General features: G+C 38.5%; 64 protein-coding genes and 2 tRNA genes (1 of these 66 only partly in view). 37 read left to right on the forward strand and 29 right to left on the reverse strand.

Annotation, left to right across the window (positions count from 1 at the left end; genetic code table 11):
- Positions 1-585: the 5' portion of a DNA polymerase III subunit gamma/tau gene (locus tag MLC35_RS03115; RefSeq protein ID WP_434637775.1), read on the reverse strand. Its footprint begins 1,119 nt before the window's first position; 585 of the gene's 1,704 nt are visible here — the first part of the coding sequence; the start codon lies at positions 583-585; its stop codon lies beyond the left edge, outside the window.
- A 57-nt stretch (positions 586-642) separates the two neighbouring features.
- Positions 643-1,272, reverse strand: coding sequence for a protein-L-isoaspartate O-methyltransferase (gene pcm / locus MLC35_RS03120; RefSeq protein WP_434637777.1), 630 nt, complete (start codon positions 1,270-1,272; stop codon positions 643-645).
- Between the two features lie 111 nt (positions 1,273-1,383).
- Between pcm and MLC35_RS03125 the strand changes: the two genes are divergently transcribed.
- From MLC35_RS03125 to MLC35_RS03140, 4 genes are all read left to right on the forward strand, one after another.
- Positions 1,384-1,827 (forward strand): host attachment protein, encoded by a 444-nt coding sequence (locus MLC35_RS03125; RefSeq protein WP_151900887.1) that lies wholly within the window; start codon positions 1,384-1,386, stop codon positions 1,825-1,827.
- Positions 1,828-1,893: 66 nt separating this feature from the next.
- Positions 1,894-3,240, forward strand: coding sequence for a hypothetical protein (locus tag MLC35_RS03130; RefSeq protein WP_434637779.1), 1,347 nt, complete (start codon positions 1,894-1,896; stop codon positions 3,238-3,240).
- Positions 3,218-4,447 carry a Mur ligase family protein gene (locus MLC35_RS03135; RefSeq protein WP_434637781.1) on the forward strand — a complete coding sequence of 410 codons (1,230 nt, stop codon included), beginning with the start codon at positions 3,218-3,220 and terminating at the stop codon, positions 4,445-4,447. The genes MLC35_RS03130 and MLC35_RS03135 overlap by 23 nt, the downstream gene beginning before the upstream one ends.
- A gap of 3 nt (positions 4,448-4,450) precedes the next feature.
- Positions 4,451-4,780, forward strand: coding sequence for a thioredoxin family protein (locus MLC35_RS03140; RefSeq protein WP_151900884.1), 330 nt, complete (start codon positions 4,451-4,453; stop codon positions 4,778-4,780).
- 103 nt (positions 4,781-4,883) lie between these two features.
- On the opposite strand, the gene rho is transcribed toward MLC35_RS03140, so the two are convergent.
- Both rho and MLC35_RS03150 read right to left on the reverse strand, forming a co-directional pair.
- On the reverse strand, positions 4,884-6,236 hold the full coding sequence (gene rho / locus MLC35_RS03145; RefSeq protein WP_346389463.1) for a transcription termination factor Rho: 1,353 nt from the start codon (positions 6,234-6,236) through the stop codon (positions 4,884-4,886).
- A 123-nt stretch (positions 6,237-6,359) separates the two neighbouring features.
- On the reverse strand, positions 6,360-6,884 hold the full coding sequence (locus MLC35_RS03150) for a hypothetical protein (protein ID WP_346389464.1): 525 nt from the start codon (positions 6,882-6,884) through the stop codon (positions 6,360-6,362).
- A 90-nt stretch (positions 6,885-6,974) separates the two neighbouring features.
- On the opposite strand from MLC35_RS03150, the gene surE reads away from it, so the two are divergent.
- From surE to MLC35_RS03170, 4 genes are read left to right on the forward strand one after another with little or no spacing between them, the layout of a single operon-like run.
- Entirely contained in the window at positions 6,975-7,760 is a 786-nt protein-coding gene (surE, locus tag MLC35_RS03155) for a 5'/3'-nucleotidase SurE (protein ID WP_434637783.1), read from the forward strand.
- Positions 7,760-8,404: a ThiF family adenylyltransferase gene (locus tag MLC35_RS03160; protein ID WP_434581258.1), complete on the forward strand. Its 645-nt coding sequence runs from the start codon at positions 7,760-7,762 to the stop codon at positions 8,402-8,404. Before surE ends, MLC35_RS03160 begins: the two co-directional genes overlap by 1 nt.
- Positions 8,405-8,407: 3 nt before the next feature.
- Positions 8,408-8,791, forward strand: coding sequence for a hypothetical protein (locus MLC35_RS03165; protein WP_151900879.1), 384 nt, complete (start codon positions 8,408-8,410; stop codon positions 8,789-8,791).
- Positions 8,775-9,017, forward strand: a complete 243-nt coding sequence (locus MLC35_RS03170; protein ID WP_346389467.1) for a thiamine biosynthesis protein ThiF — start codon at positions 8,775-8,777, stop codon at positions 9,015-9,017. Before MLC35_RS03165 ends, MLC35_RS03170 begins: the two co-directional genes overlap by 17 nt.
- Here MLC35_RS03170 and MLC35_RS03175 read toward each other — a convergent pair.
- From MLC35_RS03175 to MLC35_RS03195, 5 genes are read right to left on the reverse strand one after another with little or no spacing between them, the layout of a single operon-like run.
- The gene (locus tag MLC35_RS03175; RefSeq protein WP_434637785.1) at positions 9,009-9,407 is read right to left on the reverse strand and encodes a DUF1566 domain-containing protein; all 399 of its coding nucleotides are present in this window, start codon (positions 9,405-9,407) and stop codon (positions 9,009-9,011) included. The genes MLC35_RS03170 and MLC35_RS03175 overlap by 9 nt on opposite strands.
- 12 nt (positions 9,408-9,419) lie before the next feature.
- Entirely contained in the window at positions 9,420-9,866 is a 447-nt protein-coding gene (locus MLC35_RS03180) for a DsrE family protein (protein ID WP_346389469.1), read from the reverse strand.
- A gap of 4 nt (positions 9,867-9,870) precedes the next feature.
- On the reverse strand, positions 9,871-10,398 hold the full coding sequence (locus tag MLC35_RS03185; RefSeq protein WP_418641107.1) for a carboxymuconolactone decarboxylase family protein: 528 nt from the start codon (positions 10,396-10,398) through the stop codon (positions 9,871-9,873).
- A 16-nt stretch (positions 10,399-10,414) separates the two neighbouring features.
- Positions 10,415-11,011: a YeeE/YedE thiosulfate transporter family protein gene (locus MLC35_RS03190; RefSeq protein ID WP_151900874.1), complete on the reverse strand. Its 597-nt coding sequence runs from the start codon at positions 11,009-11,011 to the stop codon at positions 10,415-10,417.
- Positions 11,001-11,519, reverse strand: coding sequence for a YeeE/YedE thiosulfate transporter family protein (locus MLC35_RS03195; protein WP_434581262.1), 519 nt, complete (start codon positions 11,517-11,519; stop codon positions 11,001-11,003). The genes MLC35_RS03190 and MLC35_RS03195 overlap by 11 nt, the downstream gene beginning before the upstream one ends.
- 93 nt (positions 11,520-11,612) lie before the next feature.
- On the opposite strand from MLC35_RS03195, the gene MLC35_RS03200 reads away from it, so the two are divergent.
- A complete protein-coding gene (locus MLC35_RS03200) occupies positions 11,613-12,293 on the forward strand; it encodes a MerR family transcriptional regulator (protein ID WP_418641110.1) in 681 nt (226 codons plus the stop codon).
- Here the strand turns inward: MLC35_RS03200 and MLC35_RS03205 are convergent.
- The 5 genes from MLC35_RS03205 to MLC35_RS03225 all read right to left on the reverse strand — a co-directional run bounded on the left by MLC35_RS03205 (position 12,268) and on the right by MLC35_RS03225 (position 17,167).
- Positions 12,268-13,452, reverse strand: coding sequence for a sensor histidine kinase (locus tag MLC35_RS03205; RefSeq protein ID WP_434581265.1), 1,185 nt, complete (start codon positions 13,450-13,452; stop codon positions 12,268-12,270). The two genes, MLC35_RS03200 and MLC35_RS03205, sit on opposite strands and share 26 nt — an antisense overlap.
- Positions 13,439-14,101 (reverse strand): response regulator transcription factor, encoded by a 663-nt coding sequence (locus MLC35_RS03210; protein ID WP_151900870.1) that lies wholly within the window; start codon positions 14,099-14,101, stop codon positions 13,439-13,441. The genes MLC35_RS03205 and MLC35_RS03210 overlap by 14 nt, the downstream gene beginning before the upstream one ends.
- The gene (locus tag MLC35_RS03215) at positions 14,098-15,189 is read right to left on the reverse strand and encodes a cache domain-containing protein (RefSeq protein ID WP_151900869.1); all 1,092 of its coding nucleotides are present in this window, start codon (positions 15,187-15,189) and stop codon (positions 14,098-14,100) included. Before MLC35_RS03215 ends, MLC35_RS03210 begins: the two co-directional genes overlap by 4 nt.
- Positions 15,190-15,258: 69 nt before the next feature.
- Entirely contained in the window at positions 15,259-15,771 is a 513-nt protein-coding gene (locus tag MLC35_RS03220) for a DsrE family protein (protein WP_151900868.1), read from the reverse strand.
- 10 nt (positions 15,772-15,781) lie between these two features.
- Positions 15,782-17,167 (reverse strand): hypothetical protein, encoded by a 1,386-nt coding sequence (locus tag MLC35_RS03225; protein WP_434637788.1) that lies wholly within the window; start codon positions 17,165-17,167, stop codon positions 15,782-15,784.
- Between the two features lie 133 nt (positions 17,168-17,300).
- On the opposite strand from MLC35_RS03225, the gene MLC35_RS03230 reads away from it, so the two are divergent.
- From MLC35_RS03230 to MLC35_RS03290, 13 genes are read left to right on the forward strand one after another with little or no spacing between them, the layout of a single operon-like run.
- Entirely contained in the window at positions 17,301-17,702 is a 402-nt protein-coding gene (locus MLC35_RS03230) for a PAS domain-containing protein (RefSeq protein WP_434637790.1), read from the forward strand.
- Complete coding sequence (locus tag MLC35_RS03235) at positions 17,695-20,538, forward strand: nitrate- and nitrite sensing domain-containing protein (RefSeq protein ID WP_434637792.1); 2,844 nt, start codon at positions 17,695-17,697, stop codon at positions 20,536-20,538. Before MLC35_RS03230 ends, MLC35_RS03235 begins: the two co-directional genes overlap by 8 nt.
- A gap of 50 nt (positions 20,539-20,588) precedes the next feature.
- Positions 20,589-21,092, forward strand: a complete 504-nt coding sequence (gene greA, locus MLC35_RS03240; protein WP_151900864.1) for a transcription elongation factor GreA — start codon at positions 20,589-20,591, stop codon at positions 21,090-21,092.
- Complete coding sequence (argC, locus tag MLC35_RS03245) at positions 21,092-22,105, forward strand: N-acetyl-gamma-glutamyl-phosphate reductase (protein ID WP_434637794.1); 1,014 nt, start codon at positions 21,092-21,094, stop codon at positions 22,103-22,105. Before greA ends, argC begins: the two co-directional genes overlap by 1 nt.
- The gene (locus tag MLC35_RS03250) at positions 22,095-22,835 is read left to right on the forward strand and encodes a UDP-2,3-diacylglucosamine diphosphatase (RefSeq protein WP_434637796.1); all 741 of its coding nucleotides are present in this window, start codon (positions 22,095-22,097) and stop codon (positions 22,833-22,835) included. Before argC ends, MLC35_RS03250 begins: the two co-directional genes overlap by 11 nt.
- Before the next feature lie 3 nt (positions 22,836-22,838).
- Positions 22,839-23,780: a chemotaxis protein CheV gene (locus MLC35_RS03255; protein ID WP_151900861.1), complete on the forward strand. Its 942-nt coding sequence runs from the start codon at positions 22,839-22,841 to the stop codon at positions 23,778-23,780.
- A gap of 11 nt (positions 23,781-23,791) precedes the next feature.
- Positions 23,792-26,197 (forward strand): hybrid sensor histidine kinase/response regulator, encoded by a 2,406-nt coding sequence (locus MLC35_RS03260; RefSeq protein WP_346389478.1) that lies wholly within the window; start codon positions 23,792-23,794, stop codon positions 26,195-26,197.
- Positions 26,197-26,691, forward strand: a complete 495-nt coding sequence (locus MLC35_RS03265; protein ID WP_151900859.1) for a chemotaxis protein CheW — start codon at positions 26,197-26,199, stop codon at positions 26,689-26,691. The genes MLC35_RS03260 and MLC35_RS03265 overlap by 1 nt, the downstream gene beginning before the upstream one ends.
- 12 nt (positions 26,692-26,703) lie before the next feature.
- Positions 26,704-27,810, forward strand: a complete 1,107-nt coding sequence (locus tag MLC35_RS03270; RefSeq protein WP_434637799.1) for an MlaE family ABC transporter permease — start codon at positions 26,704-26,706, stop codon at positions 27,808-27,810.
- Positions 27,810-28,544: an ABC transporter ATP-binding protein gene (locus MLC35_RS03275; protein ID WP_346389480.1), complete on the forward strand. Its 735-nt coding sequence runs from the start codon at positions 27,810-27,812 to the stop codon at positions 28,542-28,544. The genes MLC35_RS03270 and MLC35_RS03275 overlap by 1 nt, the downstream gene beginning before the upstream one ends.
- On the forward strand, positions 28,541-29,503 hold the full coding sequence (locus MLC35_RS03280; RefSeq protein ID WP_434581277.1) for an MlaD family protein: 963 nt from the start codon (positions 28,541-28,543) through the stop codon (positions 29,501-29,503). The genes MLC35_RS03275 and MLC35_RS03280 overlap by 4 nt, the downstream gene beginning before the upstream one ends.
- Positions 29,493-30,110 carry an ABC-type transport auxiliary lipoprotein family protein gene (locus tag MLC35_RS03285; RefSeq protein WP_434637801.1) on the forward strand — a complete coding sequence of 206 codons (618 nt, stop codon included), beginning with the start codon at positions 29,493-29,495 and terminating at the stop codon, positions 30,108-30,110. The genes MLC35_RS03280 and MLC35_RS03285 overlap by 11 nt, the downstream gene beginning before the upstream one ends.
- Positions 30,100-31,386 carry an aminopeptidase P N-terminal domain-containing protein gene (locus MLC35_RS03290; protein ID WP_151900855.1) on the forward strand — a complete coding sequence of 429 codons (1,287 nt, stop codon included), beginning with the start codon at positions 30,100-30,102 and terminating at the stop codon, positions 31,384-31,386. Before MLC35_RS03285 ends, MLC35_RS03290 begins: the two co-directional genes overlap by 11 nt.
- Here MLC35_RS03290 and MLC35_RS03295 read toward each other — a convergent pair.
- Positions 31,358-31,789, reverse strand: a complete 432-nt coding sequence (locus MLC35_RS03295) for a hypothetical protein (RefSeq protein ID WP_151900854.1) — start codon at positions 31,787-31,789, stop codon at positions 31,358-31,360. The genes MLC35_RS03290 and MLC35_RS03295 overlap by 29 nt on opposite strands.
- 172 nt (positions 31,790-31,961) lie before the next feature.
- Between MLC35_RS03295 and MLC35_RS03300 the strand changes: the two genes are divergently transcribed.
- Positions 31,962-33,197 (forward strand): diguanylate cyclase, encoded by a 1,236-nt coding sequence (locus MLC35_RS03300; protein ID WP_434581283.1) that lies wholly within the window; start codon positions 31,962-31,964, stop codon positions 33,195-33,197.
- Here MLC35_RS03300 and MLC35_RS03305 read toward each other — a convergent pair.
- From MLC35_RS03305 to MLC35_RS03335, 7 genes are read right to left on the reverse strand one after another with little or no spacing between them, the layout of a single operon-like run.
- A complete protein-coding gene (locus MLC35_RS03305; RefSeq protein ID WP_434637804.1) occupies positions 33,194-33,541 on the reverse strand; it encodes a translation initiation factor in 348 nt (115 codons plus the stop codon). The genes MLC35_RS03300 and MLC35_RS03305 overlap by 4 nt on opposite strands.
- Positions 33,534-33,749 carry a DUF1653 domain-containing protein gene (locus MLC35_RS03310; RefSeq protein ID WP_151900851.1) on the reverse strand — a complete coding sequence of 72 codons (216 nt, stop codon included), beginning with the start codon at positions 33,747-33,749 and terminating at the stop codon, positions 33,534-33,536. Before MLC35_RS03310 ends, MLC35_RS03305 begins: the two co-directional genes overlap by 8 nt.
- Positions 33,749-34,597, reverse strand: a complete 849-nt coding sequence (locus MLC35_RS03315; protein ID WP_434637806.1) for a DUF5718 family protein — start codon at positions 34,595-34,597, stop codon at positions 33,749-33,751. Before MLC35_RS03315 ends, MLC35_RS03310 begins: the two co-directional genes overlap by 1 nt.
- Before the next feature lie 2 nt (positions 34,598-34,599).
- Entirely contained in the window at positions 34,600-36,207 is a 1,608-nt protein-coding gene (locus tag MLC35_RS03320) for an ABC-F family ATP-binding cassette domain-containing protein (RefSeq protein WP_151900849.1), read from the reverse strand.
- Between the two features lie 47 nt (positions 36,208-36,254).
- Positions 36,255-37,526 carry a diguanylate cyclase gene (locus MLC35_RS03325; protein ID WP_434637808.1) on the reverse strand — a complete coding sequence of 424 codons (1,272 nt, stop codon included), beginning with the start codon at positions 37,524-37,526 and terminating at the stop codon, positions 36,255-36,257.
- Positions 37,519-39,471, reverse strand: coding sequence for an ATP-binding protein (locus MLC35_RS03330; protein ID WP_434637810.1), 1,953 nt, complete (start codon positions 39,469-39,471; stop codon positions 37,519-37,521). Before MLC35_RS03330 ends, MLC35_RS03325 begins: the two co-directional genes overlap by 8 nt.
- A complete protein-coding gene (locus tag MLC35_RS03335; protein ID WP_346389489.1) occupies positions 39,461-41,233 on the reverse strand; it encodes a hypothetical protein in 1,773 nt (590 codons plus the stop codon). The genes MLC35_RS03330 and MLC35_RS03335 overlap by 11 nt, the downstream gene beginning before the upstream one ends.
- A gap of 117 nt (positions 41,234-41,350) precedes the next feature.
- Here MLC35_RS03335 and MLC35_RS03340 point away from each other — a divergent pair, with 117 nt between their 5' ends.
- The gene (locus MLC35_RS03340; protein WP_346389490.1) at positions 41,351-41,716 is read left to right on the forward strand and encodes a GNAT family N-acetyltransferase; all 366 of its coding nucleotides are present in this window, start codon (positions 41,351-41,353) and stop codon (positions 41,714-41,716) included.
- A 70-nt stretch (positions 41,717-41,786) separates the two neighbouring features.
- On the opposite strand, the gene MLC35_RS03345 is transcribed toward MLC35_RS03340, so the two are convergent.
- Entirely contained in the window at positions 41,787-42,131 is a 345-nt protein-coding gene (locus tag MLC35_RS03345; protein ID WP_434581293.1) for a YchJ family protein, read from the reverse strand.
- Positions 42,132-42,291: 160 nt separating this feature from the next.
- Here MLC35_RS03345 and pta point away from each other — a divergent pair, with 160 nt between their 5' ends.
- Both pta and MLC35_RS03355 read left to right on the forward strand, forming a co-directional pair.
- Complete coding sequence (gene pta, locus MLC35_RS03350) at positions 42,292-44,376, forward strand: phosphate acetyltransferase (RefSeq protein WP_418641125.1); 2,085 nt, start codon at positions 42,292-42,294, stop codon at positions 44,374-44,376.
- Positions 44,373-45,407, forward strand: a complete 1,035-nt coding sequence (locus tag MLC35_RS03355; protein ID WP_151900842.1) for an acetate/propionate family kinase — start codon at positions 44,373-44,375, stop codon at positions 45,405-45,407. Before pta ends, MLC35_RS03355 begins: the two co-directional genes overlap by 4 nt.
- Positions 45,408-45,458: 51 nt before the next feature.
- On the opposite strand, the gene MLC35_RS03360 is transcribed toward MLC35_RS03355, so the two are convergent.
- Entirely contained in the window at positions 45,459-45,677 is a 219-nt protein-coding gene (locus MLC35_RS03360; RefSeq protein ID WP_151900841.1) for a cold-shock protein, read from the reverse strand.
- A gap of 287 nt (positions 45,678-45,964) precedes the next feature.
- Here MLC35_RS03360 and MLC35_RS03365 point away from each other — a divergent pair, with 287 nt between their 5' ends.
- From MLC35_RS03365 to exbD, 8 genes are all read left to right on the forward strand, one after another.
- Positions 45,965-46,279, forward strand: a complete 315-nt coding sequence (locus MLC35_RS03365) for a hypothetical protein (RefSeq protein WP_434637813.1) — start codon at positions 45,965-45,967, stop codon at positions 46,277-46,279.
- A gap of 67 nt (positions 46,280-46,346) precedes the next feature.
- Positions 46,347-47,705, forward strand: coding sequence for a phosphomannomutase/phosphoglucomutase (locus MLC35_RS03370; protein ID WP_346389521.1), 1,359 nt, complete (start codon positions 46,347-46,349; stop codon positions 47,703-47,705).
- A gap of 71 nt (positions 47,706-47,776) precedes the next feature.
- On the forward strand, positions 47,777-48,118 hold the full coding sequence (locus MLC35_RS03375) for a hypothetical protein (RefSeq protein ID WP_151900838.1): 342 nt from the start codon (positions 47,777-47,779) through the stop codon (positions 48,116-48,118).
- Between the two features lie 48 nt (positions 48,119-48,166).
- On the forward strand, positions 48,167-49,174 hold the full coding sequence (pyrC, locus tag MLC35_RS03380) for a dihydroorotase (RefSeq protein WP_151900837.1): 1,008 nt from the start codon (positions 48,167-48,169) through the stop codon (positions 49,172-49,174).
- Positions 49,164-49,823 (forward strand): response regulator transcription factor, encoded by a 660-nt coding sequence (locus tag MLC35_RS03385; RefSeq protein WP_151900836.1) that lies wholly within the window; start codon positions 49,164-49,166, stop codon positions 49,821-49,823. Before pyrC ends, MLC35_RS03385 begins: the two co-directional genes overlap by 11 nt.
- Entirely contained in the window at positions 49,813-50,655 is an 843-nt protein-coding gene (locus MLC35_RS03390) for a sensor histidine kinase (RefSeq protein WP_151900835.1), read from the forward strand. Before MLC35_RS03385 ends, MLC35_RS03390 begins: the two co-directional genes overlap by 11 nt.
- A complete protein-coding gene (exbB, locus tag MLC35_RS03395; RefSeq protein ID WP_188109973.1) occupies positions 50,646-51,092 on the forward strand; it encodes a TonB-system energizer ExbB in 447 nt (148 codons plus the stop codon). Before MLC35_RS03390 ends, exbB begins: the two co-directional genes overlap by 10 nt.
- A complete protein-coding gene (gene exbD, locus MLC35_RS03400) occupies positions 51,082-51,471 on the forward strand; it encodes a TonB system transport protein ExbD (protein WP_151900834.1) in 390 nt (129 codons plus the stop codon). Before exbB ends, exbD begins: the two co-directional genes overlap by 11 nt.
- Before the next feature lie 21 nt (positions 51,472-51,492).
- Here the strand turns inward: exbD and MLC35_RS03405 are convergent, their stop codons facing one another.
- The 5 genes from MLC35_RS03405 to groES are packed head-to-tail and all read right to left on the reverse strand — an operon-like array spanning position 51,493 to position 55,030.
- Positions 51,493-51,732: a hypothetical protein gene (locus MLC35_RS03405; RefSeq protein WP_151900833.1), complete on the reverse strand. Its 240-nt coding sequence runs from the start codon at positions 51,730-51,732 to the stop codon at positions 51,493-51,495.
- Positions 51,733-52,182 (reverse strand): hypothetical protein, encoded by a 450-nt coding sequence (locus MLC35_RS03410; RefSeq protein ID WP_434637816.1) that lies wholly within the window; start codon positions 52,180-52,182, stop codon positions 51,733-51,735.
- Between the two features lie 48 nt (positions 52,183-52,230).
- Positions 52,231-53,085 (reverse strand): patatin-like phospholipase family protein, encoded by an 855-nt coding sequence (locus MLC35_RS03415; RefSeq protein ID WP_346389524.1) that lies wholly within the window; start codon positions 53,083-53,085, stop codon positions 52,231-52,233.
- 6 nt (positions 53,086-53,091) lie between these two features.
- Entirely contained in the window at positions 53,092-54,735 is a 1,644-nt protein-coding gene (gene groL / locus MLC35_RS03420; protein ID WP_151900830.1) for a chaperonin GroEL, read from the reverse strand.
- 34 nt (positions 54,736-54,769) lie between these two features.
- Positions 54,770-55,030: a co-chaperone GroES gene (gene groES / locus MLC35_RS03425; protein ID WP_151900829.1), complete on the reverse strand. Its 261-nt coding sequence runs from the start codon at positions 55,028-55,030 to the stop codon at positions 54,770-54,772.
- Positions 55,031-55,244: 214 nt separating this feature from the next.
- Between groES and MLC35_RS03430 the strand changes: the two genes are divergently transcribed.
- The 3 genes from MLC35_RS03430 to MLC35_RS03440 all read left to right on the forward strand — a co-directional run bounded on the left by MLC35_RS03430 (position 55,245) and on the right by MLC35_RS03440 (position 56,038).
- Positions 55,245-55,321 (forward strand) — tRNA-Met (locus MLC35_RS03430).
- Between the two features lie 22 nt (positions 55,322-55,343).
- Positions 55,344-55,418 (forward strand) — tRNA-Asn (locus tag MLC35_RS03435).
- 134 nt (positions 55,419-55,552) lie between these two features.
- Positions 55,553-56,038, forward strand: coding sequence for a SixA phosphatase family protein (locus MLC35_RS03440; RefSeq protein ID WP_346389525.1), 486 nt, complete (start codon positions 55,553-55,555; stop codon positions 56,036-56,038).
- Positions 56,039-56,108 lie beyond the last annotated feature (70 nt).

Genomic DNA, 56,108 nt, shown 5'->3' on the forward strand with positions numbered 1-56,108 from the left:
AAGTTGCAAAATATGGGCAAGATGATCAACGACCTTGTTTGTGGCAATACTTTTAAATCGAAAATGCTGTGTTCTGCTTAAAATTGTTGCAGGAAGTTTGAGCGGGTCAGTGGTTGCAAGGACGAACTTGACATATTGGGGCGGTTCTTCAAGTGTTTTAAGCAGGGCATTAAAAGCCTCTTTTGTGAGCATATGTACTTCATCAATAATGAAGATTTTATATCTGGCAACGGCCGGTTTGTATTTTGTCTGTTCTATAAGGTCACGAATATCGTCGATTTTACGGCTGCTTGCCCCGTCCATCTCTATGATGTCCATATGACGATTCTCTTTTGCCATCACACAGTTGGAACATTTGTCACAAGGTTTATGGCTCATTCCTTCTTCGCAAATGAGTGCTTTAGCAAAGATACGGGCAGTTGAAGTTTTTCCGCTCCCGCGCAGCCCTGAAAACAGATAGGCATGAGAGAGTCTGTTTGAATCAAGTGCAAGTGAGAGAGTCTGTGCTATCGTCTCTTGACCGATAAGTTCATCAAAGTTTGACGGACGATATTTTCTGGCTAAAACTTCATGCGCTTCTTTCAAATTCATACTCCAAATTCAGGTAAATAGATTTTAGCAGAGAGTGGATTAAAAGATGATTTAATGAAACTGTTTTTCCTGGTAAATCAAAGGTACAAATACAAAACCTGCATATTCCTCTTGCTGTATTCTGCCATCTTGAAGTTTTTTAAACTTAAAGATGGAATTGCCTACCGGTATGACAAGTACACCGTTGGGTTTGAGTTGTTCAAAAAGTGAAAAAGGAATTTCCGGTGCACTGGCAGAGACCAGTATCTTGTCAAACTGTTCTCCCGGTTTTCCTAACTCTTTGCCTGCTTTTTCGATACGGCACTGCCCAAAACCAAACTGCGAAAGGTTTTTTTGTCCAATACTGACAAGCCTCTCAATACGTTCCATGCCCGTAACATGACCGGTTTCACCTACAATGGCGCACAGGAGTGATGTAGTCCAGGCGGAACCTGACCCTATATCCAAAACAGAGTCTCCTTGGTGTGGTTGAAGCAGTTCAAGCATAAAAGCAACTGTTGAAGGCTGAGAGATTGTCTGTCCTTCGCCGATGGGCAGGGGAGCATCTCTGTAAATTGCTTCTTCAAAACCTTCGGGCACAAAATATTTTCTGTCAATCTTTTCAAAAGCTTTTATGATTTGTGGTGTTTTTAAAACGCCAGAATTTTGCATGCTTTGAATGAGTTCATGGTTTGTACGCATATTTGCTCCTTTTGTCTGAAATTTATCTGCAATAAAGTATTCTTTCCATATCATAATGTAAAGCATCTTTTGTTTTGATGATGTTTTTAAATTTTTTTACAAGGATGAATTATGAAATTAGACAATACAGTTATAATCGTGGCAGACTTAGGGGAATTAAAAGCATATAAAACAGTAAAACATGAAGATATTTATAACAATGAATTGAAAATTAACTACTCTTTGGAATTGGTGAATGCTGAGGATTTTATTGAGGGCAGAAAAAAACTCCATGAACTCAAAAGTGATGCCAATGGCAGAAAAGGACACGCAACAATTGAAGAACACAGTGTTGAAGAGACGATTGCAAAAAGAACACTTACTGAGGTGGCAGAAGATATAGATATGATTGTACAGCAGATACAGCCAAAATCTCTGTTTTTAGCGTTTCCACAGGAGAACAATGCCGAACTGCTTGATAAACTCAGCCAGGAAACAAAGGCTGTTTTGAAAAAGAATGTGGCGCTTGATTTGGTGAAAATCGATAAAAACAAACTGTTTGAGTATTTTAACTAATGGGAACTTTTAGTTGATATAGAGTTAAAAGATTATATAATCTTTTAAAAATATCAAATGGTTCTCATGAAAAAATTTAAAGAGTTGCGTAAAAAAGCAAATAAATTTATATACAAAAGCTATGAAATTCAAGAAGATGAAGATAAAATAGCTCTGCACTTTCACTATCAACTTGATGAAGAAGGAAAAACGACTGACTTTCTTCATCGTCTCAGCATTAAAAAAAATGAAAAAATATCTACAGATTTTTCTATGCAAAATATTGTTTTTCATATCGGCCTTGCAGAAGCCATCAGTTACTACAAAATCGCTCTGCCGCAAGAGTTTGTCATAGAATGCGGAACAATAAACGAAATGCAGAAAAAATGGTTTGAAAAGCTTTATTTTAATGGGCTGGGGGAGTATATTTATCTCAATGGCATCGAGGTAAAGCAAGAAGATCTTGTTCATTTTACATGTGAAGGCAAGACATTTGACAAAACAGCTTTGTGCACACAGCAAAACATCATCATACCGATTGGCGGAGGAAAAGACTCTCTTGTAAGTTATGAGCTTTTAAAAAAGGAGTTTCCTGATGCATTGATGTTTTCTATGAACCCTATTGTTGCTTCACAAGAGATACTGAAGCAGCATCCAAAACATGCGATAGAACTAAAAAGAGAGCTTGACCTGGAGAAAATTCTAGATTTTAATGCGCGTGGCTACTTAAACGGACATATCCCTTTTTCCTCCATTGTCGGCTTTATCTCCATCTGGCTTGGTCTGCTGTACAAAACGAAGTACATCGTCCTTTCAAACGAATCAAGTGCCAATGAAGAAAACATCATCTACAACGGACAGAAAATCAACCATCAGTACTCAAAATCTATAGAGTTTGAAAATGATTTTCGGGAGTATGTTTTTAGTTTTATAACGGAGGATGTAGAGTATTTCAGTTTTTTGCGTCCTTTGGACGAGATACACATTGCCAAGCTTTTTGCCAGCTTTGCAAAAGAACACTTTTTTACGTTTCGCAGCTGTAATGTTGGCAGCAAGCGCAATGAATGGTGTGGCAAATGCCCAAAATGCCTATTTACCTATATCATGCTGTGCAATTATATAGAGGACGCTGCACTGCAAAAAATATTTGGCAAAGATATGCTTGACGATTTGGCACTGCAAGAACTTTTTGACGGACTTTCCCAAAGTGATGCCGTCAAACCTTTTGAGTGTGTGGGGACCTATGATGAGGTCAATTACGCATTAAGCAAAAAATATTATTCGTATTCTCAACAAGAATTGCCGTCCCTGTTGAAAACCTACAAACCAAAAAATATGGAATATCCTTTACATGTAAACTATGACGGGCAAAACAATCTGCCGCAAAAATTCAAAAAGAACCTCAAAAGCCATGTTGAAAAACTTAGTTTCTGATTTAAAACAGTATAAAAGCATCGGGATTTTCGGTTTTGGTGTAGAAGGGAAATCTTTTTATAATTTTGCACAAAAATATTTACCGGGTACTGAACTTGTTATCATAGATAAAAATCATCCTTCTTGTGATGAGAATTATTTGGACAGGCTCCATGAAGCAGAACTGATTATCAAATCACCCGGCATCTCTTTGTATAATTTGGACATTGATTATCACTCTTTTCATTTTTCTTCTACAACAGCACTGTTGCTCAAGCATTTTAAACATCAGATTATCGGAGTAACGGGAACAAAAGGCAAAAGTACCCTTGTAACACTTATAGACAGTTTGTTGAAAAATGCAGAAAAAAAGAGTATTTTATGCGGCAATATCGGTATACCCGCTTTTGATATGCTCGAAGAGATCAGCGCTGAGACAAAAATAGTGATGGAACTCTCCTCTCATCAGCTCTTACATGTAACGCATTCCCCTCATATTGCGATTTTGACCAATCTGTTTGAAGAACATTTGGATTATTACAAAGATGTACATCAATACTATGAAGCCAAGTTCAATATATACAGGTATCAGAGCAAGCAGGATATTTTTATATATAATCTGGCGCAAAAATTGGACTGCGGATATAATGTATATGAAAATGAACTCAAATACAGTGTGGATTTCAGTCTGCAAAACGGGTTTATTCATCAATCTACTTTGCAGATACTTGAAAAACTCAAAGAAATTTTGGCACTCGGTGATGAGGCATATATGCAAACACTTAACGCTTTTCAAACGCTTCCTCACAGGCTGGAATTTGTCAAAGAAGTCAAGGGTGTGTCTTATATAAATGACTCAATAGCAACAATTCCTCAGGCTACCATAGAGGCTGTGAAAATTTTAAAAAATGTTGATACGCTTATAATCGGGGGGAATGACAGAGGTGTGCATTATGAAGTGCTGATAGATTTTTTGCTTACAAGTGATGTCGCAAACATCATACTTTTTTCAGATACAGGGAAAAAAATTTATGATGCTTTACATGTAAAAGTGAAACAAAAAAATCTGTTTTTGCAAAAAAACTTGCAAGAGAGTGTCAAAAAAGCCTATAATATAGCAAGAAAAACCGTGTTGTTCTCTCCTGCTGCTTCGAGTTTTAACGAATATAAAAACTTTGCAGAGCGTGGGGATGAGTTTAAAAGAGCAGTTAAGCAATTAAAAGGATAGACAATGGCGTTTATAGATGTGGATGAAGATAATTTTGATGTTGTTTTGGCAAGAGAATTTGAAAAAGAAAAATTTGTCGTTTTAAAGTTTGGTTCTTACTACTGTGATGCATGCCAGATTATGGACATGGAGCTTGAGGAGTTGTGTGACAGGCTTGCGAATGTTTCTGTTTTGAGCATTGACAGCGGAAAGTCGGAGTATCTGACACAGCGGTATTTTGTTGAAGAAGTGCCGACTACTTTGATATTTAAAGAGGCAGAGAAACAGCTTTTTTACAGAACAGGGATTACTCTTGCCGATGATATGATAGATGTGATTTTGAAAGAGTGTTAAGGACTTAATCTCAATTTCGGAACCGGTACTTCAGTGCCGGCTGTTGTAATACTCTTGCCACTCTTAGCCCGCACTGAAGTACGGGTTCCTAAAAACATGAACACTAGCTGTTTGTGTTCATACTTTCAAGAAACTCTTCATTCGTAGATTTTTTGCCCATAGTGTTGTAGATAAATTTGAGTGCTTCGACTTCGTTATCCTGTTTATGCAGCATCTGACGAAGAATAAATACCTTCTGCAATACTTCTGGACCGATAAGGAGTTCATCTTTACGTGTTCCTGATTTGAGAATGTCAATAGCAGGGTAGATACGTCTGTCTGCAATTTTTCTGTCAAGGACGACTTCCATATTTCCTGTCCCTTTGAACTCTTCAAAGATAACTTCATCCATTCGGCTTCCCGTATCAACCAAAGCTGTGGCAATAATAGTCAAACTGCCGCCGTTTTCAATGTTTCTCGCCGCTCCGAAGAAACGTTTTGGCTTATGCAGGGCATTTGCATCCACACCGCCTGAGAGCACTTTTCCGCTTGAAGGGGTAACTGTGTTGTAGGCACGTGCAAGACGAGTGATAGAATCCAGGAGAATAACGACATCACGACCAAGCTCTACTCTACGTTTTGCTTTTTCTATGACCATCTCGGCAACTTTTACATGGTTTTTTGCAGGCATATCAAAGGTAGAACTGTAGACTTCTCCTTTGACGCTTCTCTCCATGTCTGTTACCTCTTCTGGGCGTTCGTCCACAAGAAGTACCATCAAATCAACTTCAGCATGATTTGTCGTAATACCGTGTGCGATCTCTTTTAAAAGCTCTGTTTTCCCGCTTCTTGGAGGCGCAACTATCAAACCGCGCTGTCCCTTTCCGATAGGACAAAAAAGATCCATCATACGGCCTGTCAAGCCTTTTTCACGGTATTCGAGTTTGAGCTGTTCTGTCGGATAAAGTGGTGTGAGGTTTTCAAAAAGAGGTCTTTTCTTACTCTCCTCCGGAGGAAGGGAGTTGACTGCTTCTATCTTTATAAGCGCGTAGTAGCGTTCCTGATCTTTTGGGGGACGAACCTGACCCGTTACAACATCTCCGTTTCGCAGAGCAAAGCGTTTGATTTGTGTGTTTGATACATAGGCATCATTGATACTTTCATTAAAACTCTGATCGATTGAACGGATAAAACCGTAACCGTCTTGCATAATTTCCAAAATACCGCTGAAAAGAATATAGCCGCCCTGTGCAGTCTGTGCTTTGAGTATTTCAAAGATTACATCCTGGCGTTTGAGTTCATTTGGCTGTTCAACACCAAGCTGTGTCGCTATATCAACAAGCTCTTGAATGCTTTTTGTACGAAGTTCTTCGACACTTGAGCCTTTTACAGGAGTGTGTGTTCTGGATTTTGAATTGTTTTTATGATTGTTTTTAGTGTTTTTACGCGATTGTGTGGAAGATTCATTTTCACTCATATGTATGACTGCCTTAATTGATTAGGATTGAAATTGTAGGAAAGATTCAAAGATACCTTGTGTATCTGTCTTGTTGCTGGAATTTTACAATAACTCTGACGCTATTGTCAAGTTTTTGCATTTTTAGGCGTAAAGTTCTTTGTTAAAGGTATCAAACTCTTTGAGTGTTTTTTCCAGAAGCTTCTGTGTTTCTTTGAAAATGTTGAGAGGTTCCTGTACTTTTTGCAGTGATCTGTCAAACATTTCTACAATATTTGTTTTGATAGTATTGTTGCGTGCCTCACTGTTGTTTTCATTGGGTTGAAACAGTGCGGCTATTTTTTTGGCAAGCTTTGTTACCGGTGATTTTGGGGCATCTTCGCTTAACTCCTGTATAAATTTGTCTATATAAGGCTGGGCTGTTTTCATGAAAGCTTCTATCTCTTTTTGGTCCTGAGCATCGATGCCGTTTGTATCTATGGAGAACTTAAATGAGGACATTGAGGAAAAGCTCATTGATGTTTTGCGTGAACTGCCATCTGTCTCATAGTTTGCAGAGGCAGACTTCTCGTTTGCAAAGTCCATTGTTATGACGTCTCCGCTTGAGGTTTTCATGGTAATGTTCAAATCATGGCGGTAGTAACTGTTTGCTGCATAGGATGTGTTCATTTTTCTTTTCTTCTCTTTTTTACTTTTAATCTATATCGGTAATAATGAAAAATTATCAAATGTAAATGATGTTTTCTATACAATTACATTATGAAGAACAAGTATAAAATTTTAGTAACAAATGATGACGGATATGAGGCGAAAGGACTGCTGTGTCTGGTGGAAGCTTTACGTGAGCTCCCAGATGTGGAGGTGACTGTTGTGGCTCCGGCAAATGAAAAGTCTGCCTGCGGGCACTCTTTGACCCTGACAAGACCTTTGCGTTTTGTCGGGATTGAAGAGAACTTCTTTAAACTCGAAGACGGAACACCCACTGACTGTGTGTACCTCTCTTTGAATGCAATTTTTCAGGGAAACAAACCTGATCTTGTTGTCAGCGGGATAAACAGAGGCTCAAATATGGGTGAAGACATTACCTACAGCGGGACAGCGGCAGGTGCTATGGAAGGTGTTTTGCACAATATTCCCTCTGTTGCGATTTCGCAGGTAATGGATTTTACCAATCCCAAGGGAGATTTTACGCTCGCTCAAAAAACAATCAAAAAGATAGTGACAAAAATACGAAATGAAAAGTTCCCTCTGCCTGAGAGAGAATTTTTAAATATCAACATTCCTCCGGCAGTTGAAGAGGCACAGATAAAGATAACCTATGCAGGGTACAGGGTCTACTCGAATGAAGCCGATGTGCACAGTAATCCACGAGGCGAGAAACACTACTGGCTTGGGCTGCATCCTCTGAATTTTCGAGCAAGAGAAGGTGTCAAAGGTGTGAGCGATTATGAGGCGATACGTGACGGATATATATCTGTGACTCCGATAATGCTTGATTTGAGTGCGTACAAAAGCATGAAAACATTAGAAGAATGGTTGGACTGATGCAAAAATATGATCGTATAAAACTTGTGTTAAAGGATGATTTTTCTAAACTCGAAGATGCTAAAATATTACTGCTGGGTGTCGGCGGTGTCGGCAGCTTCTGCCTGGACTGTTTATACAGAAGCGGTGTGAAAGATATCACGATTGTAGATTTTGATACCTATGACAAATCAAACCAAAATCGTCAGATGTGGTCGGAACTGCATGAAGGTGAGACAAAGGTGAATGCCTTAAAAGAGCACTATCCGGAGTTACATGTAATCAACAGACGCATAGACGAAGCGTGGGTGCAGGAGTTTGATTTTGAACCATATGACCTGGTACTTGATGCGATAGATGACAGAAATGCAAAACTCGCAATCGCACAAAAATGCCATAAAAAACTCATCTCTTCTTTTGGAAGTGCCAAAAGGCTTGATCCGACAAAGGTTCAGGTGGGTGATATCTGGAAAAGTTACGGCGATAAATTCGGTGCAAAAATTCGGTATGAATTGAAAAAACGCGGTTTTAACAAAAAATATAAAGTGATTTTTTCAAGCGAGGAAGCAGTCATAAAAGAAAAAGGCAGCTTTATGGGTGTCACGGCAACTTTCGGTCTGACCATGTGTGCCGAAGCAATCAAAAAGCTAAGAGAGGAAAAATAGGATTTGTTTGATTTTTTAGAGAGCGACTGGTTTAATATAGGGCTTGAGGTTGTTTTTATAATTTTAATCTCTTATGATGTAAAAAAGTATTTTGAGACAAAAAAGAGAGAATATATCATCAATATTGTCCTGACAATAGCTTTTGCAATATGGGCGCTTTATCCGTACTATAACTCCTACATCGGTTGGGAAGAGGAACAGAAAAAAGAGATGCTTTCGCACTGCAGCGGTGACGAAAACTCTACGAAGCTTTGCAAATGTCTGGATGATGCCACTTTCAAAGAGTATACCTATGATGAGTATAAAAATCTGGACAAAAACAGTACGGAGTATAAAGAGTTTGTAAAAGATGCAAAAGAGGAGTGTCTGGATGATTCATGGTTTTGATTTGAGTTCTGATCTTGTTTGTGAGGGGATTGTCGGTGACGGCTGTGGAGGCGGACGTATTTTTTATGTTCAAGATGAAAAACTGAAAACCTTTGACCCCGTGACAAAAAAGTCTATGATACTCCTGGATAATGTGAGAAATGTTCAAAAAATCAGTAAATCTGCCTGTATTATTACAATAGAGTGTTCAGATCAAACCAGAGAGTTTGATCTTTCATCACTGTAGTTTTCTGACACATACCAGTTTGTTTGTATTGCATTTATCCGTTGATGAGATGAAACCGTTTCCTGTATAGACGGTATAAGCATTAAATCCGTCACTGCTTTTGTCTATATCTTTACTCCAGTACAGCGCAGTATCAAGGTGCCTGAATTTTGCTTTGAGTTTTTTTGACTCCCCCAGGTGTTGCAGTTCCTTTTTTGTCGGCAGTCGCCAGTCATCTTTTTGCGCTGCATGTAATGCTTTACAGTAACTGTTTGCCAGTTTCCATATACCGTTAAACTTCTGCATATCCTTTGTATCAAGCCATTGTAACTCTTGCGCTGTATCTGTAACGCTGTTTTGTGCCTGTGCACAGGAGAACAAAACAAAAAGCAGTATAAAAATTTTTTGCATTGCCAAACCTTTTTATTTGAAACTCATGAGCGCATACCCGTCATTTTGGTATCTGATGGTATCTAAGAAACTGTTTTTTGAAATCTTTACAAAAGGCAGAACATCTTCTTTTTCAATAGCATTATGTGCCAGAGACATAGCGCAGGCAGTGATGGTGACATTTTTTCTTTTTGCAAGTTTCTTGAGGTATTGCTGGGATTGTTTTATATCTGGGACATCTTCATCCGGTACTGTCATGTCGTAATCTTTTGCCACCATTGCAACGCAGGAGCCGTGAAGTGTCAGTGCTACTTTTGCAGTATCTCCCTGTTCTTCAATCATATCTATAGTTTTTCCGACAAGCCACATACGGCTTTTTATATAAGATGCATCAGCCGAACTGCAGTCAAAGACAACTTTATACTCTCTGGCATTGACAAGTACACTAAAAAGGCTGAGAATTAAAAAAACATTTTTCATATTCTTACTCTAAGCCAAAAACATTTGAAAGTGTGTTAATGTAGTTAAAGTAACCGGTAATAGCAACTGCTTCGACTATTTGGACATCACTCCAGCCGAGTTTTTTCAAGTTGTCTATCTCTTCTTTTGTAACTTTGTAGTTGTCTTTTTTGGATGCGCGTATACAGAAGTTTAAAAGTGCTTTTTCTGCTTCATCAGCATCCAAATCATCGACACCCTGTAAAACTTCTTCGATTCTCTCCTCACTCATACCTAACATTTTTGCGATACTTTTATGGACATCTACACACATTTTACAGCCATTTTCCAAAGATATAAGCAAAGCGATAGACTCTTTTATATCGTATGAGAGTGTTGTTTCATCCAAAAGGTATTTTTGTATCATTGTGTCTGTTGCAAAGTAAACTTTTTCATCAAGAGCCAAGAGTTTGAATATCTCTCCGAGTTTTCCTGTTTTTTCTAAAATAGGTCTTGCTTTGTCCTGAATTGCAGGGCTCATTTCTTCAAATTCCGGTAGTTGTATATATGCCATATTTTTTCCTTTGTATCTAATTTTTTTTGAAATCTGCAGGGTCTTTATATTCTATTGTCGGCAGCAGATATGCAGTAATCAGTAAAATAGTACTAAAAATTACTACAACAAGTAAAGCGTGATCTTCAAAATAATGAAATATTTGCACTTTTCCCAAATCCGGACCCATGAAGTTTTTTATCTGAGGGTAAAAAAGCGTAAAAACCGCTCCACCGACCATTCCTCCCAAAACGCCGACAAGAGCATCTATGCGGCCCTCAGATACCGAAACAAAAAAAGCAGAGGGACATTTTCCTAAAATAACCAAGCCGATACCAAAAAGTATTGCCCCCGTGATAAGTCCTGCAAGTAAAACAGGTTTTACAGAATAAGAAGCATAACCAGTCTGTACCAAAATATAAAATCCCAGGCTTGAAAGTGCAACGGTTGTCATCGCCATACGAGGAACAAGGGTATCTTCAAAAAGCATAAAACCAGCCATTTTTTCAAATTTATCCAATCTTGAGTATAAAATAACGGCACCAAAAACAAAGCCTGTAAACAGTACCGTCCAAACAGAACCATGCCCTTGCCTTGCCACTATATCAAACATATGTACAATTCTATCTGTCATTTTTGCAAACCTTTTTTTTGTAAAAAAATCTTCCTGTTATCACACCTGTTCCCAGCGCAAAAACGGCAAAGATTATACCACTGAGTGCCAATTGACTGCCACCGGACAAAATATGCCCGGCATTGCATCCGCCTGCTAGTCTGGCACCAAATACAAGCAGAAATCCGGCAATAAAACTCCAAAGCATACGAGATTTGACTGATCTGTTTTTTCTCTCTTTCCAGAGTGTGGGGATAAGACTCAAATGAAAAGACTTTGTTACAAAAATTGACATAAAAAGTCCGCCAAAGAACAGACCGATCAGCATGACACCTTCCCATGCTCCGGATTGTTGTATCTCTGCTGTATAAGCATAACTATCTGCATCAAGTCCAAATAAAACAGTTGCAAGGTACGCCATTCCGGTTGAAGCACCGATAGGACGATTCGCTCCAAAAGTTGAAAAACTAAAATAAAAAAGTAAACTCATTGCAATTCCGCCAACCCACCAAGGTATCTGTCTAGGCATATAAACTCCATTTTAAATAAATAGTGTAAAGCTACACTTTACAATTTGAATTATATGATATAATTCTTAATCAGTTATTAATTAGGATGAAAAATGGATTATAAAATGTCTGAACTTGTGGCAAAAACAGGTGTTCCAAAATCGACTATACTTTACTATATAAAAGAGGGACTCTTGCCAAATCCTGTAAAAGTAAAGGCAAATGTTCATAAATACAGTGATGAGCATATAGAGCTCATCAAATATATCAAGTATATGAAAGAGGAGATGGGTAGCAGTAACGAACAGGTGAAACTGGTTTTAGAGAAAAAAAACAATTCATTTTCAAGTTCTTACACAATGCTGGCACCGCTCATGAATACTTTAAGCGGTATTGAGATTCACAGCGAGCACTACAGCAAAAAAGAGTTTACAGAGCATTTTGATATTGATGAGGAACTCCTGGAAAGGTTGCTTGCTGATGGTGTTTTAATGCCAATAGGGGAGAATGATTATACTCAAAAAGAAGCTTGTATAGTGAATTTGATAGAGAACTGCAGGGAAGTCGGGGTTGATTATGAGTTGATAAAAGAGTATGTAAAACATGCTCGGGAATTGGCAAAATTGGAACTTAAAATGCAGGAAAAACTATGTGCACTGCGAGATGATAAAAATTTTTCTGCTTTGTGGAAAATAGTATTTGATACACTTTTTAAAACCAAAGAGTATATTTTCAACCGTGCAACATACAAAGAGTTCTACAGAGCAATCAAACAGGAACTGATTGGAACATAGACTTTTTAAAGGTATAGGTAAATATGCTTCCTTTTCCTGGTTCGGATTTTATATCAAGATGTATATCGGCTTCATCTATGATTGATTTGACGATGCTCATACCTATGCCAAACCCGTTTTTATATTCATTTTCCCTGTAGTAGCGTTCGAGAATTTTTTGCGGGTTTTGGATGCCTTTTCCATAATCTTGGATACTCAGACATATATTCAGTTCATTGTCATGGAAAAGCTTTATCTCTATTTTACTTTTTGCAAATGAAAACTTTATGGCATTGGAAAGTGTGTTGTCAACGATTCGCTGCAGTTTAGTTGTGCTGAAAAACAGTACAGGTTGTCCTACCTTACATGTAAAGAGAAGTTCTATCTCTTTTAACTGGCAGATAAGTTCAAAATAAGAGACACGCTCCTGTAAAAAGTCATAAAGGTTAATGGGCTCATTTTTGTATTCAACTCTGTTTTGTTTTATGAGATAATCCATGTCATTGTAAATGGTGGCAAGAGAGCGTGTTGCTGATTTTATGCGGTTGAAATATTTGTTTTTGCCGTAAAGCGCATCAAAAAGGTCAACATTTACATTGATGATGCTCAAAGGGGTGTTGATTTCATGCATAGACTCTTTGATAAAATCATCGAGCTTTTCATTGACTCTTCTGAAGGGTTTTGAAAAGCTTTTTAAAAAATAAAAAGAGAGCAGCAAGATGAGCGTAATGATTCCAAAGGCAATGAGGCTGGCTTCAAAAAAAACAGGAGCGAAAGAGATTTCTGTTTTTGTGACCAAATAGTTCGCAAAAAAGTATTTTTTATCCGGGAGTTCTGTGATGAGGTATCTATGAGAACCTTTGGAATGGTATCCTGGCATATAGGAGGGGAGGGGTTCGTCTATCTGTGTATAGACCGGAGTAAAATCTTTTTTGTAAAGACCTGAGGCAAAAGAGGCAAATTTTGGAAACTCAAAGATCTCCTGAGGATGGTTTCCAAAATTGTCCATGGCTTTTATGATATGTGCCTGAATGGATTTGAGTTCCACTTCTGTTTGCACTTCCTGCAGGTTTATTTTATGATTGATATACAATGACAAAGGCGTCAGGAGTATAAAAGAGACAATCAGTGTATAAATAAGACTGTATTTTTTTACAAACTTTTCTTCATTGACAATCAAGTCGGTATCCTATGCCGTAAATATTCTCAATGACATCCTTTGGCAGTTTTCTTCTTAAGTTGTTTATCTGCACTCTCGCATTGGCAGCTTCAACATTGTTCTCCCAGATCTCTTCATACAGCATTTCAAAAGTGACAATCTGGTTTCTGTGTTTGATGAACAGAGTAAGAATATCATTTTCTGTTTTGCTCAGTTGAATCTCTCCCGATATACCGATAAGTTTTCGGTTGTTAACATCATACCGGTAGTCACAGGGAAGTTGGAGCATATCACTGTCGGTTTTAAAACAGTTGGATTTTAGGGCATGTTGTACTCTTAACTGTAATTCGATTAAATCAAAAGGCTTTTTAATATAGTCACAACAGCCGTTTGCATACCCCTGCAGCATTGCATCGGCACTTGACATGGAAGTGACAAAAATTGTAGGAATGTTCTTTCCCTCATCTCCAAGTTCTTTTCTTAAAGAAAATCCGTCAAATTCTCCGGGGACATTGACATCCAGAAGGAGCAAGTCATACTCTTTGCAAAAAATGGCATCAAAAGCATCACTGCTGTTCTCAAAACTGTCTACTGTATAGTCTTTTGAGCTGAGAAATTCTTCAATGCTCTCTTTTAAAATTGTCTCATCTTCGAGCAAAAGTATTTTCATTTTATCTTTCCTCTTGAAATTTTTTGAGAGTTGGCATCCAGCAAGAGGGATATTAACTCTTCTTTTGTGTATCTGTTGAGTTTGTTACGTAAATTTTTCTCCAAACAGGCCCTGTCTTTTTGTGTTGTGCATTTTTTCAGTGAAACAAGCTCTTTTGCTGTTAAGTCGGTATAAGGGTCAAAAGCTTTGTCTTTATTGACAATAGTAGAATAAAGATCTTTTCTTGAGTAGCTGAAAAAGCTTTCAAGTTCATTCTCAAAACTGCTGAAAAGTTTGAGTTTTTCTTGTGAAAGTATAAGTATAAAGTAACCTATACGTTCTGCTTTGGAGTTGAGAATGACTTTTGATATGTAGAGATACTCTTCGGTCTGCACAGAACCCAGACTTTCAAGTTTATTCAAGTCCAGTCTGCGGAGATTTTGAATGTGATTGATGTTTGCTCCGTTGTTTGCCACTATCATATTGGCAATCCGAGGATTGTTTTTTAGCAGTACGGACTGGTTTTGGTATTTGTCATCGAGGAGTGCAATCATATCTATATCGTACTGGGCAAAATATTTTTCAAGGGAAGCAAAACGTTGAATGACTTCCACAAACCCGAGACACTTTTTGTTCTCTACAATAGGAATAGAAGCGATAAGCACAAGCCGTCTTGCCGCTTCATAGGAGAGATGCGGGCTGAGTGTTTTTTTCATCTCTACCAAGTCAGGACGGTAGGCTTTGACATTGACACCCGCATCACTGTTATCCCAGCTGCGTGCAAATATAGTAATGTCTTTTGAAAGAATCTGAATACGGATTTTTGAACCGCTGAAAGTTTCAAGTGCCTTCATATGTGTCTGGAGAATTTCATAGGCTTTTTTTGCATCATTGTTTTTAAGCGCACGCTGGAGTGTTTCGTTTTGAGAGAGGGCAAAGGCAAAATTAAAAGCCCGTGCCTTTTCATTTTCTATCTGTTTGTTTAAAATATTGAGTAAAACAGTATGCACTCTGTCAGTAAACTCCTGCTTGTTTTGTGTATAGAAGTAGCCTATAAAAATTACCAGCATTAACAATATTACAGCGAGATATTTCTGATAGAGTTTCATGTTCTTTTTACTTCATACATAAAGAATGTGTATTATTTTTTATAATAATACACAAATCTTGGCGTTAAATTACTTAATTTTGACGTATGCACATCCCTGTCTTTGCAAATTAACGATTTTAATGATGCCCGCAGGTGTTTTTTTCACATAATCCTGCAGTTGCTCATCTTTGACATGTTTTTTCTTCATAGTGTTGCCACAGGCAAAAAAGTTGATGTTGTCTCCGCCAAGCTGTTTTAAAGATTTAAAACGTGAAACTGTTCCGGCACCTGTCGGGCCTCCGTGCTCACAGTAAGGCATTTTAACAAAACCTGTGCCCTTAAAATCTTTCATCATGTATTGAAGACATGGACCAAAAGCGACAACATTTATCTCATACGGAATAAGATGTTTGTCAAAATAGCTGGCTGCGTTATTAATAGTATTGAGCATCAGGTGTATACGTTGAATATCGGGAAAATCACACTGATAGACTATTTTGACTACATCATTTTCTTCTTCTGCGTCACTGTTTTGCGCATAGAGACCTGTTCCGAGCAACATAAGTAATGCCACTGTTGAGAGTTTTTTGAATAATTTCATTGTCAATCCTTTAAAAAGCTGCTGTTATTTGAATAGCAATACGGTTCCCCATATTGTCTAAAACTTTTTGTGCATTTGCATTACCCGGAGCTTTTGCATCCCGTATCATGTAGTTCAGATCGACTCTTGTTGCTCCTTTGAATCTGTATGAGGCACCAAGCGTTAGGGTTTTAAAGTCACGTTCGCCTTTGGTGTCATTGGTCAGACGGTTTAAGTAGTCATATCTGCCAAATACTTCAAACTTTCTCTGAACGATTTCATACTGAAGATTCACATATCCGCCATCCGCTTTGTTTTCACTGCCTGCAGCGAATTGAAACTGCCAGTTTTCAGTCTGCGGATCAGGATCTGTATCTTTTGCACCGGTATAAATCATCCCAGAAGCTCTCATATATTCTCCTTCGACTCTGATGCCGTCTTTATGGTAGGTAAAGCCTAAACCGTATCGTTTGCGGTCTGCATCAATTTGGGTTGTTGCTGTTCCGTTGTTGGAGAGAAGTTTTCTTTTTCCGCTTTGTCCCCAGACAAACATTTTGAGTGAATTTGTATAGTATCCTTTGCCGGGATTTGCAAAAATTTTCTCCAGTGCAAGATATCCGTAGTGGGTTGCCTGTGCATTTGAACTGCTCATACTGATACCGTTTCCGTTTCCGTACATGTAAGCATAAGAGATGTTCCATGAATCTACCAGCGGCAAGGTGTCGAAAATCTGCACACCCGTATCTCTAAAAGCGCCGATTGGTCTGTTGATTTCTGTGCTGGTATAGTGAACTGTCTGTGCACCGCCTGCTGCTGCACCTGTCTGTGCTGCTCCTACTTTTGTTACCTGTCGTTCTAAAAGCTGTTGAAATGTCATAGAAGTAAACTCGATGTAAGGAGAAACAAAGACAGCCTGCAAGCCCTCTTCACTTCCCGGATATTTGAACATACCGGCTCTGACTTTTGCCCCTTTTATATGTTTGAGAGTTACAGAAGCATCTGTAAAATAAGTACCGACATTTCTATGTCCGGCAAGATTGTTGACACCGTTGTTTCCAAACTCTGTCATAAAAAAGTAGTTGACAAGGTTGTCATTGTCAGCCATCCCTCTCATCGCCAAACGTGCCCGAAAAAGACTCATACCGGATTGCGATTCCAGGTCAGGGTTTAAAAGAGAAAAAGGTGTTTTGTTTTTACCGTCAGGAGCAATCAAAACTTTTCCCTCGTCTTTTTTGTAATTTGCCTGAATGAATCCCCAGACTTTCGGTTTGTGACTGCGATATGGAACGATTACCCCTTTTGGTGCAAAAAACTCCGGTTGATACCCTTGCAGCTTGAGCCAGTCGGCCGCCTCAATTTGTGAAGCACAGACGAGACCTGCCAGTCCAAGAAGCTTTATTTTTAAAGTTGTTTTCATATTTTCCTCCTATGAAAGATGTCGGCAGTGTAAAACAAGAGTGTAAAAAAGAGAATTTTTAGAACCTTTAACTAAAAGCAAAGCTTTCTAAAAGTACTATATCTAACTTTTAAAATATACTTAAGGATTTTGAATGGCTGAAATACATTTGGATACCAAAGCTTTTTTGGTCTCAGAAACAGATACGAAAGGGATTATCCGTTTTGCCAATGATGAGTTTTGTCATTATGCCGGATACAGTGTTGATGAACTTGTTGGCAAACCGCATAATATTGTCCGTCACCCAGATATGCCGCGTGCCGCTTTTAAAGATTTGTGGGAGACGATAAAAAGCGGGAAGCGATGGCGGGGCTTTGTAAAAAACAAGGCAAAAAACGGTGACTACTACTGGGTTTTTGCCACGGTGTACCCCTTTACCTCCTGTGATGGGCAACCGGGTTATATCTCCTGCAGAAGAACAGTTTCAGAAATGGAAAAAGAGAAATATGAAAAAATTTATAAAGAGATGAGAGCAAAGGAGCGCCACAATGGTTAATTTTTTAACAAAGATTTCAGTAAGAAACAAGATGCTGCTCAATGTTGCAGTGCCTCTTGCGGTCATTGTCATCATAGCCATAAGTGCAATTTACAGTCATTTGCAAAACAGTCAGCAGTATGAAACATACAGCATCATCGTCGATCTGGATCAAAAAATTTCCAAAGTTGTGCATGAGACACAAAAAGAGCGGGGTGCAACTGCCGGATTTTTGGGTTCAAAAGGGAAAAAGTTTGCACAAAAACTTGTCTCGCAAAAAGAAGAGACTGACAAAAAAATTCAAGAACTGCAAGAGTATCTGCAAAACGGGAATGTCATCAGTCTGTTGGATAAAGATGTCAAAGAATACCTTGAAAAAGCATTACAGGATCTCTCAAGGATAAATACCATTCGTTCTCAGGTGACGGCACAGAGTATGGGAGCAAAGGAGGCGATTGCCTACTATACACAAATGAATGCAAAGTTTTTAAATTTTATAGCAAAAGCTTCTTTGCAGGCAGCGGATGCACAGCTCAGTGCCGAGACCCTGGCGTATTATGATTTTTTACAGTCCAAAGAGAGAGCCGGCATAGAGCGTGCAGTCGGAAGTGCCACTTTCGCAAATGACAAGTTTATCAAAGGGGCAAAAACAAAACTGGCAGGACTGATCTCTGAACAAGAGGCATTTATGAGCAGCTTTGAGACCCTTGCCTCAAAAAAAGATATTGCATACAAGAGAGAGATTCTGCAGGGTAAGGTGATTGAAGAAGTCAAACGGATGGAAACCATTTTGCTGAGTGCCAAAGAGATTGGCGGTTTTGGTGTGGATGCCACCTACTGGTTTGATACGATTACAAAAAAAATAAACAGACTCAAAAAAGTGCAGGAAAAAATAGAAAAAGGATTGAACGGCAGTGACAAAAGAAGCAAAGAACTCTTTCAGCTTGCCATAGACATCGCAAACTTTGTACATGAAACACAAAAAGAGAGAGGTGCTACAGCAGGGTATATAGGCTCAAATGCCAAAAAATTCGTTACCAGACTTCCGGCACAGAGAGCCGCAAGTGATAAAAAACTGGCAAGGCTTAAAGGTGATATCAAAAGTTTTCATTTTCAAAACTATCCGCATGAATTACAAAAACGCGTAAATCAATTTTTGCAAAAAATTCAAGAATTACAGGGTGTAAGAAAGCGTGTGACATCACTGGATATTGATGTAAAAAGTGCTCTAAATACTTATACTGCCGCAAATACATCTATGCTTGATACGATTGCCTATATGACACATTTGGCAACAGATATAAAAAGCGGAAGAAAGCTCATTGCCTATTACAGTTTTTTAATGGCAAAAGAGAGAGCGGGCATAGAGCGGGCAGTGCTCTCAAATGCTTTTGCCAGAAATAAATTTCTGCCGGGTATGAAAGACAAATTTGTAAAACTCATAACAGAACAAAAAAGCTTTTTGAGAGTATTTCGCTCTGTAGCCCCTTCCTATCTGGTGGCATATTATACAAATCAGATGGCTATACAGGCAGTGCAGGAGGTTGAAAAGATGCGAAAAATTGCGCTTGAGGCCAATACCATAGGCGGATTTGGTGTGGATGCTTCTTACTGGTTTGATACCATCACGCAAAAAATCAATCTTTTGAAGAAAGTGGATGACCACCTGAGCCAAAATCTTACCCGGTTGGCACATGAAAAATATGAGAATGAAAAAAATGCGCTCTATCTGTATCTTTTTGTAATGCTTTTTATTATTTTGTTTACAGCAGTGCTTTCGTGGCTAATCAGCAAAAATATCACACACTCCGTTTCAAAAATAAGCAAAGGCATGGAACAGTTTTTGGAGTTTTTAAACAGAAAACACAATGTAATCGAAAAGATTGATTTGTCTGGCAGTGATGAACTCGCCCGTGTTGCAAAAATGGTCAACGAACAGACAGATACAATTAATGAGGGAATAGAGAATGATATGCTCTGTGTCGGAGAGTCAATTCTTACTCTTAATAAGGTACAGCAGGGTTCTTTTAAATGCAGAGTCAATTCCGAGGCAACAAACTCGCAAATCCAGACTTTGGCAAATACAATCAATAAAATGCTCGATACCCAGGAAAAAGTGATGGACGATATACTCGAAGGTCTTGAAAAGTATGCAAACTATAACTACCTGGATAAGATTGTTCTTGATGCAAAAATTACAGGAGAGACAAAAGCGGTTGTAGAGAGAGTCAACAATCTTGGCGATGCCATCACAAAACTTTTGAACGATTCCTATAACAATGCAAATGCACTGCTTGAGCGGGCAGATATGCTTGAGTCAAAAATGCAGGAATTAAACAGTTCTACGGCTTCACAGGCAAAAGAGCTGAGTGTGACAACGCAGGCGGTCAATACTATAGCGCAGACCATAGAAGAGACATCCCAAAAAGCAAATGAAGTTGTCAGCCAGTCACAGGATATTAAAAATGTGATGCAGGTTATCAGTGATATAGCGGATCAGACAAATCTGCTGGCACTTAACGCGGCCATTGAAGCGGCACGTGCGGGTGAGCATGGACGCGGATTTGCCGTAGTGGCTGATGAGGTAAGAAAGCTTGCAGAGGGAACACAAAAATCACTGGCTGAAATCAATACAACAGTGAGTATCCTGACGCAGTCCATTACCGATGTTGAGGCCAATATTGCCGAACAAAGCGAGAGTGCGAATTCTATTAACAAAGCAGTTGATGAGGTAAATGCTATGACAGAGCTTAATGCACAGACTGCGGCTGAAGTCAATGAGGTGGCACGGGATGTCAAAGAGATGTCTCTCAAAGCCTTGAGCGAAATAGAAAAAAATAAATTTAACAAAGTGTAAAGTTTTGATATAATCATACAACTAAAAAAATTTAATAAAGAGAATAGATTATGCAAAACAACATAGAACCGATGACACTTTTTGGCTACGAGAAGTTACAGGCCGAAGTGAAAGACTTAAAAGAGGTAAAACGTCCCGGCGTTGTCAAAGCGATTGAAGAAGCGCTTGAACACGGCGATTTAAAAGAAAATGCAGAGTATCATGCGGCAAAAGAGCAGCAAAAAAGCATAGACAACCGCCTTGCAGAGCTTCAGGAGATTTTAGGAAATGCCCAGATTGTTGATCCTAAAGATCTGCAGCACACCAAGGTGAGCTTTGGCTCAACGGTTGTCATGACAAATATGGACACAGACGAAGAGGTAACCTACACGATAGTTGGCGGCTGTGAGAGCAATCCTGACATAGGGCTCATCTCTTTTAACTCTCCTCTGGCAAAACAGCTTCTTGGCAAAGAAGAGGGTGACGAGGTCAAAGTCCGTCTCCCCGGCGGTGAAAAAGAGTTTGAAATAGACGAGGTGAAATACCAGGATATTGTTTTTGAGTGTAAAGAGTAATGCAAAACAAGAGTAAAATAAATGTAGGCGTGGTCGGGGCAACAGGCTACACAGGGCTGGAACTTGTCAAAATGCTCATAAAACATCCTTTTTTTCATTTGGCATACATCGCAAACTCTGAAGGCGGAACGACCATAAACAAGCTCCATCCTTCTTTAAACGGTGTGTGCGAAGATGAGGTGCAAAAAGCAGATATTGATGCAATGGCGCTTACATGTAAACTGGTTTTTTTGGCACTGCCGCATAAAACAGCAATGGCTTACGTCAAGCCGTTGTTAGAGAAGGGTATCAAAGTTGTTGACCTCTCAGCTGACTACAGACTGCCGCAGGATATTTATGAGGCATTTTACTGTCCCCATACAGACCCAAAAAATCTGGAACATGTTGTCTACGGACTCCCTGAACTCAATCGTGAAGCGATAAAGTCTGCAAAACTGGTTGCAAATCCGGGATGTTTCCCTACATCCGCGATATTGGGACTGCTTCCGTTTATGGACAAACGTATTACGGATACACCGATTATAATTGATGCAAAAACAGGAGTGAGCGGAGCAGGCAAAAAGCTCAGTGAAGTGACACATTTTGTGAATGTCAATGACAATCTTTTTGCCTACAATCCTTTGTTGCACAGACATGCTCCCGAAATTGCAGACAAACTGAATGTCTCTTTTGACAAAGTCAGTTTTGTACCGCATCTGGTTCCTGTGACGCGGGGTATGATAAGTTCGATTTATATACAGGTCAGTGATGATTTCGATGCCCTGGATGTTGTAGAAGAATTTTATAAAAATGACGTACATGTAAGGGTGAGTTCTGTGCCGGTGGATATGAAAAATGTTGCCGGAACAAATTTCTGTGACATCTATGCCCAGAGAAAAGGCAATATACTTTTTATATCTTCAAGCATAGACAACCTGATGAGAGGAGCATCTTCTCAGGCTCTTGTCAACGCCAATCTGATGATGGGCATTGATGAGACGACGGCGATACCAGATATAGCCTATGTCCCCTAAACCGGTTATTATTCAAGAGGGTGCGTTTATTGTTTCTGATGCGCACTATTCACACCTGCGTCCGGAACTTTTATATTTTTTACGAGAAATACACAGTAAAAATATGGCAGTACCCCAGCTTATTCTGATGGGAGATATCTTTGACGCTCTGTTTGGGTCTATAGACTTTACATGTAAGCAGAACAAAGAGGTTATAGCACTTATCAATGATATTTCCATAGATACGGAAGTTGTCTATCTGGAGGGGAACCATGATTTTAATATAAAAAATGTTTTTCCAAAGGCCAGGGTTTTTTCGATTAAAAACCAGCCGGTAAAAGCATTGTATCAAAAGAAAAAAGTCTATCTTGCACATGGAGACTTTGACGGGGAGAGACTCTATAAACTCTACACATCTTTGATACGAAGCCCTTTTGTTCTTTTTGTTTTAAAGTATATAGATATATTTTCAAAACATGCGATTTTGAAAAATCTTGACAGCTATTTGAGTAAAAAAAATGACTGTCAGAAATTTACGGGTTTTAGAGAATTTGTACAAAAGCGTTTGGCAGAAAAATATACCTGCGACTACTTTATAGAGGGACATTATCATCAAAACATTTCTTTTGACACAGACGGTTTTTACTATATAAATCTGGGTGCTTTTGCTTGCAATCAAAGATACTTTATTGTAAAATCAGCTCAAGACATAGAGTTGTTGGAAGAAAAAAAATACTCTAGGGAGATATAAAAGATGGATGAAAAGTCTTTAAAAGTTGGTTCCAATGAGATGGAACTTGTTGATTTTCGCATATTCAAACAGGAAAAAGACAAGGTTTATGAAGGTATTTACGGTATCAATGTCTCTAAGGTCAGAGAAATTATACGTTTGCCAAAACTGACAGAGCTGCCAAGTACACCGGAGTTCATAGAGGGAATATTTGATTTGCGTGAAGTGGTCATTCCTGTTGTCAATCTGGCAAAATGGATGGGTGTGACTGAACCCGAAGATGCAAAGAAAAATGCCCGCGTTATTATTACAGAGTTTAACAATGTGCTGATAGGCTTTATAGTTCATGAAGCAAAACGCATCAGAAGAATCAGCTGGAGTGATATAGAACCGGCAACTTTTATGAGCAGTTCCTCAGGACTTGAGAGCAATAAAATAACTGGAGTAACAAAGATAGAGGGTGATAATGTTCTTTTAATCCTGGACCTTGAAAGTGTTGTTCAGGATTTGGGACTGTATGAACCTGAAACAGATTCGGCACCGGAGAAAATAGAAACATTTTCAGGTCTGGCAATGGTGCTTGATGACAGTGCAACGGCTCGTAAAATTGTCAAAGATGCATTGATGAAAATGGGCTTTCATGTTGTAGAAGCGATGGATGGAGAAGAGGGTCTTAATAAACTGAAAGATCTCTATGAAACTTATGGAGATAATTTGGCAGATAATTTAAAAATAATTATTTCAGATGTTGAAATGCCAAGAATGGACGGTTTTCATTTTGCGGCGAAAGTCAAAGAAGATGAAAGGTTCAGTGATATTCCTATAGTCTTTAACTCCTCAATCAGTGATCATTTTAGTGAAACAAGAGGTGAGGAAGCCGGCGGAGAAGCTTATTTGGTTAAGTTTAAGGCAGGTGCATTTTTTGATGAAGTATCACGTATTGTACGTGCACATATGAAGAAATAGGGAGTGTAAATATGGATGAATTTCAAGAGATACTGCAAGATTTTTTAGTTGAATCGTTTGAACTTGTTGAAAAGCTTGACGAAGATTTGGTCGAATTAGAATCCCGTCCGGATGATTTGGAATTGCTAAACGGGATATTTCGTGTCGCACACACCGTGAAAGGGGCTTCATCGTTTTTGAATTTTGACACCTTGACACATTTGACACATCATATGGAAGATGTGCTCAATAAAGCCCGTCATGGAGAGTTGAGTATCACTCCGGATGTTATGGATGTTATTCTGGAGTCTATTGACCTGATGAAAGCACTTTTGGAAAAAATCCGTGACACGAGCAGTGATGAAGGCATAGATGTGGCCGCCTGTGTCGCAAGACTTGACAAAATAAGCAACGGTGACCTTTCAGGACTTGCCGATGCAACAGCAGCACAGGAAAAAGAAGAACAAGAGCCTGCGGCAGCTGAAGAAGAGACTCAGGAAGAAGAACCGGACTATGACAATATGGACCCTGATGAGATAGAAGCTGAAATAGAAAGACTTTTGGCACAGCGCCAGGCCGAAGACAGAGCCAAAAGAGAAGCAAAAATAGCCGCGGGTGAAGAAGTGCCTGTAATGCCACCAGAACCAAATGAAGAAGAGCCGAAAAAAGAAGAAAAACAAGAGAAAAAAGAAGAAGCTCCAAAGGCACCGACTCCTGCTCCTGTTTCACAAAATAAAAAAGCATCGCAAAATGCTTCTGCTGAGGATCCAAAGGCGGCAGCACCGGCAAAACGTGCACCTGCCACGGTTGAGCAGACGATTCGTGTGGATGTCAAAAGACTTGACCATCTGATGAATCTGATCGGTGAACTTGTTTTGGCAAAAAACAGATTGATTAAAATCAATGATGATGTTGAAGAGCGTTATGAGGGAGAAGAGTTTTTAGAAGAGCTCAACCAGGTTGTCTCTATTGTTTCTCTTGTAACGACTGATTTGCAAATTGCGGTTATGAAAACGCGTATGCTGCCAATAGGAAAAGTTTTTAACAAATTCCCTAGAATGATCCGGGATCTTTCCCGCGAACTCAACAAAAAGATTGAACTTGTTATCTCCGGTGAAGATACAGAGCTCGACAAATCAATTGTGGAAGAGATCGGGGATCCGCTTGTGCATATTATCCGTAACTCCTGTGACCATGGTATAGAGACGCCAGAAGAGCGTCTTGCAAAAGGAAAACCGGAAGAGGGTACGATTACACTCAAAGCCTATAATGAGGGCAATCAGATTGTGATTCAGATAGATGATGACGGAAAAGGGCTTGACCCGGAGATGCTTAAGCAAAAGTCGCTTGAAAAAGGCATCATCACTGAAAAAGAAGCAGAACAGATGAGTGACAAAGAAGCATATACACTTATCTTTAAACCGGGATTTTCAACAGCTGCAGCTGTGACAAGTGTGTCCGGACGCGGTGTCGGGATGGATGTTGTCAAAACAAACATCGAAAAACTCAACGGTATCATAGATATTGACAGTGAAATAGACAAGGGTACTTCTATAAAACTGAAAATTCCACTGACTCTGGCAATTATTCAGGCACTTCTTGTAGGTGTTCAAGAAGAACATTATGCCATTCCTTTAGCCTCTGTTCTTGAAACGGTCAGAATTTCAAAAGATGAAATATATACAGTAGAGGGACGTTCTGTAATGCGATTACGTGATGATGTTCTTTCTTTGGTGCATATCGGAGATATTTTTGAAGTTGAGCGTATTTTGGATGCGAGTGAACATGCCTATGTTGTTGTTTTGGGACTCGGAACAAGCAAACTGGGGCTTATTGTAGATATTTTGGTAGGGCAGGAAGAGATTGTTATCAAATCTCTCGGCGAGTACCTCAAAGGTATTGAAGGGATTGCGGGAGCTACCATCCGCGGAGACGGAGGAGTGACACTTATCGTTGATGTCGTGGCGCTTATGGATATGGCCAAAGAGACAAAAGCCACGCAGATAAGCTCGTCAGATGAATCTGCGGTGAAAGAGAAAACAAAAGCGAGTGACTATACTGTAATGATCGTTGATGATTCCAAAACAGACAGAACGATTATGCGAAAAGCACTGGAACCTATGGGGATTACTCTTGTTGAAGCGAGTGACGGACAAGAAGCACTTAACCTCTTGAAATCAGGCGATCACAATATAGATGCAATGCTCATTGATATCGAAATGCCAAGGATGGACGGATATACACTTGCCTCGGAGATTAAAAAATACAACAGATATAAAAACCTGCCGCTTATAGCCGTAACATCAAGAACAAGTAAATCTGACCGTATGCGCGGGGTTGAATCAGGTATGGTTGAGTATATCACGAAACCTTATTCTGCCGACTATTTGGCAAGTGTTGTACAGAGAAATGTTAACTTTAAACCGGAGTTTTTATAATGAGTGATAAATTAAAAGATATTATTAACAAACAGGCTGAACAAAATGACAGTGTTGTTGATCAGCTCGATGATGTGGTACAACTTGTCGGATTTGTCATAGGGGATGAAGAGTATGCAGTACCTATTCTTTCCATTCAGGAGATTATCAAACCTTTTCCATGGACAAGAGTTCCGCAGGTGCCTAAGTATGTTTTGGGTGTGTTTAATCTTCGCGGTTCTGTTATTCCGCTTATAGATCTGCGTACAAAATTTGGACTGCCTCCTAAAAAACAGAGCGAAGATACACGCTTTATTGTTATGCGAAACGGCTCTGATGTGGCAGGATTTGTGATTGACAGACTCACAATGGCAATTCGCATTAAAAAAGAGAATGTGGGACCGCCGCCTGATACTGTCAACGGTGATGACACTATTATAGACGGTGTAGGAAAGCAGGCAGATAAAATTATTACTATTTTAAAAGTGAACAAACTTTTAGAAAGAGATTTTTAGCCTTTTTGTCTCATGCCTGAAAACCTACTGCGCACTACTATTGACAAAGAGAGTGTTTCCCTTGAATTTTCAGGGGAATTGACACTCTACAATCTTCATCAAGCCCAAGAATTCATTGCAAAAATCGAGCTCTCAAATTTTAAAAAAATTACTGTTGATTTAAGAGATGCCCGCTATCTTGATACCGCCTTTGCTCTTTTTTTAACTGATCTGCAAGAAGAGTACCATGTAAACATAGAGTGTACAAATACAAACTTTTTGCATACACTTGCATTGACCAAAGAGCATAAAAAAAAGCTCGATAAAAAATACAAACCTTCAAAAGAAAATATATTTGAGTGTATGGGAAAAACTTTTTATCGCTCCTACCTTTCATTTATCTCTTTTATGGAGTTTATCGGGAAGGTTTTTGTCTCTTTTTTGCTCTATTTTAAAAGTGTTAAAAATATCCGTATAAAAGAGATAGCCTTTGAAATCAATGAAAGTGCACTGCGTGCTCTTGGCATTGTAGCATTGACAAGCTTTCTGATTGGTTTGGTGACAGCCTATCAGGCTGCTTATCAGCTTCAGAGATACGGAGGCAATATTTTTATTGTGGATATGATGGGTATTTCTATATTCAGAGAACTTGCCCCCTTGATTACGGCAATAGTCATCGCAGGCAGAAGCGGTTCAGCCTATACGGCACAGATAGGGGCGATGAAAATCACACAGGAGATTGATGCTATGCGGACTATGGGCTTTGACCCATATACTTTTTTGGTTTTGCCAAGAATAGTTGCTCTTGTTGTTATGCTGCCGATACTCATTTTTGTAGCAGATATTATGGCTATGCTCGGAGGCATTATCGTTGCCGATTTGAGTCTGGACCTGCCGCCGGCACTTTTCATTGACAGACTGCAAGAGGTAGTGGCAATGAAACATTTTTATGTGGGACTTGTCAAAGGACCGTTTTTTGCATTTTTGATTGCTTCTATCGGTATTTACAGAGGGTTGATTGTCAAAGATGATACACAAAGTATAGGCTACAATACTACAAAAAGTGTTGTCGAGTCACTTTTTGCCGTAATTGTATGTGATGCGGTTTTTTCTATAGCCTTTACAAATCTGGGGATATAATGGAACTGATTAAAGTACGCGGTGTCAAAACAGTTTTTGGTGACAAAGTAGTGCATGACGGGCTCAATTTACATGTAAACGAAGGTGAAATTTACGGGCTTTTGGGACCAAGCGGCTGCGGAAAAACAACACTGCTGCGTGAAATGGTCATGCTGCAGGAGTTTCACTCAGGAAGTATTGAGATTTTGGGACAGAAAATAGAGAGTATCAGTGAAAGCCAGGCACAGGAACTCAGGCGAAAATGGGGTGTATTGTTCCAGTTTGGTGCTCTTTTTTCTTCTTTGACTCTGGCGGAAAATATTGCGTTGGCGCTGCGGGAGTATGCAACACTCTCCCAAAAAATGATAGAAGAAATAGTGGCATTTAAACTTGATCTGGTAGGTTTGAAACCAAGTGATGCATTTTTGTATCCTTCGCAAATAAGCGGAGGTATGCGAAAAAAAGCGGGGATTGCCAGAGCTTTGGCAATGGATCCCAAACTGCTTTTTTTGGATGAACCTACAAGCGGACTTGATCCGATTTCTGCCAGAGAGTTCGATGAACTTATATTGCAGTTGCGTTCAATGCTGGGACTTACTATGGTAATTGTCACACATGATTTACATTCTATATATAATACTTTGGATAGAATGGCTATAATTGATAATAAAAAAATTGCCTATGAGGGCAGTTTAGAAGAGGTTACTTCTGTGAAGAATGATTTTATACAGACTTTTTTTAGAGATACAATATGAACAATAAAGTAAATTATACATTGATAGGGTTTGTCGTTTTATTGGGAATGCTCAGCATACTCGGATTTGTTTACTGGATGCTCAAACCTGAAAAAGCAGAGGCGACACAAAAGTATATTATATATTTTAACGAATCGGTGTTGGGACTCAATCTTGATGCACCTGTGAAATACAAGGGTATAAAAGTAGGCAAAGTAATACGCTTGCGCATAAATCCGAAAAACACCGAACAGGTGGAGGTGACAGTCAGTATGCTAAAGACGACACCTGTCAAAGAAGATACGGTGGCAAAGCTTACTGCACAGGGCATTACCGGACTGAGTTATATAAATCTGACAGAGGGAAGCAATAATGCACCGCCGCTTAAAGCAAAAAAAGGAGAAATGTATCCTGTAATCAAGTCAGCTCCTTCTTTTTTCGCAAATGTGGAACAGTCGCTGGATTCGGTCTCTGAACTGTTGCTTATGACGCTTGACAGAACCAATGAGCTGTTGAGTGAAAAAAACCAGGAACAGTTTTCTAGATTTTTACACGAGAGTGCTATGGTTATGGCAAAAATTGATACAATACTTGATGAAAAAACCATTGCACACCTGCAGGCAAGTGCGAAAAATATGGAACATATCACAGCTCAGATTGATAAAAGTATTCCCAATATGAATAAATTGGTTGCACACAGCATTGCATGGGAAAAGAAAATCAATGACTCTTTTTCGAGTATCAAACAAACATATCTGGAAATGGGACATATTATGAATGATATGGCAAAATCTTTTTCTGATGTACAGAATAACGTTGAAGATATTACAGTGCAGTCCGTACCGTTGATTAACAGCACTGTGACACAAATGCAACAGACATTGATAAATTTAGATGAGCTGTTAGAACATTATGACCGCAGTCCGAGTGATATTTTATATAAAAAAGAAAGATACAAAAGGGGACCTGGTGAAAAATAGATTATTAATTATATGCCTTACATGTATCGCGGTAATAACAATTACCGGATGCACATCGCCGACACCGGCGCAGAATCAGTACCGACTCAATATACAGCCAAAAGCAGTAAAAGTACAGACAGGCAAATGTCGGAAAAAAACACTCAAAGTAGAGCGCTCTTTTGGTGACAAACTCTATATGTCCTTGAAAATGTATTATGTAGAGGGAAAATATGCACAATACTCTTATGCCCAGTCAAGATGGGCGCAGACGCCAAATGATGCTCTAACATATGCTGTTACAGAGTATTTGCGGGATCTGAAGCTTTTTAAGAGTGTGCAAAGTGCAGAATCAAAAACAAAAAACGACTACAGACTGGAAATAAATATAGAAGATTTTATGCAGTATTTTGATGAAAACGAAAAAAATTCTTTTGTCAATGTTGTCATTACATGTAACCTGGTTGATGAAGCGAGTCATAAAACAGTAGCGACAAAAACTTTTCATTTCAAACAAAAAACTTTGTCAGATGATGCAAAAGGCGGGGTTGTTGCACTCAGCAATGCCTTGGATGAAATTTTAAAAGAGTGTGGTTTATGGCTGCAGGGAGTATGTCTTGATAAGTGAAAAAGAGTACAAACAAAGAAGAATACGTTTGGGACGTAAACTGAAGCCTTTGAGTGTAGCTGTCTTGTTGAGTGCAGAGCAAAAAACACGTTCCAATGATACACAATATCCATACCGGCAAAACAGTAATTTTTACTATATGAGCGGTTTCACAGAAGACAATTCTGCTTTGGTTATTGTAAAAGATGCAAAAAAATTTCACACTTTTTTGTTTGTTGCCAAAAAAGACAAAATGCAGGAACTCTGGCATGGAAAAAGGCTGGGAAAAGAGAAAGCCAAAGAGCTTTTCATGGTGGATGATGTTTTTGAAATTGATGAGTTTGAAGAAAAACTTAAAGAGTTTACAGAAAATAAAAAACATATCTATCATGATTTCAAACTGGAATATGCAAAGGTTAAAATCTTAAAACGCTTTAAAAAAAGCATACAAAGTTATGAGAATCTGGCGACATATATTGAAAAAATGCGTCTCATAAAGTCGAAATCTGAAATTAAGCTTATTAAAAAAGCTATCAATATTACAAAAAAAGCACATCATAAAGCGATGAAATTGAGTGCGAAACTGCATTATGAGTATGAACTGCAGGCAAATTTAGAGTACATTTTTAAAAAAAACGGTGCCTACAGCGATGCTTATACCTCTATTGTAGCCTGTGGAAACTCTGCCAATACTTTGCATTATGTAAACAACGATAAAAAATTGATGCAAGGTGATCTGATACTCATAGATGCCGGATGTGAATACCGGTATTATGCAAGTGATATAACGCGCACAATTCCTGTCAGCGGAAGTTATACAAAAGCACAAAAAGAACTCTATGAAATGGTTTTACATGTACAAAAAGAGATTATAAAGATGATTTTCCCTGGCGTGTTCAAAAGTGTACTGCAGAAAAAATCCGAAGAGTTGCTGTGTCAGGGAATGATAGATTTGGGAATATTGCAGGGAGAACTCAAAAAACTGCTAAAAGAAAAAGCACACAAAAAATATTATCCGCACGGTATCGGACACTGGATGGGGCTCGATGTGCATGATGAATGTCCCTATAAAAAACCAAACGGCAAAGAGATTCCGCTGCAACCCGGTATGGTTATGACCATAGAACCCGGTATTTACCTTGATGCAGCAGATATAAGTATTCCTAAAAAGTACAGAGGTACAGGCATAAGAATTGAAGACAATATTTTAGTTACGAAAAACGGCTGTGAAAATCTCTCTTCACATATTGCAAAAGAGATAGAGGAAATTACTCGTAAGAGTAACTCCAGCCGGTGAGATTCTCTTTTTTTGCTTCATCAAAGGCATCTGAATCTGCCAAGAAATCCATGACATGCATTACTGTATAGGGAATACTTTTTTGATCCTCCGGCTTTACCAGTAACATAGGCATGGGGGTGTCTTGTGCCTTGCTGAGTGCAAAACCCACTGGCATAAGCTGACTCATGAGTTCTGCAGGTTTGCCTATTTTATGTTCCTGCAAAAATTTTTCCAGTACGGCATCCTGAATATCTTTTGGCAGTGCTTCTTCTGTATTTAAAAAGAGTGTAAAGTGAATGGGTGTCTGTTTGAAATGATCCGGTGCCGGTGCCGCCATAATGATGTACTCTACATTTTTTAAATGCTCTTTTATCTGTTGTCTGTTGAGATATCGGTCTGTTTTTATTGCCTGGGCTTTCATGATTGCTCTTTTTTTATGACAAAATGTCAGTTTTTAAATTTGTTTGGAATTTTAACATATAAGAGGAGGAAGAACAAGAAAAAAACAGTCGGTACTTCAGTGCGGGATGGCAATATCTATAAAGATTATGGTACAAAATATGCTTAATTATTTGTATCAAAGAAGGATATATATGCAGTTTATCGAAGCACTTAAACTTAGAAGCAAGCTTTTTTTTCTTTTTCTTTTGATTACTGTCGGGCTGTTCGCTCTTGGCTTCATAGGAACAAACTATGTCAATGCAATGAAAAAAAATATGGATTCTTTGTACTTTGGTTCTTTGATACCTGTAACAGAATTAAATGAGATAGTCAAAACATACAGTTACGATCTGGCAGCTACTGTTTACAAGGTGCGTAGAGATGAAATCAGCCCCAGTGAGGCAGCTTTTAAAATAGACACATCTTTAAAATATATCAATAAAAAATGGCAAAGTTATAAGTCTCATTTTAAGACAGAAGAGGAATTGTATTATCTCGAATATGCTGATTTGGAGATTAATCGTGCCAATAATTATTTTTCCAAAGTTCTAAAAGCCGTGAAAGCTTCCAAAAATTTAGCGCATATATCAATAACAACACTTGAAAAAAAAGTTGAGACAATTCATAATGTTTTGGAAAAACTGATCAATTATGAAGTCAATATGGCGAATTATGAGAGAAAGAAGTTTTTATATACCTATGATTCAATTTTGCTAAAAATTGGTACTTCACTCGGACTTATTATTGTGGGACTGCTGATAATTCTTTTTTATGTATTTGAGAGTATTCAAAAAGATCAGACAAGACTTGAAATTGCAGCGAAGAAACTTAAACTTGTCAATAAAAAGCTTGAAAATGCCTCTTATACAGATTCTTTGACAAATCTTCACAACAGAAGATATTTTAATTTTATTTATGAAAGAGAAGTCAAACGTGCAAAACGAAATAAAGCCTATATTACATTTATGATGCTTGATATTGACTATTTTAAACAATATAATGACACTTATGGACATCTGGCAGGAGATGAAGCACTTAAAAGTGTTGCAAAAGTTTTAAAAGAGACACTCAAACGACCGGGAGACTATGTTTTTAGACTTGGCGGTGAAGAGTTTGGAGTACTTATGAGTGATACGAGTGAGACAAACAGTGCAAATATTGCCCGGGAAATCTGCAATGCTGTAAGAGGCCTTGAAATAAAACATGAAGCTTCAAAAGTACATGAGTATCTTACACTCTCTATTGGAGTCGTTTGTTGTGTAGCAGATGAAGCGCTGGATGAAGATGTATTGATTTCACGGTCTGATGAAATGCTTTATGAAGCAAAAGAGGCCGGAAGAGACAGGTATATAATCACATCCAATGCCTCAAAAGCAAAAATTGCCTAGTGTCCGTTTTTGAAACGAAATTTTTCTTCAGTTAAAAGCGGGCGAAGCTTTTCTTTTATATCTCCCTGAAATTCCATCCAGTTTTCTTTAAGAGTGCCTCCGCAACCAAGCTTTTTTTTCAGTAATTTTAAGAGGAGTGCCAGTTCATTTTTTGGTCTGTGGAATTCTCCAACCAGTGTAACTGTTTTGCCTCTGCGTTTTTCTTTTTTAAAAAGTAAAAAATGTTTCGCGGGTTCTTCCGTAATGTTTGAAGTTTTTGGAGGGCCGGGATTATGAACTTCAGCCCAGCTGTCATCATCTATACTCGCACCGATAAAGAGATCGAGTTTTTTCCCTCTACTCATTTTTTTCTCCAAGATAGCGAAATCGTGGTTGCATACAGCCATTGACAGATACAGTTTCAAAAAACATACTGTAAGGCCGTACCCAGAGTCCTTCGTCTCCATACAGGGCGCGATAAAGAACCATAAGCTCTTCTGTTTCAGAGTGCCTTACGGTATCAATCACTTGATACCTTTTGCCTTTGTAGTGTTCATAAATACCTGTTTTCATCAGCAAACGCTCTGTGCCAAAATACTCATCTGTTCTTGTGTGTAATTCTTATCATGAAGCGTATCTGTGACATCGCGCAGGGAGTAAGTTTTGTGATTATAAAGAACAACAAATATTTCATCCCCTTTTTGTAAAAAAGTAGTTTCTCCATAGGGCGTATATCGTGTAGCCCCTATGCTGATAAGCGCTTTTTTGGGGTAGTTACATGTAACTGTATAACTTTTTAAATCTTCGAGCGGTCCAAAATCTTTTTGGGTATTTATCTGTTTGCATATCCATTGTGTGAGTTTTTCATAAAAGTAGCTGTAACCGCTAAGTGCTACATTTTCGCCATAGGGATGCAAGGCATCATTGCGACGTAAAAAACTGCAGATGCTGAAGTCATCCATTACGCCGCCCTTTTCAAATTTGTCAATTGAAATGAGTTGCGAAGCAAATCCCTTGGAGTTTTGTCCCCAGTTTTTTTTGTCACTGATTTTTTTGGCACCGCTGACACGAATAGAGCAGTCGTTATATGCACCGAAATATTTTGGTTCAATAGCCGTGATTTGTCCGTTTTGATAGGTCAGTTCACACAAAAGTCCTACTTCGGGTTCTGCCTGGACATTGACATCTTCTTTTGGCAGTTGTATCAGTGCAGAAGAAAGCGGATAGGTGAAAAGTATCTCACGCGGACGAGAAGTCTCTTTCTTTTTTTCACAGGGCAGGTAGAAAGGGAAAAGCCCTTTTGGCGCGGCCTCATCCTCTGTTGCAATATTTTTGAACTCTTCAAGTTCTCCGGCCTGGGCAAGGTGCAGGGCAAAATTGCCGGCGATTCCAAGACCCAAATACTCTTCGTATTTTTTCATTTTCAGAGTGTTCCGGCTTCTTTGGCAGCAGCAAACTCTTCATAGCTTCCCTGAAAGTCGGTATAGGTATGATCATCATGCAGTTCTATGATGCGTGTGGCAAAAGCGTCAAGAAGTTCACGGTCATGCGAGACACAGATAACATTGCCCTTAAACTCATGCAGTGCTTCACCAAGGGCAACAATCGCTTCAAGATCAAGGTGGTTGGTCGGTTCATCAAGCACCAGGAAGTTACCACCCTCAAGCATCATCTTGCTAAGCATCATTCGGTGTTTTTCTCCCCCCGAAATCGCTTCGACATTTTTCTCCTGCTGCTCTCCGTTAAAAAGCATTCTTCCGAGACAGTTTCTGATTTCTGATATTTCCCGTTTGGGATCAAAGGCACGCAGCCAGTCATAAAGTGTGCCGTCGCCTTTGATAATGTCCGCTGTATCCTGTGGAAAATAGGAAGATTCAATTGTTGCTCCCCAGGTTACAGTACCGCCACAGCTTGGTTTGAGCTCTTCCATAATTATTTTTACAAGTGTTGTTTTTCCTACACCGTTGCCGCCGATAATGGCGATTTTTTCACCCGGATTTACTTTAAAAGTAACATCTTTTAAGACTTCATTGTCTCCGTATGAATGACAGATATGCTCAACATTTAAGGCTTCATCTCCCATGACTCTTTTTGGTTTGAAAACGATAGAAGGATCACGGCGGGATGACGGTTTAATCTCTTCTATATTTAATTTTTCAAGCTGTTTTTGTCTTGAAGTTGCCTGTTTTGCTTTTGATGCATTGGCGCTGAATCGACGAACAAAAGCTTCTAGTTGCTCTTTTTCTTTGAGCTTTTTTGCATTGTCGAGTTCCATCTGTTTTGCCATGACATTCGCCGCAATATACCAGTCGTCATAGGTGCCGGTAAACTCTCGGATTTTCTGGTAATCAACATCAAGAATGTTTGTGACTACTGCATTGAGAAAATGTCTGTCATGCGAGATGACAACCATCGTTCCCTCATGTCTTTTGAGTTCGTTTTCAAGCCAACTGATTGTTTCAATATCAAGGTTGTTGGTCGGTTCATCCAAAAACAATACATCAGGCTTTGGATATAAAACCTGCGCCAAAAGAACTTTGAATTTGTCAGCAGAGTCAAGTGTGCTCATCAGTTCATTGTGCTTTTCAGCCGCAATTCCGACATTTTCCAGAATTTTTGCAATGTTTACATCGTATTCATAGGTCGGGTCTTCTTCCACACAAATAGTTTCAAGTTCAGCAAGACGGTTGTTGACAGCATCGTCTTCAAAATCACCGGACATATAAATTTCTTCTTTTTCTTTGATAGCATCATACAAGCGTCTGTTTCCGTACAAAACAGCATCCATAATTGTAAAGTCTTCATAAGCATACTGGTTTTGTCCCAAAACGCCGACTTTGTTTTGTTTTGGAATGATGACTTCCCCGTCATATTCATTGATTTGACCTGAAAGAATTTTCAAAAATGTTGTTTTACCGGCTCCGTTTGCTCCGATAAGACCGTATCTTTTGTGACGGTCTAGTTTTAAGTTTATGTCTTGAAAAAGCACTCTGTTTCCAAAGCGCATTGTTAAGTTTTGTACTGTTACCATATTGTTTAGCCTAGTTAATATTTTTCGCGATTATATCTAAAATATGGTTAAAAAAAGACTACCTGGTTGCGCCCGGAAGCTTTTGCCTCGTATAAAGCCTGATCAACGCGTTTTAAGAGTGATGTTTCCTTTTCTCCGTTTATGTACTCTGTAACGCCAATACTTACTGTGATTTTTTCTACATGTTCAAAAGGATGTTCTTCTACACTTTTACGTATTTTTTGGGCAAGTTCCATAGCCTGTTGTGTATTTGTATGGGGGGCCAGCAGCATAAACTCTTCACCGCCCCATCGTCCGAAACTGTCCGTTTTTCTTATGGTTTGCAAAACAATACGACTCAACTCCTGCAAAATATAATCGCCCACATCATGTCCATAGGTGTCATTGACATTCTTAAATTTGTCTATGTCAAGCATAAGAAGGCTGAAAACTTCACCGTAGCGTTTTGTTCTTTTTATTTCATCTTCTATAAGTGTTGACATTTTATATCGATTATACAGACCTGTAAGCGCATCTTTGGTTGCAAGTTTTTGAAGTTCTTTTTCCAGGGCAACCCGTTGTGTTATATCACGGCTTGTGGAGACAAAGTAGCGCACTTTTCCATCTTTGTCTTTTATGGGAGAGATGATTTTTTCATCATAGTACAGACTTCCGTCTTTTCTTCTGTTGATTAAAGTATTCTGGTAGGTTTTCCCGTCCAAAACAGTTTTCCATAAATTACCATAAAACTTTTTTGAATGTTCTCCTGATTTGAGTATACGGTTGCTTTTTCCTATAAGTTCATTCTCTTCATATTGCGTATTCTCGGTTGCAGCAGGATTTACATAAATGATTTTTCCGTCAACATCTGTAATCTGTACCATTTCATGCATCTGTTCCACAGCCTGTGAAAGAAGTTTTAGCTTTTCTTCGCTCTCTTTGAGCTGCTGCGCCGCTCTTTCATTTTGTATGCGTTGTATAAGAGTTTTTAATTTTTCATTCACAGCATCCAAATCTACCGGTTTGAGAATGTAGCCGTCTATTCCAAGGTTAATGGCTTTGTGTAAAAATTCACTGTCATTGTGGGCTGTTATGAGTATAATAAGTTGGGAAGGATTGATTTTTTTGATGGCTTCAGCCATCTCGAGTCCACTCATTTTTGGCATACGGATATCTGAAATAACAATATCCGGATGGTGCTTTTTGTACAAAGACAGCCCCTCTTCTCCATCTTTTGCAATATAAAGCTTAGTGCAAAAACGCTGCAAAAAGCGTGAGAGCATCTCTCTTACATGTACTTCATCTTCCACATACAATATAGCAATATCATTCTTACTCATCAAAGTCTATCCTAAATTCTGCACCTTCGCTGGTGTTTTTTACGCTCAGTTTTGCGTTCATATTTTCTTCAATCATCATTTTAGACATATACAGACCCATTCCTGTTCCTTTGCCCTGTTCTTTTGTCGTAAAGTAGGGCTCAAAAACCCTGTCTATAACCTCTGGAGTGATTCCGCCACCATTATCACGTACTATTACTGTATGATTCTTTAAAATAATTGTAATTTTAGCGTCACTGATATTTCTTTCAAGCAAAACATCTTTTGCATTGTTTATAAGGTTTAAAATAACCTGCTGCAGTTCATTTTTGTACCCGACTATTTCAAAATCTTCACCAAGCAGCGTAACTTTGATATTGTTGTTTTGCAGTTGCGCTGTTTGAATAGAGAGAACTCTTTGTACCGCTTCTTTTACACTGAAGCGTTCCTGTGTTTTGTCAACCCGGTAGAAATTTCTAAAATCGTCAATGGTATCGGACATAAACTGAATTACTTTTTTTGTTGATTTTATGAAGTCATCAAGGTACTCTTTTGTAATTAATCCGTCTTCATAATCGTATTTGAGATTTTGAACGGCTATGCTTATCTCGTTAAGCGGTTGCCTCCACTGATGGGCAATGGCGCCTATCATCTCTCCCATGGAGGCAAGTTTACTCTGCTGTTGGAGTGTTTCAAGCTGTTTGATATTTTCATTTGTTTTTTCTTTCACCAGTTGTTCGAGTGTTTCATTGAGTTTGTTAAGTTCTTCTGTGCGTTCTTTGACTTTTTTCTCGACATCTTTTTTTGACTCTTCTAACTTTTGAAGCATAATCTGCAGAGAGTCTGCCAACTCTTCGATTTCATCATGCGTATGAATAGTATTGAAGTCAATGTTGTTTTTTGACGTATCATCGGCAATGGCTTTTGCAGCCTGGGTGATTTTACTGAGCGGTGTAATAAGCCGGCGGACAAGTATAAGTGAGATCAAAGCAATAAGCAAGGAGACTAACAAACTGTAAAGAGCAAGTGAGCGAATAAAATTTTCATAGTCTTTTTGTAAAAAACTGCTTGTAGATGTCAGTGCAATGTATATGAATTTATCTTTTGTATAGTGAAGTGTTGTATAGGTAAACAATATATCGTCTTTATAATAACTCTGTTTACTCAGATCAAAATCATAATCAAGCCTGTAGTCTTTGTGCCCAAACACATATCCGAATGTTTTGCTTTGGTCCTTATTGTAAATATAGTATTTGTTTTTGTCTGCAAGATAGATGTTTTTAGGGCTGTTTTTGTCATCATATTGTTTAATCACCCGAAAAAGTTTATTGATATTTGCATTGATGATGAGCATACCAAAGAGTTTTTTGTCAATATATATTGGTAAAGAGATGCGAATAGTCGGCGTAAGCGGATAGGAAAGCTGTCCATACTCTTCATTGAGTGTTATATCTGAGACAGAAACCTCTTCCGGATGGAGTTTTATTGTTTCTTGAAAGTATTTTTTTGCTGCTTTGTCTTGCAAAAGACTCTTTTTCTGAATATGTACTCCCTGTTTGTCTTTATATGTGACAAGGAGTTCCCAACCGGTTTTATATAAAAGACGGATGTTGAAATAGGCATCGTTGTGCGATAAAAGAGCGATAAAGTTTTTTTCAAGAGAAGACTCTATTCCTTCTAAAGTTCTGTTTGTTTTTTTATCATAATTGTAAGGATTGTAAAATGCCCGCGAATATGCTGCAACATCTTCATTTTTTGAGAGAACTTTTGCATCATAAATAACCTGTTGGATGTCATTGTGAATACTTTCTTTGTTTTGTTTGAGCTCAAAGTTGAGATGTTCAAGGGAATTCTCTTTTGAATACTGCATCATAAGAGAAAAAGATAAAAAGACAATCACAAGTATTCCGACCGTGGCAATAATAAAAGTGCCGATGGCAACCTTTGTTGAGAGACTAATGCGCATAGGTACTGTCTTTGAGAATTTGTTGTGCGAGTTTGTTTGTTGCCTCTAAGACACTAAAAACATCTGAAGGTGTTTTGTTCTTTGGTGTTTTTTGTGAGAGCGCAGTTGTATGCTCTTGTATATTATAGTAAACGCGCAGTTCTGAAACAGTCCCGCTGATGAGGCGCAAGGCATTATATACAGAGTTTGGTGTGATGATTTTGTCACGCGGAATAGTAAGTGTTGCTGAGTTGAGATTGCCTCTTTTTTTGATTTTTGTAAGTGTCTGCATGAGTTGCAGACTTTGCATAAAGACATCAGAGGGAGCTTTTGATTCATACTTTAGCAAAGGAACAAGTATCTGTTTTTGCGTCAAATGATAACTGACAGTCTGGATGTTTTTGTAGAGTTTGACAGCAAGAATATAGGTCTCATTCGGAGTATACTCCTGGTTTAAAATTGTATCAAGTTCATACGATATTTTCCATAAGAGATTATAAACATCAGAAGGTGTCTTGTCCTGGTATATTTTTTTCTCGAGGTAGTTTCTGTAGGAGATAAAATTATAATTATATTTTTTTGTATTGTAAACAAGGTTGATTTCATCATCAAGTCGTAAAATGAGTTCATATACCTCACTTGGTGTTATTTTTGTATTTGGTGCATCAGGGATTTGTGAGGGGTAAAATCCTTCGAGTGATTTTAGTTTTGCTGTTTTTTCCAAATCTTCAAGTCCCTTAACATAGACATAAATAGGCTCAAGTCCATAGACATACGGTACTTTTTTTGCTTTGAGCTGGATGCCTCTTCTCTCTTTGATTCGCATAATTTTATGCAAAATATATTCGCTGAGTGCATAAACTTCATTAGGTGTTTTGGTAAGTGATTTTTGTGGATACTGATTGAGCGGATGAGAAAAATCAAAAGCAGGCAGAAGTGCTTTTGCATACTCAAGATTTTGGACGACATCCGAAGGTGTCTTTTTTGTTTGGAGTTTTTTTGGTGGAAAGCTTCTTTCTATTCCCAAACGGCGAGAGAGTCTGTTAAGCTCTGCTTTGACGGTTTGCAGAGAGTCATATACTTCTGTGGGAGAGATGACTTTGTGCTTGGCTTTTGGTACAGGTACGGGCGTCATCCAGAGTTTTTTTTCAACTTCACTTATCTTTTTTATCAAATCTATTGAGGCATAGAGTGCATGATTCGGATGAAGGTTTGGTCGTTTTGGCGGCATTTTTACATCACTGTACTCTCTTTGTGAAGAGCGTAAAAATTCAATACGCTCAAGAATCTGCTGTGACTGGATATAAACATCACTTGGGGTAAATCCCTGTCCCAGCAACTCATCAAAACCAAGAGAAACTGTCCAGAGTACTTGGTAAACATCACTCGGTGTTTTGTCTTTGTACTGTTTGTAAGCAAAGTACTTTTTTTGGTTTTTGAGCAGGTAGTGAATCTCTTCTTTTAGTCGTATGACATTGTTATATACATCCTGCGGGGTAATTTTTCTTGGAGGAACAGGCGGAATGGCAATAGGACCAAAGTTGTGTATTTCTCTGTATTTGTTTACTTTTGTCAACACCTCAAGTGTTTTTTGAATAACATGCCGCGGCAGTTTGTTATGTTGCTGTTCAACCTCTTTAAGTGGTTTTGTGATGCCGTTTTCTTTGCGCAGTTCTTCAACCATCTGTTTGAGGACAATAGACTGAGAATAGACATCAGAAGGTGTTTTTACCGAAGCGTATAAAAATATCCCAAAGAGTAAAAAAAGCTGTATAAATTTCATATTCTTCCCGTTTTCTTTTCATTATAGAACAGAAAACTTTTGTACTTTCTTAAATACACATTTGAGCATTAAAAGTACGGGTTTCTTTAGCTTCTTATTATGTGCTACAATAACATTATGCAAATAAGAGAAATGACACTCAAAGAACTTTATCCCGTGTATGACCTGGTAAAACAGCTTTACACAGAGCTGAGCTACGATGAATTTGAAGACCTTATATACGATATGCGACACATGGAATATAAGATGTTCGGTATTCTGGAACGCGGTGAACTGGTATGCTACGGAGGTGCAGCGGTGCAGACAAGCCTCTGCCATAAAAGACATCTCTATGTTTTTGATTTGGTCACGGATGAAAAATATCGTGAAAAAGGTTATGCAAAAATGATGCTGGAGTATCTGCAGGATTATGCCAAAACTGCCGCCTGCGAAAAACTTGTACTCTCCTTCAAATGGCAAGGAAAAAATGTTATTCAAGTGTAAAAATTTAGTTTTTTTCTGCAGTGCCGACTTTGTGTCTTAACTGTGTAAAACCTGCATAACAAACAAATATTCAGCCACAGCACTTTTTGTATTTTTTGCCACTTCCGCAGGGACAGCTGATATTTCGCTCTATTTTGGAGTTGTAAAGTGTTCCGTCTTTATATTTCCATTGGCCATCTTCCTGCACAAAAAAACTTTTTTCATGCAGTACATGTAAGGTATCGTTTTCTTTGTAATAGGCTTTAAACTCGACCGTATCTGCCGTTACATGTAACACATCAAGCCTCAGCCACTCTAATGCAGGCGTATGTCGCAAATCTTCAACTGTCTGTGAAACAGAAGTGTGTGCCAAATATTCCCAGTCTTTTTTTACAAATGCCTCATATCTGCTTATCATTAACTCTTTTGGTGTCATAAAAGTTCCGTTTTTTAGATAGAATTATACTGTATATTGAACCATTTCAGAACTCAGACTTTTATAGCCTTGATAGTCGGCACTGAAGTACCGATTCCGAGACACAACGGAACCCAGACTGAAAGCTTATAATCTTGTTCGTAAGCAAAAAGGTAAAAACATGAAAATAAAATCACTCTATATTGCCGCACAGGAAAAAAATGCAGGGACACTTTTTGTCTCTATGGGCATGATGGAAATACTCAAGCGTAAACTGCATCGTGTCGCTTTTTTTCGCCCGATAATCTTTGACAAAAACATACGTGACGGTGATATAGACTTTATTTTGCAGCGTTATAATCTCGATATAGACTATGCAGCATGTTATGGTTTTGACATTAAAGAAGTCGAAGAGATGATTTCTAAAAAAGAGGACAATCTTCTGATAACCCGTCTTATAGACAAATTCAAAAAGCTTGAACGTGAGTATGATTTTGTACTGTGTGAAGGGATTCGGCGTTCTTTTTTAACCTCGACCATCAGTTATGATTTAAATGTCAAAATCGCCCAAAATTTTGCTGCACCCGTGATAAGCGTCATTAAAGCCGACAGTGCCACAACAAAAGAGATATATGAAAATGTTTTGATTGAAAATGAGTATCTGACTTCTGAGGGATGTACCCATTTTGCCACTTTTGTGAACCGTGTCAATGATGAAAAGTACAAGCAGCTGCAAAAAATGTTTGAAAAAGTGCCTTATACAATTTATCTTTTAAAAGAGGTAGAGGAATTGAACTTGCCTACTATTGAAGATGTGATAGAGACGCTTGGCGCAAAAAAGATACTGCTTGAGAGCTATGACCATACCAGAGTGATAAGAAATGTCAAAGTTGCAGCATTGACACTCGATAATTTTTTAGAACATATCGAAGAAGAAGATTTGGTCATTGTTCCCGCTGACAGATCTGACATTATTTTAGGGCTTTTTGGGGCCTTGCACTCTTCAGGTTATCCGAATATTGCTGCGATTATTTTTCCTTTTAGCATGAAGCTTAATAAAAATATTCAAAAGCTCATAGAAGGGCTAAACAGCTTCAAAGTGCCTATACTCTGTGTCGATACCGATACTTTTGAAACAGCAAGAGATGTCATGAAAGTGCACTCAAGACTGCGTGCTCATTCTGAGAGAAAAATCGCACTTGCTTTGGGACTTTTTAACAGCAGTGTGGATATAAAAAGCATAGAAGAAAAGATAGCAACAGCCTACAGTGATATTATGACACCTCAGATGTTTGAATACAAACTTTTTTACATGGCATCGCAAAATAAAAAAAGAATCGTGTTGCCCGAATCAAGTGATGAACGCATTTTAAGGGCAGCAGAAATAATTTTAAGAAGAGGGGTCGCAGAGATTATTTTTATAGGTGATGAAGAAGAACTCAAAGGGCGTTATCTGCGTTTGGGGCTTGATTTGTCCGCGGCAACTGTAGTCAATCATCTCTCATCCCCATTGATAGAAAAGTTTACGGATGTTTTTTACGAGCTGAGAAAACACAAGGGCATCACAAAAGAGGCAGCCAAAGATGCAATGTTGCATGTGAACTATTTTGCCACAATGATGGTACAACTCGGTTATGCCGACGGTATGGTCAGTGGTGCTATTCATGCAACGGCAGATACCATTCGTCCCGCTTTGCAGATTATAAAAACAAAACCGGAATTTTCTGTTGTTTCAAGTGTCTTTTTTATGTGTCTCAAAACAAAGGTGCTTGTGTACGGTGACTGTGCAATCAATCAGGACCCGGACGCGCAAACGCTCGCAGAAATCGCCATTGCATCGGCGCAAAGTGCAAAAATGTTCGGTATTGAGCCAAAAATTGCCATGCTTTCATACTCGACGGGAGAGAGCGGGCACGGCTCTGATGTTGACAAAGTAAGAACTGCCACAAAAATTGTACGCCAAAAGCGACCGGATTTACTTGTAGAAGGGCCTATTCAGTATGATGCGGCAATTGACAAAGAGGTGGCAAAAATCAAACTGCCGAACTCAAAAGTGGCAGGGAAGGCGACGGTATTTGTATTTCCTGATTTAAACACAGGCAACAATACCTATAAAGCCGTACAACGCTCAAGCGGAGCGATTGCCATAGGACCGGTTTTGCAGGGACTCAACAAGCCGGTAAATGATTTGAGCCGAGGCTGTCTGGTGGAGGATATTGTCAATACCGTAGCTATTACGGCTATTCAAGCGGGGGAAAACCAATGAGAGTTGCAGTAATCAATGCCGGAAGTTCTTCTTTAAAATTCAAACTTTTTGCAATGCCGGGTGCAAAAATTTTGCAAAGCGAACTTGTAGAACATATAGGCGAGCCAAATTCGCCTGTAGCAAACCATTTTGAGGCGATAGAGTCTTTACATGTAAACTTTGCAGAGATTGATGCAGTAGGGCACAGAGTAGTTCACGGCGGTGAGCAGTTTAGAGCTTCTGTTCTTATAGATGATGAGGTTATGCAGGCTATAAGTGATTTAATTCCTTTGGCACCTTTGCATAATCCGGCAAATCTTGAAGGTATAAAAGTCGTTCGTCACTATGCGCCAAACATCCCCCAAATAGCTGTTTTTGATACGGCTTTTCATGCAACACTGAAAAAAGAGGCATTTTTATATGCACTTCCCCATGAGCTGTATGAAAAACATCAAATCCGCCGTTATGGTTTTCACGGGACGTCTCATGCCTATTTACTGCAACAAGCGGCATTATTGCTTGGGAAAAAAGCAGAAGATACAAATATTATAAGCTTGCATCTTGGAAACGGAGCAAGTGCCTGTGCTGTTAAAAACGGGAAAAGCTGCGATACTTCTATGGGATTTACTCCGCTTGAAGGGCTTGTGATGGGAACAAGGAGCGGTGACATTGACCCGGCTATTGTTTTATATCTGCAAGAGTCTTTACATGTAAAGCCGAATGAAATAGATGAAATGCTCAATAAAAAGTCAGGACTGCTTGGTTTGTGCGGCGAAAATGATGTACGAAAGATACAAAACCGCAAAGATGATGCGGCAAAACTGGCACTCGACATTATGGTGCGACGGATTCAAAAGTATATAGGTGCGTATATGGTGTTGCTTGAGGATGTGGATGCCATAATATTCAGCGGCGGTATAGGCGAAAATTCTGCATATGTTCGAGAAGCGGTTATGAATAATAAAATACTTAAAAATATAAAATCATTAGTGATAAAAACAGATGAAGAGTTGCAAATAGTAAACGAGTGTTTGGAAGTTTTAAAAAGATAGAAAAATCATACAGGCATAAAAGCCTGCATAAAAGGGGTGTGAGGTTAACTACTAAAGAGGAGTTACGTTCTCAGCCTGTGGGCCTTTTTGACCTTCACCAACTTCGAAAGTTACTCTTTGACCTTCTTCAAGTGAAACACGTCCACCACCGTTGTTGTTCACTTGACGGAAATGTACGAATACATCTTTTCCACCATTGTCTTGTTCTATGAAACCATAACCTTTTTCGTCGTTAAACCATTTAACTTTACCGTCTTGTAATTCTGCCATTGTCTAGCCTTGTATATTTATTTTGTCAAAAAATTGGGAGAGTCTTTAGGAGGTTTTAACACATAGATCAAAAAACACACTAAAGATGAATTCACGCCTCATCTTTCACTTGGCAACAGTATATCAGCTTTTTTTTAAATTACCAAGAAAATATGTAAATTTAAATAAATTCTTTGTACGAAGTTAAGATTTTGTGCATAAAACCGATAGTAATACATAAAGTTCTATAACAACCAGTCGGCACTAAAGTACCGATTCCGAAAAAAATCATTGAGAAGGCAATATTTATGGACATATCTTCAAACAGTGCAATTAAAAATTTATACACAAAAAAACTCTCTGCTGATGATGTCAAAGCAATTAAAAAAGAGATAGCGCAAAATATGAAAGAGATAGCCTTACATGTAAACAAAAAGCCAAACGGTGTAGATGAGACAATAAATAAACTGATTTCCAATTTTCAGGATTTTCAAAGCTTTTTGCAAAGTGTAGGCTATGACGGTAAAAAATCAATAGCTGAGTTGTCAAAAGAAGAAGGCGAACGTATGCTTAAAAAGATGTTTGAAAAGGCAGATTTTCAAAAGCTTGACATAAAAGTATAAACACAAAAAGTAATATTTAATAAATATTTATGTAGAATCTCTGTAATAATTTTACAAGGCTGGACAATTGAGCATTTACAGAGAATATGACATACGCGGAATATATGAAAAAGAGCTAAATAAAGAGAGTGTCACAAAAATAGGCTATGGGCTTGCATCTAAAATAGAGGGCGAATATGTGGCAGTGGGATATGATGCCAGAAGCCACTCGCCGATTCTTTTTGAGTATCTGGTGGCAGGGCTCAATGCAGGCGGGAAAAAAGTTCTTGACATGGGGCTTGTGCCGACACCGGTAAACTACTTCACAAATTATCAGGAGTGGGATGGCATTGTGCCTTCGGCTTCTGTTATGATAACAGGTTCGCATAATCCGAGTGAATACAACGGTTTTAAGATTACGGTAGACAAAGCGCCTTTTTTTGGGGAAGATATTTATGCGCTTGGGCGTGAGTGCGAGACGATGCAAATGCCGCCAAAAGTACCAAGAGATGTAAGTAAAATCAAGGCGAAAGAGCGTTATATAGACTTTATGGTCAATGAATTTCAACACCTTAAAGGGTTGCAAACAAAGATTGTCTATGATTGCGGCAATGGTGTAGCAGGTGTTGTGCTGCCTGAAATCTTTGAAAAACTCGCATTACATGTAAAGGGAATATATGTAGAGCCTGACGGAACTTTTCCAAACCATCATCCTGATCCTTCGGTAGAGGAAAATCTCAAAGATGTCAAAGCCCTGCTTGAAAAAGAGGGGGATATTGCTTTTGCGTATGACGGGGATGCAGACCGTATAGCGGTGCTTACGCATAAGAACAACATCAAAGGCGATATGATGGCACTTTTATATGCCATGAAGATGGACAAGCCGACCGTTGTAGGAGAAGTGAAATGCTCACAGGTGATGTATGATGAGTTGGAGCGTCGTGGTGCCAAGGCCGTGATGTATAAAACAGGACATTCAAACCTCAAAGTGAAAATGAAAGAAATCAATGCTGATTTGGCATGTGAGGTGAGCGGGCATGTCTTTTTTAAAAACCGTTATTTTGGTTATGATGATGCGATTTATGCAACACTCAGAATGTTGGAACTGGTACATGAGGGGATAGATTTAGATGCAGAACTTGCCAGACTCCCGCAAGTCTATTCTACCGAAGAAATTAAAGTAGAGACAACAGAAGCACAGAAATTTAAAATCATAGAAAAAGTAAAAGAACTGCTTAAAAATCCGCCTGCCGATTTTCCTGTTATAAAAGATATGATAGACGTGGACGGTGTACGCATCAACTTTGAAAAAGGCTGGGGGCTTGTACGGGCGAGTAACACAACACCGGTTTTAGTGACGCGATTTGAATCAACAGACAAAGAGGAAGCCAAACGCTATGAAAATGCAATCAATGATTTAATAGCCCAGGCAAAAGAAAGTTTATAATTTATATGTATAATAAAGATTAGTTAATCTTAATTAGGTAGAATTCCTGTAAAAAATACGGAGTTTTGCCAATGCTTTACTATACAATGCTTTTTCTTGCTTTTCTTTACTTTAAAATTGCCCGCGTTTACAAAAAAGAAGAAAAATCCAATCTCAATATGAATATTCAAAACACTCTTGTTTTTATTGCTATCGTGGCTTTGCTTGTGTATGGTTTTACCCATAAAACATGGTACACAGTTTTACTTGCCGCTTATCTTTTTCTTATTCTTGCTTCACTCATGGTTTCTGCTGTCCAGGTAGGTGTTTTTATAGAAGGAAAACCTTTTGTCAAGCTCAGTCATTTATATAGGTTTTTGGCACCTATAGGTATGCTTCTTTGGTTTGCCGATATATATTTATGGGGCATTTAACAACGAATTTGTTATAATGTTTTCATTGATAAACTTAAGGAAATTTTTATGAAAACCCATACACTTTTGATGCCTCTGGATATGCACCTGCACCTTCGTGACGGTGTAATGCTTGAAAATGTAGCGCCCTTGACGGCATACAGTTACAGCGGGGCCATAGTGATGCCCAATCTTGTGCCTCCTGTTGAGACAAGAGAAGATCTTTTGGCGTACAGAGAGCGGATTATGGCGGCTGTGCCAAATGATTATTTTGAACCCTACATGACACTGTTTTATAAAAATTATGATAAAGCTTTTTTAGAAAGCATAGTAGATGAAATAACAGCGATTAAACTCTATCCTGCGGGAATTACTACAAATTCAGAGGGCGGTGTCAGCTCTTTTGATATAGAAGAGATGCGTACTACTTTGGAGACGATGAGCAGTTTGGGTATTCCTTTATGCGTGCACGGTGAGACGGATGGTTTTGTGATGGACAGAGAAGCGGAGTTTATGAGTATTTATGAACTTTTGGCACAGAATTTTCCTGATTTGAAAATTATAATGGAGCATATTACAACCAAAGAAGCGGTTGCCATGCTGGACAAATATCCGAATTTGTATGCGACGATTACTGTACATCACCTGCTGTTAACGCTGGATGATGTCATCGGCGGATTGATGCGGCCGCACCTTTTTTGCAAACCGATTGCCAAAAGACCGGAAGATTTGGATGCACTTTTAAGTGTAGCACTTGAAGCGCATCCAAAAGTAATGTTCGGATCAGATTCTGCGCCGCATCCTCAGCATAAAAAAGAGTCCTGTGGCTGTGCGGCGGGTATTTTTACCGCACCGATTTCACTACAGCTTCTGACAGAAATATTTGACCAGTTTGACAAGTTGGATAATTTACAGGCATTTGTCAGTGACAATGCACAAAATATTTACGGAATCTGTCCTGAGTTTAAAGAAGTGACGCTTGAAAAAAGACCCTTTGTAGTTCCCCAGAACTATGCAGGAGTTGTGCCTATGTATGCGGGTGAAACGATAGGATGGGCTATAGAGAGTGTCGATTAAAATACTGCTGCTTGAAGATGACCTTCTTTTTGGGGAGACCCTGGTGGACTTACTCGAGGAAGAGGGGTATGAAGTGCTTCATTATCCAAACGGGCAGGATGCTCTTGATGCCACCTATGATACAAAGTTTGATATTTATCTTTTGGATATCAATGTGCCTCTTATAGACGGTATTTCTCTGCTCGGTGATTTACGCTCTGCCCAGGATGAAACACCTGCCATTTTTCTCACTTCGCATAAAGAAAAAGAGATGCTTCATCGTGGTTTTGTAAGCGGTTGTGATGACTTTTTAACAAAACCTTTTGACAATGCAGAACTTTTATTTCGCATACAGGCGCTTATAAAAAGAACCAAGATAAAAGAAGCGGAATGTATAGGTGAACTGTGTCATGACAAGCTGCATAAATGTATTTATTATAATAAAACGGTTTTGGAACTTTCAAAAAAAGAGTATGAACTTTTAGCATTGCTGATGAATCATGTCAACTCTCCTGTACCAAAAGAGCTGATATATGAAGAGTTGTGGACAACGGCTGACGGAGGAGGAAGTGATGGCGCTATACGCGTCTATATAAACAGACTCAAACAATTACTGCCTACTATGTGCATAGAAAATATTCGCGGCATCGGATACAAACTTGTTTCGTAATCTTCGAATAATTATCTTTATTTATTACTTTTTTACTGTAGCAGGTTTTTTACTGCTCGGATACTACTTTCTCAACGTATTACATGTAGAGAATCTTTATATGTTTGCTTTTATTGTTCTTTGTATTGTTATACTTTCAGGAGTATTTATATCCAAACTTGCAGTTGATCCCTTGGCTGAGTATGTTCAAGAGTTGCAAAACCTTTCAAAAGAGACCCTCCATGAGCTTAATCTGCCTATCAGCACCATTACAACAACGACACAGCTTTTAGGTAAAAATTGCCATGATGAGAAAATACTCAAACGCATTGGACGTATAAATACAGCCTGTATGATGCTTAAAGAGCGTTATAATGAATTGGATTATCTGATTAAGATGCAAACAAATCAAAAGATAAAAGAGGAGTTTTTTGTTGATGAGTTAGTCAAACAGAGAGTTGGCTTTGTAAAAAAAATATATCCTCAAATGAAATTTAATCTTGTGTTGGAAAAAATGCCTGTATTGAGCGATCAAAAAGGTTTGGGAAAAGTAATTGACAATATTATTGATAATGGGGTAAAATACTCAGGCACTTCAAGAAATATAGATATTGAGGTAAAAAACAACAGTATAAAAATAAAAGATTACGGAATAGGGATGGATGAGGTTGAACTTGTTCGTATTTTTGACAACTATTACCAGTCAAATAAAAATATGCAGGGTTTTGGCATAGGATTAAATCTTGTCAAAAGATTTTGCGAAAGAAACAATATAGAATTACTGTTGCAGTCATCAAAAAATATTGGAACAACAGTAGAATTAAAATTTAAACAGGAATATGAATGCAAATAACAAATGATATAATGACATATGCAGAACAGGCCCTTGATTATGGTGTTATGGGAACCTTGATTCTTATGAGTATTGTCACTTTGTGGCTTTTTATTGAGAGAATGATGTTTTACAAGAGTGTACGTATAGAAGATTATAAACACAGAGACAATTTAGAACTTGACTTAACGGACAATATCAATGTCATCAGTGCAATAGGAACAAATGCACCCTATGTGGGTCTGCTTGGAACAGTCATCGGTATTATGATCACTTTTTATACTTTGGGTGATTTGGGTGCAGTAGATGCAAAAAAAATCATGATAGGACTCGCTCTTGCACTCAAAGCTACGGCGATGGGACTTGTTGTGGCTATGCCGGCTATTGTAGCCTATACAATTCTTCTTCGTAAAGTTGAAAGAATTTTAACAAAGTTTGATGTGGCCCATGAAGTGTAAAAAACAGTTTAAAAAGTTTGACCAGATCAATGTCATTCCTTTTATAGATATTATGCTTGTTCTGCTTGTCATGGTGCTGACAACAGCTACTTTTATAAAGCAGGGCGTTATTCCCGTGAATTTGCCAGAAGCAAAAGCAACAGAAAAAGAAGATACAAAAAAAGAGGTGACGGTTTATGTGAATGCAAAAAGTGAGATATTTTTTGACAAAGAGAAAGTAAACCTCAAAGAGTTACAACAAAAACTTTCTGCTGTTTCCAAAGACCAGACGGTAGTGCTTCGAAGTGACAAAGAGTCCAAGTTTCAGGACTTTGTAAATGTGATGGATATTTTAAAGAAACTGGGACACGAACAGTTGTATATAGTTACGAAAGAGTAGTTTTACATTCAGAGGTGCCCTTTAGTAATTTGTCTGCAGCAGTTTAAACTTTTTTTCTTTTACAGATGTTTTTTTGTTTGCAGCCTGTGGCTTTTTTAATTCAGGTGCTTTTGTATTAAAACTCTTTTTTTCTATTTTTTTTGCATCTTCTTGAAAGAGTGTTGAAGCGAAGAAAAATAAAATCATTATTATGACAACACTTGCATAAAGTAAAATATAGTTTTTTATATGCCCAGACTCAAACGGGTTTTCAATCTTCATTTAAACAAAAACCTTCATCGATTTTAATTTTTCATTTTCAATGCTTGTCTGTTCTATTTGTGAGATTAATTCTTTATCTATGAAAGCGGCTGCGTGTTTTTGCACCAAAGAAACCAGTGTGGCATAGGAACTCAAATCGACTGTTTTTTTTCGTAAGGCAGAGTGTGTGATAAAGTTTAATATATCTTCATCTTTGAGCAAAGGGATGTTTTTGAGAATGTTTTGTGTCATCAACTCATTAAGAGCATCATCATGAAGAAGTACATTGTCAACGTTGGCTTTTGCGATTTTTTTGTCAAGACCATGTTCAAAAAGTTTTTTGCTGACTTTTGCTCTAAAACTGTTTGTGCTTTTTGTGTGAATGGTTCCCTGCAGATCTATTTTTGGTAAAACACCACCAAATGCAATATTTCCTATAAAGACTGTTATTATGAAAATTTTATTACTCATCTGTTTTCCTTTCGTTATGTATAAGTGTAGTCATTATAAGACAATAAATTATAAATCAGCTCTTTTTTTGCATAAATTGTAACCATAGGCAATCAATTCTTCTGCTTTGTCGAAGTCAAAAGTGTTGCACAGGTTTCTGGGTATATCTATTTCTATATCAGAAGGATAAGCTGCAAGTTTCATACGGGCGAGTGCTCCCTGGAGTGTTTCAAAAGATTTGTTTGCAATGCTGTACATATTGTCTTCTTTGACAAATGTATCGGGTAATGAGAGAGTCTTCAGATAGTGTTGCAGTTTTTGCCGTATTGGAGTGTCAGTTTTTTTACGTTTTTTTATTGGCATATCAGGAGCAGCTTCAGCACCCAGGTTTACCGAAATAGTAAGGTCTGTATCATCATGAAATGTTGGCGCAATAGGTACCGGATTGAGTACCCCGCCGTCAACAAGTTTTTTTCCTGATGGTGTGATAAAAGGAGTGAAAAAAAGAGGCAGAGAGATGGACGCTCTAATGGCACTTAATAAAGAACCACTGTTAATCCATACTTCTTTCTCAGCTTCTATATCTGTACAGACAGCTGTAAATTTTATATCTAAAGATTCGATGAGGCAGTCGCCGACAAGGTTTTCAAGCTTTTGCATCAGTTTCTGCCCTGATACAAGACCGCCTGAACCTTTAAAGTCAAGCAGTTTTAGCATTTCAAGAGTATCTATCTGCTGGAGCCACTCTTCATAAATATGCAGCACTCCGGCTGCATAAAATCCACCGACGAGTGCACCGATAGAACATCCTGAAACAGATTTTATTTCGTAATCGTTTTCTTCGAGGTATCTGATGATGCCAATGTGGGCCAGACCACGGGCACCACCGCTTCCAAGAACCAAGGAGACAGTTTTTTTACTCACTGCTTCTTACATCATTCCCGGCATTCCCATTTGCGGAGGCATTCCTCCTCCCATATCTGCTGCAGGAGCTTCTTCTTTTGGAATTTCAAAAATTGCCGCTTCTGTAGTAAGGAGCAGGCTTGAAACGGAAGTCGCATTTGTAAGCGCAACACGTTCAACTTTAAACGGATCGATAATACCCGCTTCAAACATATCTACATATTCACCTGTTGCCGCATTGAAACCAATATTTTCATTTTCTGCATTTTGAATTGCATTGACAACAACACCTGTGTCAAATCCTGCATTTTGTGCAATCTGTTTTATAGGAGCTTTCACGGCACGTAATATAATCTCAGCACCGATTTTTTGATCGCCTTCAAGGTTATCAATATTTACTTTTGCAGCAGCATGAACCAGTGCCGCTCCACCACCGATGACTATACCTTCTTCAACAGCTGCTTTTGTAGCCGAAAGCGCATCATCAACACGGTCTTTTTTCTCTTTCATTTCAGTCTCAGTTGCAGCACCGACTTTGATGACGGCTACACCACCGCTGAGTTTTGCAAGGCGTTCTTGCAGTTTTTCTTTATCATACTCGCTGGAAGTTGCTTCAATCTGTGTTTTTATTTCAGATATACGGGCTTTGACAGCTTCTTCACTTCCTGCACCGTCAACGATGACTGTATTGTCTTTGTCTATGACAACACGTGATGCCTGGCCAAGCATAGAAATTTCTGCACCCTCCAAAGTATAACCGGTTTCTTCAGAAATTACAGTACCGCCTGTCAATGTTGCAATATCTTGCAGCATTGCTTTTCTTCTGTCTCCAAAGCCTGGTGCTTTTACAGCGGAAATGTTGAGTACACCGCGAAGTTTGTTCACAACAAGAGTTGAAAGTGCTTCACCCTCTACATCTTCAGCGATAATAAGTAAAGGACGGTTTGTCTTTTGTACCTGTTCTAAAACCGGCAGCAGATCTTTGAGTGATGCAATTTTACTGTCAACCAGTAAGATATAAGGATTCTCGATTTCTGCTGTCATTTTTTCAGTATTTGTAATGAAATACGGGCTTAAATACCCACGATCAAACTGCATACCTTCAACAACATCAAGCTCATCTACGATACCTTTTGCCTCTTCAACAGTAATTACACCGTCCTGACCGACTTTTTCCATAGCTTCTGCTATCATGTTTCCTATTTTTGCATCGGAGTTTGCAGAAATAGTTGCAACCTGTGCAATTTCATTTTTGTCTTTAATAGATTTCGATGCGGCTTTTAGGTGCTCCAAAATTGAATCACATGCTTTGTCCATTCCGCGTTTTACTTCAACAGGGTTTGCACCTGCCGTGATGTTTCTAAGCCCTTCGCTGAAAATCGCATTTGCAAGCACTGTTGCCGTTGTTGTTCCGTCTCCGGCTTCATCCGCAGTGTTTGAAGCAACTTCTTTTACAAGTTGTGCTCCCATGTTTTCCAGGTTGTCCTGTAGCTCAATTTCACGGGCAACAGATACACCGTCTTTTGTGATACTAGGCGCACCATAGCTTTTTTGTATCAAAACATTACGACCGCGAGGTCCCATTGTCACTTTTACCGCATCTGTGAGTTTTTCAACTCCGCGTGCCAGTTTGTTTCTTGCGTTATCTGAAAATATTATCTCTTTTGCCATTTGTTAAACTCCTTATATTTTTTAATTTTTTTACTTAACCAATGATTCCGAAAATATCATCAACATCTATTACTATATATAAATCACCATCAAGTGTAACCTCATTTCCGGAGTATTTACCAAAAATAACTTCATCACCTTTTTTTAGCTCACTCACCTCTGAACTTACTGCTACAATTTCCCCGCGAGAAGGCTTCTCTTTTGCATTATCAGGGATAATAATACCTGAACTCGTAGTATTAGCCTCTTCAACACGTTTAACCAATACTCTTTTTCCTAAAGGTGTAAAATTCATTATATCTCCTTACAAATATGATTAATTTATGAGAAGAATATTACAAGAAAAAAGTAAAAATGTCAATACCTTTAGTCATATTGACTAAGCTTACCTTATTCTTACATGTAAAGTTCTTTGACAAGTTGCTGTATGTGTCCAAATTACTCAATTAAAAGCCTGTTTTAGTAAAAATAAAGTTTAATATATGTATAATTCCACCCTCTTAAACGATGTCAGGGTAGCTCAGCTGGTTAGAGCACTGGTCTCATAAGCCGGGGGTCGGGGGTTCAAGTCCCCCCTCTGACACCATTTTTAAGATAATTTTACATATTCCGGATTAGCTCAGCGGTAGAGTAGGTGACTGTTAATCACTTGGTCACTGGTTCGAATCCAGTATCCGGAGCCACATCAATTATAACCCTTTATATACAAACTTTCCAACAAATTTATTTACTCACAGCATTTTTTTCAAGACTCATCGGTATTTGCCTGTTTTTTATCAATTTCTGCTAGCATAACACAGAACAAAGGATCATAATTATGAAAACACTTTATATAATAAGACATGCTAAATCGAGTTGGAAAAATATGGATTTGGATGATTTTGACAGGCCTTTAAACAAAAGAGGCAGGCATGATGCTCCAATGATGGGCGAAAGACTTCGCAAAAAAAAGATTATGCCTGATCTTATTTTGTCGAGTCCTGCAAAACGAGCGAAGATGACGGCAGAGAGTATTGCAAAGAAGGTTCACTATAATCAAAAGAAAATTGTTTATGACCAAAATATTTATGAAGCTGACGTGAGTACGTTGGAAGATATACTTATGGATATTGACGACAAATACAATACCGTGTTTTTGGTAGGACATAATCCGGGGCTGAATGAATTAGCAGAGCATTATGCAGGTTATACAGAAAATTTGCCAACCTGCGGCATTGTCAGTATCGCTTTTACATGTAAACAATGGAAAGATATAGATAGTGACAATGCCAAGTTGCTATTTATTGATTATCCGAAAAAATAAAAAAACATTTATAAAGAAAAATTACTTTTTATAAAGTATGCTTATTTTGCTAATAAATACTATACTGAGA

This window comes from Sulfurimonas sp. NW7, from assembly GCF_051132265.1.
In the GTDB taxonomy this organism is placed as follows: Bacteria; Campylobacterota; Campylobacteria; order Campylobacterales; family Sulfurimonadaceae; genus Sulfurimonas; species Sulfurimonas hydrogeniphila.

Coding starts and splice junctions, on each gene's coding strand:
- pcm (WP_434637777.1), bottom strand. CDS start 1,272: ATGCGTACAAACCATGAACTCATTCAAAGCATGCAAAATTCTGGCGTT.
- MLC35_RS03125 (WP_151900887.1), top strand. CDS start 1,384: ATGAAATTAGACAATACAGTTATAATCGTGGCAGACTTAGGGGAATTA.
- MLC35_RS03130 (WP_434637779.1), top strand. CDS start 1,894: ATGAAAAAATTTAAAGAGTTGCGTAAAAAAGCAAATAAATTTATATAC.
- MLC35_RS03135 (WP_434637781.1), top strand. CDS start 3,218: ATGTTGAAAAACTTAGTTTCTGATTTAAAACAGTATAAAAGCATCGGG.
- MLC35_RS03140 (WP_151900884.1), top strand. CDS start 4,451: ATGGCGTTTATAGATGTGGATGAAGATAATTTTGATGTTGTTTTGGCA.
- rho (WP_346389463.1), bottom strand. CDS start 6,236: ATGAGTGAAAATGAATCTTCCACACAATCGCGTAAAAACACTAAAAAC.
- MLC35_RS03150 (WP_346389464.1), bottom strand. CDS start 6,884: ATGAACACATCCTATGCAGCAAACAGTTACTACCGCCATGATTTGAAC.
- surE (WP_434637783.1), top strand. CDS start 6,975: ATGAAGAACAAGTATAAAATTTTAGTAACAAATGATGACGGATATGAG.
- MLC35_RS03160 (WP_434581258.1), top strand. CDS start 7,760: ATGCAAAAATATGATCGTATAAAACTTGTGTTAAAGGATGATTTTTCT.
- MLC35_RS03170 (WP_346389467.1), top strand. CDS start 8,775: ATGATTCATGGTTTTGATTTGAGTTCTGATCTTGTTTGTGAGGGGATT.
- MLC35_RS03175 (WP_434637785.1), bottom strand. CDS start 9,407: ATGCAAAAAATTTTTATACTGCTTTTTGTTTTGTTCTCCTGTGCACAG.
- MLC35_RS03180 (WP_346389469.1), bottom strand. CDS start 9,866: ATGAAAAATGTTTTTTTAATTCTCAGCCTTTTTAGTGTACTTGTCAAT.
- MLC35_RS03185 (WP_418641107.1), bottom strand. CDS start 10,398: ATGGCATATATACAACTACCGGAATTTGAAGAAATGAGCCCTGCAATT.
- MLC35_RS03190 (WP_151900874.1), bottom strand. CDS start 11,011: ATGACAGATAGAATTGTACATATGTTTGATATAGTGGCAAGGCAAGGG.
- MLC35_RS03195 (WP_434581262.1), bottom strand. CDS start 11,519: ATGCCTAGACAGATACCTTGGTGGGTTGGCGGAATTGCAATGAGTTTA.
- MLC35_RS03200 (WP_418641110.1), top strand. CDS start 11,613: ATGGATTATAAAATGTCTGAACTTGTGGCAAAAACAGGTGTTCCAAAA.
- MLC35_RS03210 (WP_151900870.1), bottom strand. CDS start 14,101: ATGAAAATACTTTTGCTCGAAGATGAGACAATTTTAAAAGAGAGCATT.
- MLC35_RS03215 (WP_151900869.1), bottom strand. CDS start 15,189: ATGAAACTCTATCAGAAATATCTCGCTGTAATATTGTTAATGCTGGTA.
- MLC35_RS03220 (WP_151900868.1), bottom strand. CDS start 15,771: ATGAAATTATTCAAAAAACTCTCAACAGTGGCATTACTTATGTTGCTC.
- MLC35_RS03225 (WP_434637788.1), bottom strand. CDS start 17,167: ATGAAAACAACTTTAAAAATAAAGCTTCTTGGACTGGCAGGTCTCGTC.
- MLC35_RS03230 (WP_434637790.1), top strand. CDS start 17,301: ATGGCTGAAATACATTTGGATACCAAAGCTTTTTTGGTCTCAGAAACA.
- MLC35_RS03235 (WP_434637792.1), top strand. CDS start 17,695: ATGGTTAATTTTTTAACAAAGATTTCAGTAAGAAACAAGATGCTGCTC.
- greA (WP_151900864.1), top strand. CDS start 20,589: ATGCAAAACAACATAGAACCGATGACACTTTTTGGCTACGAGAAGTTA.
- argC (WP_434637794.1), top strand. CDS start 21,092: ATGCAAAACAAGAGTAAAATAAATGTAGGCGTGGTCGGGGCAACAGGC.
- MLC35_RS03250 (WP_434637796.1), top strand. CDS start 22,095: ATGTCCCCTAAACCGGTTATTATTCAAGAGGGTGCGTTTATTGTTTCT.
- MLC35_RS03255 (WP_151900861.1), top strand. CDS start 22,839: ATGGATGAAAAGTCTTTAAAAGTTGGTTCCAATGAGATGGAACTTGTT.
- MLC35_RS03260 (WP_346389478.1), top strand. CDS start 23,792: ATGGATGAATTTCAAGAGATACTGCAAGATTTTTTAGTTGAATCGTTT.
- MLC35_RS03265 (WP_151900859.1), top strand. CDS start 26,197: ATGAGTGATAAATTAAAAGATATTATTAACAAACAGGCTGAACAAAAT.
- MLC35_RS03270 (WP_434637799.1), top strand. CDS start 26,704: ATGCCTGAAAACCTACTGCGCACTACTATTGACAAAGAGAGTGTTTCC.
- MLC35_RS03275 (WP_346389480.1), top strand. CDS start 27,810: ATGGAACTGATTAAAGTACGCGGTGTCAAAACAGTTTTTGGTGACAAA.
- MLC35_RS03280 (WP_434581277.1), top strand. CDS start 28,541: ATGAACAATAAAGTAAATTATACATTGATAGGGTTTGTCGTTTTATTG.
- MLC35_RS03295 (WP_151900854.1), bottom strand. CDS start 31,789: ATGAAAGCCCAGGCAATAAAAACAGACCGATATCTCAACAGACAACAG.
- MLC35_RS03300 (WP_434581283.1), top strand. CDS start 31,962: ATGCAGTTTATCGAAGCACTTAAACTTAGAAGCAAGCTTTTTTTTCTT.
- MLC35_RS03305 (WP_434637804.1), bottom strand. CDS start 33,541: ATGAGTAGAGGGAAAAAACTCGATCTCTTTATCGGTGCGAGTATAGAT.
- MLC35_RS03310 (WP_151900851.1), bottom strand. CDS start 33,749: ATGAAAACAGGTATTTATGAACACTACAAAGGCAAAAGGTATCAAGTG.
- MLC35_RS03315 (WP_434637806.1), bottom strand. CDS start 34,597: ATGAAAAAATACGAAGAGTATTTGGGTCTTGGAATCGCCGGCAATTTT.
- MLC35_RS03320 (WP_151900849.1), bottom strand. CDS start 36,207: ATGGTAACAGTACAAAACTTAACAATGCGCTTTGGAAACAGAGTGCTT.
- MLC35_RS03325 (WP_434637808.1), bottom strand. CDS start 37,526: ATGAGTAAGAATGATATTGCTATATTGTATGTGGAAGATGAAGTACAT.
- MLC35_RS03330 (WP_434637810.1), bottom strand. CDS start 39,471: ATGCGCATTAGTCTCTCAACAAAGGTTGCCATCGGCACTTTTATTATT.
- MLC35_RS03335 (WP_346389489.1), bottom strand. CDS start 41,233: ATGAAATTTATACAGCTTTTTTTACTCTTTGGGATATTTTTATACGCT.
- MLC35_RS03340 (WP_346389490.1), top strand. CDS start 41,351: ATGCAAATAAGAGAAATGACACTCAAAGAACTTTATCCCGTGTATGAC.
- MLC35_RS03345 (WP_434581293.1), bottom strand. CDS start 42,131: ATGACACCAAAAGAGTTAATGATAAGCAGATATGAGGCATTTGTAAAA.
- pta (WP_418641125.1), top strand. CDS start 42,292: ATGAAAATAAAATCACTCTATATTGCCGCACAGGAAAAAAATGCAGGG.
- MLC35_RS03355 (WP_151900842.1), top strand. CDS start 44,373: ATGAGAGTTGCAGTAATCAATGCCGGAAGTTCTTCTTTAAAATTCAAA.
- MLC35_RS03360 (WP_151900841.1), bottom strand. CDS start 45,677: ATGGCAGAATTACAAGACGGTAAAGTTAAATGGTTTAACGACGAAAAA.
- MLC35_RS03365 (WP_434637813.1), top strand. CDS start 45,965: ATGGACATATCTTCAAACAGTGCAATTAAAAATTTATACACAAAAAAA.
- MLC35_RS03375 (WP_151900838.1), top strand. CDS start 47,777: ATGCTTTACTATACAATGCTTTTTCTTGCTTTTCTTTACTTTAAAATT.
- pyrC (WP_151900837.1), top strand. CDS start 48,167: ATGAAAACCCATACACTTTTGATGCCTCTGGATATGCACCTGCACCTT.
- exbB (WP_188109973.1), top strand. CDS start 50,646: ATGCAAATAACAAATGATATAATGACATATGCAGAACAGGCCCTTGAT.
- exbD (WP_151900834.1), top strand. CDS start 51,082: ATGAAGTGTAAAAAACAGTTTAAAAAGTTTGACCAGATCAATGTCATT.
- MLC35_RS03405 (WP_151900833.1), bottom strand. CDS start 51,732: ATGAAGATTGAAAACCCGTTTGAGTCTGGGCATATAAAAAACTATATT.
- MLC35_RS03410 (WP_434637816.1), bottom strand. CDS start 52,182: ATGAGTAATAAAATTTTCATAATAACAGTCTTTATAGGAAATATTGCA.
- groL (WP_151900830.1), bottom strand. CDS start 54,735: ATGGCAAAAGAGATAATATTTTCAGATAACGCAAGAAACAAACTGGCA.
- groES (WP_151900829.1), bottom strand. CDS start 55,030: ATGAATTTTACACCTTTAGGAAAAAGAGTATTGGTTAAACGTGTTGAA.
- MLC35_RS03440 (WP_346389525.1), top strand. CDS start 55,553: ATGAAAACACTTTATATAATAAGACATGCTAAATCGAGTTGGAAAAAT.